This is a genomic window from Muriicola sp. Z0-33 (genome assembly GCF_026126425.1).
In the GTDB taxonomy this organism is placed as follows: domain Bacteria; phylum Bacteroidota; class Bacteroidia; order Flavobacteriales; family Flavobacteriaceae; genus JAFMPW01.
On record NZ_JAFMPW010000005.1, the window covers coordinates 173,014 to 230,684 of the forward strand.

Here is a 57,671-nt window from a genome sequence, read left to right on the forward strand (position 1 = left end):
ACAAATGTCCTCACTACGGAACAGAATAGAGTAAAGCTGATCTTTAACGGAGGGATAGATTTCCTGGCAAATGAAACCTATGTATACGTGCCGGAGACACATCAGGCACAACGTGGTAACCAGAATGGATTTATAGGTGTTGGTAAGAATAACTTCACCAATTACAACTATCAGGGAATTGCAGTTTGGGATCACGATGCCATGAACGGCGATTTGGCATTAACCACACAAGGGGGTATATCCTATTTAGAGCAACAGACCGATATCGTCTTTAACCAGGCAACACAATTGATTCCTAATCAGACCAATCTGGGACAGGGTTCTGCCCAGTCTATTACGCAGACCACTTCAGTAGTGAAAGAATTTGGGTATTTAGGACAATTAGAAGGGAACTATAAAGACCAGCTTATAGGTACTGTAGGTTATCGTCTGGACAAATCTACCTTAAATGGCGATCCAAATAAGTTCTATGGGTTTCCAAAAGCCTCTTTAGCAGTAAACCTTCATAATTTTGATTTCTGGAAAGACGGGGCATTAAATCGTCTTAAGTTAAGGGCCGCATATGGGGAAACAGGTTCCTCAGGGGCATTTGGTTCTGCCTTTACCGGGCTTGACCAGGTTTCTATTGGCGGCCAGGGAGGGTCTACTATTAATACGCTAAAAGGTGATCCAAATATTGAGCCAGAAACTTCATCTGAGTTTGAGGTGGGGATAGATGCCGGACTCTTTAATAAAGTGAGTTTAGAACTTTCGTATTATAACAGAAAAGTTAATGATTTACTATTGAGCAGAGTACTACCAACCTCTACTGGTTTTGGATCAGAAACTACGAACCTGGCCGATTTAAAAAACCAAGGCCTGGAAGTAGGACTTAATGTGGATGCCTTCAGTGATGAGAATTTTACCTGGAATTCCAACATAAGTTTCTGGTTCAACAGATCTGAGATCACCAGATTGGATGTTCCTCCTTTTCCACAGCCAGGAGCTGGATTTGGTTTAGGTCTTGGTACTTTTTATATAGAGCAAGGAAAGCCAGTAACACAACTTGCGGGTAATGTTAATGGCGTACCGACACAGATTGGTGATGTGGAACCAGATTTCCAAATGGGTTTCAGTAACACCTTTACTATTGCCAAGCAATTTGATGTTTCCTTCTTGCTTCACTGGAAAAAAGGTGGTGAGAATATTAACCTTTCCAAATTACTTACAGATTTAGGAGGTACAACACCAGACCTTGATACTCCGGAAGGGATGGAACGTGCTGGCCTTGGATTTGTCGCAGAGCGTTTTATAGAACCTGCAGGCTACCTTAGGCTACGGGAAGCAGCTGTCTATTACAGATTACCAGACAGCGCACTGGCATTCTTTGGCGATTCTGTATCGGGAGTCAAATTAGGTGTCTCTGGTAGAAACATCTTTACGATTACAGACTATTCAAGCTATGATCCGGAAACCTCTACCAACGGTGGTGCAGGATTATCATCGGGAATTGAGGTAACTCCATTTCCGAGTACGAAACAGTTTTACGTGCACCTAAATGTTAACTTCTAAAAAAAGAGCAATGAAAAAAAATCATATATACAGATCGAAAAATGCTTTTGCTTTTATTGTGTTTTTAGCGGTAATTATTTCTTCATGTACTTTCGATGAACAAGTAGACCCTAACAGACCAAGTTTAGCAGGAGTTCAGACAGAAGCCTCACAAAACCAGTTAAATAACCTGATTGTGGGGATAGAAGCAAGAATGAGAAACAACCTGGCCATCCAGACTACAGGGTCTGGTACCATGGCGAGAGAGTTATATCTTTTTGACGCAGACCCCAGGAATACGGGAGATTTATTAGGGGCTAACGGCAGTACCTTGGATAACAACACTTTTTATTCTACTGCTCCATGGGGAGCCAGATACAGGGCGATAAAAAATGCCAATATTCTGCTGCTTGCACTAGATAATACCACCTCAATTTCTGATACTCAGAAAGCAGGTTATAGAGGTTTTGCAAAAACCATCATTGCCTATGAATTAATAGAAGTATTAAAGTCGTACAACAGTGCTAGGGTAGAAGTAGCCGATCCGGATAATCTCGGGCCTATATTGGATTTCAACGCAGCCTTGTCTGCTGCTACTACTATGCTCAATGATGCACTTTCGGACCTTAATAGCGCTGGTTCTTCCTTTTCATTTAGCCTGGCAGGTTTCAATGGTTTTGATACGCCGGCTACGTTTGCCGAATTCAATAGAGCCACAGCCGCAGTTGCTGCCCTTTATGCCGGTGATGGAGGTACGGCATTGAGCGCTTTAGGAGGTTCTTATTTTGACCTGGCAGGAGATTTAACCATAGGGCCCAAACATGAGTTTAGCCTGGATTCTGGTGATATTACCAATGGATTGTTTAAGATTCCTGACAACAATGGGGATCAGATCATTGTTCATGACTCCTGGCTTGCGGATGCTGAGGCTGGTGATACCAGGGTTACAACAAAGACTTCTGTAAGGGCTAATCCTACCACTCAGGACGGTTTATCAGGAACCAATCAGACGGCTTTATACGCCTCTAACATTTCTCCGATAGATATGATCCGGAACGAAGAGCTTATTCTAGTTTATGCTGAAGCCAGTATTCTTGCTGGGAACTTGCAGGATGCAGAGGATGCATTGAATGTAATTAGAAATGCTGCCGGTCTGGCAAATTATGCCGGAGCCCAGACAGTGGATGCGCTTACAACAGAAATGCTAAATCAAAGACGTTATTCTTTGTGGGCAGAAAATCATAGAATGTTTGATCTCAGAAGATATAACCTTTCTTCGAGCTTGCCAATTGATAGGGCAGGAGATCAGGTCTTCAATGTATTGCCAGTGCCTTTATCTGAGAATGAATAAACTGGTGAGCAGAATTATAATAAAAGCCCCGGCGCATGCGTCGGGGCTTTTTTAATGTTTAGCTGATACTGATTAAGCAGCCAGATCCAGATTTTTGCTTTCTTGTTTACTGCTTTTGTTTCGGTTTCTTAGCCAGATTTTTAAACGGTAAACTATATTAAAAAGTACCGGGACTATTATTAATGTCAGGAAGGTGGCAACAATCAGCCCAAAGATTACCGTCCACGCCAAAGGCCCCCAGAATATCACATTATCCCCGCCAACATAAATATTTGGATTGAATTCTGAGAAAAGGGAAAAGAAATCAATATTAAGCCCTATTGCCAGGGGAATTAGCCCTAGTACCGTTGTAATAGCAGTTAGAATTACAGGACGTAACCTGGCTTTTCCTCCTTTTGTAATTATTTCAGTGACTTCGGGCATGCTTAATAAGTCTTTCTCATCTTTATTAAGGGCCACCTTTTTCCGGTCTATAAGGATCTGGGTATAATCTAGCAGAACCACCCCATTATTCACTACAATACCAGCTAAGGAGATAATCCCCATCATGGTCATCATAATTACAAAAGACCAACCGGTGAGCATTAAACCGCCAAACACTCCGATAAAACTTAAGAAAATGGCAATCATAATAATTATTGGCTTGGAAATACCGCCAAATTGGAATATCAGGATGAGCATAATTAAACCAAGACCTGAGAAGAAGGCCCCTACCAGAAATTGCTGTTGCTTATTCTGCTCCTCAATTTCGCCCGTATAGTCTATTTTAATATCAGGAGGAAGGCCTTTAAAATCGGCCATGGCATCCTGGATCTGGTTCACAATTAGCGCTGCATTTCCCCCTGGTCTGAGCCCGGAGTAAACAGTAACTACCCTTTTTCCTCCCTGGTGTTTTATTGCACTAAAACCAGAAGAATTTCGCTGTGTTGCCACAGTCGACACCGGGACTTCTTTTATTTGTCCTGAGGCCTGATCGCGGAAGATGATATTCTGATTAAAAAGGGCACTTTTATCAAAACGAAGGTCTTCCTTAAACCGGATATTTATGTCGTAATCCTCCCCATCAACTTTGTAAACCCCGGCTTTTTCCCCGAATAATGATCGTCTTAATTGCTGACCAACCTGTCCTACGGCAACGCCAAGTTCCCCGGCTTTTTGCCGGTCTACTACCACCTGTAAAGATGGCTTACTTTTATTTACATCTATTTTCAATTCTTCAATACCATCAATGTTCTTGGTATTGATGAAATTGCGAATGTCCTCAGCAGTACTTATCAATTCATCATAATCCTTGCCTTCGAGTTCTACGCTGATTGCATATCCTGCCGAGGGGGCATTGCCATCTTTTTCAACAGAAATGGCAACCCCCGGATAAACGCCGGTGAGTTCTTCCTGTATTTCACTTCTCAGCTCTTCTGTATCTCTTCCATCACGGTATTTATACTCTCTCATAGAAACAGTGACTTTGCCCCTATGTGGCATTTCCGCAGCGGAACCCCCATCGGTTTGGGGATTTCCGGCTCCTTCACCCACCTGAGACACCGCAGATTCTACCAAATAATTGAAATCACCATTTGTATATTTTGGCCTATTAGCAATTTCAAACACTCTCTTTTCTATCTCTTTGGTAAGTTTATTTGTTTTCTCAATAGCAGTACCCTGGGGGTATTCTATATAAGCATAGATCTCATTTGGGGTGTTGTCCGGGAAAAACTCAATTTTGGTTCTTCCTGCACCCACTGAAATGCCAAACAATATAATTGTCCCGATCAGGAGGAATACGGTGGCTCCGAAATACCAATATACATTTCTTCCTTTAAGTGCATGTTTTATTCGGCGCTCATACCAATTTTCAAAACGCACCATAGTGACTTTCTGAAACTTTAATGCCCATTTCTTGAGGGCATATTTATATACCCAAAACATCATTGCCGTAACTATCATAACCGTACCCAGACCTCTCATGTCTCCGCCAAAAATGAGGATAAAGAGCCCAAAGCCACCCAGGATTAAACTTATTCTGATCAATTGCTTTATTTTGAGTTCCTTTTCTCCCAATTCCATGAATTGAGAAACCAACATGGAATTCATAAAAATGGCAACAAATAAAGAAGAACCCAACACCACGGAAAGTGTTATTGGGAAATATATCATGAACTGTCCAAATATTCCTGGCCAAAGTCCCAGGGGCACAAAAGCAGCTACAGTAGTTACGGTAGAAATAATAATTGGAAAGGCTATTTCTCCTATTCCTTTTTTGGCCGCCTCGGTTCTGGACATCCCTTCACTCATTAAACGATACACGTTTTCTACTACAACAATCCCATTATCTACCATCATTCCAAGCCCCATTATCATTCCAAAGAGGATCATGGTATTGAGGGTATATCCCAGATTATTCAAGATCATAAAAGACATGAACATAGACATTGGGATTGCAAAACCAACAAACAGGGCATTTCTAAACCCAAGGAAGAACATAAGAACAGTTACCACCAAAATGATTCCGAAGATGATATTGTTAACTAAATCGTCTACCTGATTCAAAGTTCGTCCGGAGGAATCATTGGCTATAGAAATATTCAGGTCTGGCGGGAAATAATTTTGTTGGTTCTCCTTTACGATCTCCCTGATTTTTGTGGTGGCTTCGATAGTGTTTTTACCAGACCTTTTCTTTATGTCTAGCATTACTACACTCTCTCCAAACTCACGGGCATATGTAGTTTTTTCCTCTTCGTCAAATGAGATTTCCGCAATGTCTTTTAAATAAACGGCGCCATTTTCTGACTTGACTACAAATTCATTCAGATCCTCGGGCTTTTCTATTTCGCCTAAAACCCTGATGGTCCTCCTTTGTTCGCTTGTTTTTATATTTCCGGCAGACATGGTCATATTGCCATTGCTGATAGCGCCGATGACATCCTGGAAGCTAACTTTGGCAGCCATCATTTTGTATACGTCCAGGGCTACCTCTACTTCTTTTTCCTGAGCGCCACGGATATTTACCTCCTTAATTTGAGGTAAATCTTCAATTTCATCCTGAAGATACTCCGCAAACTCTTTAAGTTTTTCAACCGGATAGTCCCCTGTAAAGTTTACGTTCATTATGGGAAAGGATTCGGTCAGATTTAAATCGAAAACGTTAGGTTCTACCTTTGCATTGTTGAAGGTGGGCCAGTCCTCACTTGCTTTTTCTGCATCTACTTCATCCTTTACCTTTTGTTTGGCTTGCTCAACGGTTATATCTTCGTCGAATTCTACCGTAATTATAGAATAATCTTCCTGGGAGGTAGAAATGATATCTACTACATTACTAACATTTTTAATCCGGTCTTCGAGCGGGTCGGTAATGAGGCGTTCTACATCTTCGGCCGTATTTCCCGGATATGGAGAACTAATATATATTTTGGTTTCGACAATTTCCGGAAAGTCTTCCCTGGGCATGGCAAAATAAGACTTCAGGCCAATCCAAAGGAACAAGCCGATCATAACGAAAATCACCGACGGATTATCTATTGCCCAGGACGATAGTCGGAACTCTTTGTTTGCATTTTTTTTGTGCCTACTCATCCGATGTGTTATTTAGAATTTGAACGTTCTGACCATCTTTTACATTTCTCGCACCTTCTTTCACCAAGAGGTCACCTACTTTAATCCCTGAAAGTACTTCAACAATACTTCCTTGTGTTTTACCCGTAGTTATTATACGCCTGCTTACCAAGGCCTTTTTGTCATCTGTTTTTTCAGCCACATATACATATTGCTGACCTTCGGCATTTTCAGAAATTATGCCTTGGGGTACAAGAATAGCCTCCTCACTGGTGTAATCATTAAGGCTTACTTTTGCACTGAGATTGGGCTTGATATTACCATTGTTATTGGGTACTGGAATTTCTACTGTAAAGGCCCTGTTGTTTGGATTTATAAAGTTGCCGGTTTGGCGGATACTTGTTGTAACCGTATCCCCCAAAACAGGGAAATATACCAGAGCTTTGCTACCCTCTTTTAAGGCACCTACAAAGCTTTCCGGAACATCAACCTCAATATACATATTGGATAGGTTTACAATGCGGAATACTTCAGAACCAGGTCCGGGTGAAACTACTGTGCCCTGATCTTTTATTACGTCATCAATGATCCCTGAGAACGGAGCCCTTATAGTAGACTTTCCAAGCTGGCTTTCTGCCTGTTTAACGGCATTATCAGATGCCTCATAATTGGCCTTAGCCTGCAAATACTGTATCTCTGATCCAATTTTTTGATCCCATAATCTCTTTTGTCTTTCAAAAGTAGTTTTGGCCAGTGCTGCCTGAGTTTTTAACTGGGCTAACTGACTGCTCATACCTCCATCATCAATAGTTGCCAATAACTGTCCTTTGGAGACTTTCTGCCCTTCTTTAACATACACCCTTTGTAATGTACCTTGCATCTCCGGGTAGATCAGGACATTTTGTTTGGTACTCACATTTCCCTGCAGGTCCAGAAAATGAACAAATAGTTGTGATTCTGCCGTTATAATAGTAACCAGATCTAACCTTTCGTTACCGGCATAAGTTGAAATTGCAGAGTCTAACTTCTGTAGTTTTGAATTTAGAATCTTTTGTTGTTCAGAAATTTCAGATTTTTTCGCTCTAATTGCATCCAGATTTCCTTCAGCTATAAGGCTTTCTACAGATTGATCGGATCCACCCCCGCATGAGATGAGTAATATGGATGCGCTAAGTAGGATATATATCTTTTTCATCATTTTAAGTTTGTCGTGCAATTGTTTTATAACACTAGTTGTTCAAGATTGTTTCTAATTCCGTTTTTCTATTGATTACATCAACCATAGATTGCAAGTAGTTATTCTGAGCTGTATATAGTTGTCTTTGTGCCTGATTAAGTTCAAAACTGGTGGCTAAACCTTCCTGATACTTTACTTCATTTTTTCTTTCAATACGTTCTGCCAAACCCAGGTTTTGCTTGCTGGTTTCATATTCTTCGATAGCCAGGATATAGTTGCTTTTAGCTTGCTCTAGTTGGAGCCTTATGCGTTCTTCGGTCTCCGTAAGTTCTGTTTTCGCTTTTTCCAATGCAATTTTAGCGCGCTGTGTACTGGCACTTCTTTTAAGGGAACTAAAGATGGGAATGTTCAAATCAAACCCAAGTACTGAAGAATCGTACCATTCTATATCACCACTTAAGAAATCAAAATTGTCACTAAAAGCGGAACTTCCATAATTAACAAAGGCATTGAGCGTTGGCAGTGCTCTGCTTCTCGCAAGTTTATGTTCAAAATAACGTTGCTCATTAAGATTATATACCAATTTATAGTCGACATTATTTTCAATTACAAAATCTGAGTCCATAAGGGTCAGATCAATTTGTTTTTGAGTCAGATCGTCCAGGTCTTCTTTCAGGATAGTATTGTCTTCTAATGGAAGACCCATTGATAAGTTCAAAATTTGTAAGGTTATTTTCTTTAGCCTGATAGAATTCTTAAGCAGGTTTTCAATAGAGGACAAAGTAATTTGTAGTTGCTCGACACTTTCTTCATCTCCCAGCCCGTTTTCATAAAGTTTTTGAGTTTCAAATAAGTTTTTTTCCAGAGAGGCTTTATTTTGTTCCAGGATCTCTGTGCTTTCTATGGAAAGAAGTACGTTGCCATATGCCTCGACAACAGCCCTTATTACCTCCTGTTCAGTTTTTTCCTTGTAGTTCTGACTGTAGTCTAAAAATGCTTTGGTTGCCTGTACCCCTACGATATATGAGCCATCAAAAATCTGCTGCTTTAATGTGGCAGTAGCATTCGCTTGTTGGGGCTGTCCAAATGTAATGGGCTGAAATGTACCCGGTTCGCCACCAAAAAACTCTGCCGGAATAAGTGATACAGGTTGTTTTAATTGATTCTGATAACTCACAGCCCCACTAATCTGAGGTAATCCTTCGGCAATAGTTTCCCATTTTTGTTTCTGAGCAGCTATAATATCCCTTTCTGCATTTATTGCACTGTAGTTGTTCTCCAATGCATAGGCAATTGCTTCATCCAGGGAATAAGAGGAGGAAGCGTCCTGAGCTATTGAAAAGGTCCATAAAAATAGGAATATGGGTATAATTATATATTTTCTCATTTATTCCTGGTTTGAGTTGATGAGTTCATTTAAAATTTTTCTTCCTTTTGGTGTTACTATCCCTCGCAAATGATACTCCAGATAATCGTCCATTAGACTGGTGACCGGAAACTGGTCTGTTGGAAAAATCCTGTGATCCTTTATACTTGTAACTCCGGAGAAGTAAATTCTGGATACAAAATCTATATTCAAATTTTCCCTGTAAATACCTAAATCAATACCTTTTCTAACATTCTCCAATACACAAGTGGTCATTACCTCAAATTGTTTTCCCTTAACAGTTTCATATATTCCGGGGTAATATTTTTGTAACTGGTATTGAGGGGAGGAGCGTTCGTTATTAAGATGTTGTAAGGCAAATTTCTTTATTTCATAAAGCTCCTCAATGGGGTTTTTACGAAGAGAACAAATATAATCTATACCATGTGAGATTAATTGAAATACATGCATGGTACAAGCCTCTACAAGTTCTGTTTTGTTCTGGAAATGGGCATATATTGTTTTCTTGGAAATGCCCATTTCATTGGCGAGATCATCCATAGTAACACTTTTGAAACCAAGGTTCAAAAACATTTTCGTGGCCTTTTCTAAGATTTTAGTTTTCATAAGGAAAGGCAAATATAACCTAGGAAACTTTAAAAACATTTAAAGTTTCCTAGGTTTTACATTTATTTAACAATTATTTGACGAATGTCATTGTTTGATCAAAGAGTAACTGGTGTTCAATGGGAATTATGAAGTAACATTATGGGCAATACAAGGTTGAACAACCTTACTCTCCTTGCGCCTCACCTTCTTCAAGGCGTTCCACATAAGCTTTATATGCACTCTCGCCTTCTTCTTTCCAGAATTTGTCGTAAGATTTCCATTTGGCCATATCGTTCTTAAAGGTGCTCTTTTCCTTGTTCCTGCAACTTTTATAGCGTTTGCCGTTGCTCTTTTTGGAACTATGTCCTCCAAATCCACCGAAGAGTACTTTTGCCAGAACAAGAATACCCACGGCCTGCCAATATCCAATTTCTGTCAGTCCGAATATCTCAGGCATTAACCAGTTCCACAACCACATTATACCATATCCAAAAAGTAAAGCAAAGGCTATTGCGGCAAGAATGCCAAAGAATATCTTAAACGCAATACTGAAAAATCTTTTTATTTTTCGATGTTCTTCAAAATTATGTGTCATTTTTAGTTTTTTTAATTAATAGTTTCTTTTATTTCTTCTAGTTCTTTTAATAATATGGACAAGGCCCTGTGTCTTCTGGACATTAGGGTGCCTTCAGGAACACTTGTTTCCAGACTAACTTCTTTATAAGTATAGCCCTCAAAATCTATTGCGATGATGATATCTCTATAGAGGGGTTTTAGATTAAAAATGGCCTTTTTTAATTCCATTTTCATTGTATCGGAATATGCATTGTCAGATTTTCCGTAAAACAATTCTGTGAATTCCAGCAACCGATTTTCCATTTCATCTTCTACATGAGATATTCCTTTCTTGGTTCGCATAAGGTCTATGATCTTATTCCGAATAGCATTGTAGACGAACCCCGCGATGTTATTGATGGGGGTTAGGTCTTCTGACCTCGCAAATATTTTTAGTGCTACCTCCTGGACAATATCTTCAGCGTTCCGATCTGCGGTATCACTTATCCTGGAGTTTGCATAAGCTTTTAGCGAATGGTATTCATCATTGAAAAATGATTTTAGATTGTTATAATTGTCTGTTTCCGAACCCATGTAAAAACTTTGTTGCTTACGCTACATTTATAAAGACGAAGCTTTTCAAAACTATTGCATTTTTTAGTGTAAATTTTTTATGCCTGATATTTAAATAAACGGATAGGCAGAAATTCTGTTTGTCAAAATGGATGTATTTTTGAAAAAACCACTTGAATGGAGACTATTGAATATTATATAAATGCGTTTAATACTTATCTGGAAAAGAACGTTGAAACCAAGGACCCATATCAACTCTATGATCCTATGGTGTACATTATGGGAATTGGAGGTAAAAGGATAAGACCAGCCTTAACCTTGATGACAACTTCTCTTTTTGATAAGGATTACAAAGCGGCCTTATCAGCGGCGATGGCCATCGAAGTTTTTCATAATTTTTCTCTTGTACATGACGATATAATGGACGAGGCCCCACTAAGAAGAGGAAAGGAAACGGTTCATAAGAAGTGGGATATCAATACAGGAATACTGTCCGGGGATGCTATGCTGATAAGTTCATATCAATTGCTGGAGCACTATGAGGGCAAAAATTTCAAAAACATGGTACAGTTGTTTAGTAAAACGGCAATTGAGGTATGTGAAGGCCAGCAATACGATATGGATTTTGAAATAAGGGACGATGTTACTTTAGCGGAATATTTAAAAATGATCGAATTTAAAACCGCGGTACTACTTGCAGCAGCAATAAAGATGGGCGCCATGGTTGCCGAAGCCTCTGATGAAGACCAGGACTTACTTTATGAATTTGGCAGAAACCTGGGGATTGCCTTTCAATTGCAAGACGATTACCTGGATGCTTTTGGAAACCCGGAAACCTTCGGCAAACAAAATGGGGGAGATATTATTGAGAATAAAAAGACTTTTCTCTATCTGAAAACGAAGGAACTATGCAATAGCGATGAGCTAAAAGAGTTAGACCATTTGTTTTCTATAAAACCTGCCGATCCCACGGCCAAAATTAGAATTGTAAAGGATCTTTTTGAATCTAGTGGAGCGGCAAAAGAAAGTAAGCGCGCCATAGCGGATTATACTCAAATGGCCTTTGAGCAGCTAGATAAATTAGCCATTAGCGAAGAAAAGAAATTAAACCTTCGAAATTTTGGAAAGCACCTTATTCATAGGGAGCATTAGTTTATTGCATGGATTAACTTAAATCTGGAGTGCGCTTGCGTCTTCTTTTCAAGTATATAATAATAAGCCCCAAAAACACGACAATAGATGCAACATATGGTAATTTGGAAGGTTTGTCAGGAATTTCATTGATGGTAATCAACTGATTTGCATTCTGATTCAGTAGTAATTGTTGCTTGCCACCAATCCAGGTAACTATAACAGAATCTACTTGCTTGGCGGTGCCAAGCCCAAAATGTGCAATTGTAGAATTTTGGGATAAATGACTGGAGCCACCCCCATCAATCTCGCGAATCATTTTGGTGTCCCCAACAACGACTTCCACTCTGGAGCCTATGCCGTTTTTTTCCGAGGAGGTTCCTTGCAGGGCAACCTTAAGCCAATTACCGGTGGTTACGTCATTTCTAAAAAGTCTGGTTGTAGATTGGGTCGGGTATTCGCGTACTGGCTTTTGATTCACAACCAAAAGATCCAAATCTCCGTCATTTTCAATATCAAAAACCACAGACCCACGCCCAACCCCATAATCGTTAGTTGCTGTGGCCCGGCTTTCATCTGTAAAGCGGGCATTGCTATTCTCAAAATAGAAATTACCCATGGGGGTACAATTTGGATTTAGGTCCCCATTTGAAACATAAAGATCCAAATCCATATCATGGTCAAAATCAGCGAAATTAGCTCCCCAACTTATGGCAAAATTATATGTTCCCAATTCTTTGGCACGATCTACAAATGGCTTTCCTACGCCATTGTTTTCCATAAGTAAATTGAACTTTATATTAGTCACATAATAATCCAGCAGACCATCGTTATTGTAATCGCCAACCGCAGAACCCATTGCATTTTCTTTCAGATCCATTTCTGTGGCCTTACTAATATCATCAAATGATGATCTGGGATATCTATTTTCATAGAGAAAGTTAGGGACCGCTTTATAACCAAAATCATGGTTTACCAACAGGTCCTGGTCGGCATCATTATCAAAATCGGTAAAAAGCGCACCAAAACCAAACCCCCGGTGTTCCAGATTATAGTCCTCATATTCATTTTCAAAGTATTCCCCATTTTTGTTGATTAGCAGATAGCCTCTTGCAGTTTGATGAGCACTAACAATGGTTGCATCTTTTAATATGCCGAGAGTGCCTTCAAATTCTAAAAAATAATTCCCGATATAAAGGTCTGGATACCCGTCTGCATTTACATCGCCAAAGCTTGCACCGGTGCTAAACGAATTTAAGTGGTCTAGTTTATACTCAGCTGTAACATCTCTAAAGGTGAGGTCTCCATTATTGAGAAAGAAGAGGTTAGTGGCTCTTGGAATGGTGTTCTTGCCATCAGTGGTATTAATTGTAGTGATGAAGAGATCCTTAAACCCGTCCTTGTTTACATCGGCACTCACGGCTCCCTGTGTCACATAACCTTTGGATACATTTAAGCCCGAAGTTTCATAGATGTTTTTAAAGGTCCCATCTCCATTATTGAGGTAAAGGACATCTGATTGGGTTCCACTGGTAATAAATAAGTCTTCATAACCGTCATTATTAATGTCGAAAACGGTGGCGCCTCCACCAAAGGTGCCTTCATAAACATGAAACTGATGTTCAATACCCGCTTCGGAAGTAATATCAGTAAAAGTAGCTTGCCCGAAAGATACAGCAACAATCAGCTGGAAAAGGACGGCTGAAAACAGATTGTGGGTCGTCGGTTTCATATTTAACTTTAATTCTTCCATTCAAGAGCAATAACATTCCTGGCAATTTTACTGCCTTCTTCCAGTCCTACTGCATTATCTTGCGGGGTGTGTATTCCTCCATAAAACCTGGAATCGGCAGTTTCTTGTGCCGCCTCCCAAAAGGTGCTGAAAGAGCGAATTACAAAATCTGTTTCTCTTACTTCATCCCTTGGTCTGTTCTCATGTGCTTTATCTGTAAATTGAAAAGGATTTCCAAAAACGTCTTCTAAAACAACAGCCGCCGCCGCCGCCTGGATGGCATGTCCGGAAGGAAATGATGGAAAAGGAGGATCTGGCCAAAACGATTCCCATTCATTATCTATAAAACGGGGGATAAAAGTATTAGGTCTTTCAGAGAAGTAATAATATTTCCATAACCAGCATTTGATGAAGGCATCAGCTGTGGCGATTCCCATTTTAGCAAAAGCTTCTGCACATTGTATTAATGGGGGATTGGACTTTTCTACCGCCAGGGTTACAAAATAATAAGAGTGTCCCGGAGGGGTAAACGTTACGTCCGGATCATCTCCCCACCAAATTGCCGCTTCTTTTTCTTCCTGAGTAAGTTCCAGATCCTTTTTATATACCTGTAAAAATTCATTGTAGTAAGGAGAATCTGGCAACGTATCATATGGGATCATATATGGTATCCCTATTTCGGCATTTTTATTTAAAAATGTGCGGTTTTCTCCCCAATGAGGATGCAGCGGGAGATGACTAAAAGATTGAGCGAATAGCGGTGGCTTCCAGGAACCCGGTCGTTCAGGATGAACAGCTTCCTTATCAAAATTGTTTAAATAACCTCTGTGTCCTCCATCTGTTTTGGACCAATCATAAATATGGGAAGCAACTGCTTTTCCATAGGCAATTGAACGCTCGATTTCCTCCTCATTAAGACCTTTTGAGAATTGCTTTTTCATTGCCGCTTCAAGAGAATCTATACGCATTTTATTCTCATCAGAAGTTTGTTGGTAAATATTCTTAAGAATATATGCCTGCGAAGCATTCAGGGAAAGCGGCCAGGAATAATCCAGTGAAGCATCGGGTTTAGGCAGTTGTTCTAAGCCGTTTAATTTTCCTTCCATAGAATGATATGAGTCATATCCGTTTACTATAGATTGGTACATAGTTAGCCCAATATAGCCAAAACCTCTGGAAGCAAATGTAGGTGAATTGGCCGGGGTAAACTGGGTGATATACAACGACATATTAGCCCATTCCAGTGCCAGTTGTTGTTCAGTTAAAATTACCTCTTCTCTAGATTGGCAGCTCTGAAGAACAATAATTGCAAGTAGTATAATGCAAGTTCTATCCCAAAGAATCCTCCTTTTCATATGTACTCTATTTAGATGCTGAGACTTTATATGCTTTAATTTTATCTTCGTTAATACCCAGTAATAGCAGATCATCAATAAGCAGGCTACTTCGTACTGCTCCTTTTACTTTTAAACCGGAATTCAACTGGTCTAAATATTCAAAATGTCCTTCGCCATCTCCAATTAAAAGGGTACCGTAGTTGGCGTCGTACTTTCCAAGACGTAATTTAAAATAATCATTATTTCCGAAAAGGATCATGTCTTTTTTACCGTCGGCATTGTAATCTGCAACACTTATATTATAGACAGGTGCATATTGAGCCTGTAATGGGAGGGGATGTATATTAAACTTCCCTTCACCTGAATTTAATAACAATGTAGTTTCCATATGGTCCGCAGTTAATTTGCCGGCAGAGTTTAGCTGCTCCTCGGTAAGAATGTCCTCTATCGTAGCGCCGGAATAGGTCTTGTAACTTGTAAAGTCAGACCGAAGTCCTGCCAGTTGACCCAGAAGTTCATCTCGTGTTAGATAAGGATAGCTCTTACCTTGAATGTAATAACAGAAAATGGGATCAATTGCTCCGTTTTGGTCAAAGTCGGCAAAATACATCTCTGCTGGTTCTGCCTTAGAGACATTAAATTGGGTATTAGTACCCATATTCCCAGCAATAATTTCTGGATGCCCGTCCATATTTAGATCTTCTATTTTTAAAGAATTCCACCACCCATTTATTTTTGTGTCAAAATAAGAATCAGTTGCATTGGTAAGTTTTCCATTGCGGTTTTCGAAAACAGAGATGGCCATCCATTCCCCAACTACAATCAGCTCTTCTATTTTGTCGTTATTTATATCTTCCCAGGCTCCATCGGTGATCATACCCAAATGTTGCAGTTCGGGAGCTAAAGTGGAGATCTGATCAGAAAAATTTCCCTGACCATCGTTGATAAGCAGGTGACTGGGAGGTATTTCGGGATATCTTCCTGGAACTACTCTACTACCAATAAAAATATCCAAAAAGCCATCGTTATTTACATCATTTGCAATGACGCAACTATTGCTTGTGAGCAGTGGGGGCAGAGCGGTCTCATTTTTAATGAAGCTCCCCTGGCTATTACCAAAATAGATACGATTTAATAAGAGCGGGTCGTCCGGAGCCAGGTCGTGATATCCTCCGGAAACAACCAAGATGTCATTAAAGCCGTCTTTATTGGCATCAAAAAAAACTGCATCGGTATCATCAGCTGCTTTATCTGCCTCGAGCGAAGGGGTATTAAGTTTATTAAAACGACCGTTGTTATTTTGAATATAGATGGCTGCAGATTGTCCCTTACTGCCACCGATAAATATATCTTCCAGGCCATCTGCATTGAGGTCGCCTTTAACCATACAGGGACCTGTATGAGAAAACTGGCTGATAAGCAAGGATTGTCTTTTAAAATCGTTACTGGAAATTTTCGGATCCTCAAATGCTATTGGAGAAGGGACTTGAACCAGGAGCGATGCGGGCAAAACAGATGTTGAAGGTGTTTTATTTGCATTTTTTTCTTCTAAAGTTATCCTTTGGTTGGCCTCTAGCTTAGTTAAGGTTTGCCGTTTTCCATTATTCCACCGTATTTGTAGTGAATCTACATGGGTAGCATTTCCTAATCCGAAATGCAGAACAGGGGATACGGTAGATAAGTATCCCCTGGAGGTTACTTGTTCCAGGTGTTGTGAATTGTTGCCCGTATAAAGAGAAATTTCAGCACCTATACCCTGAGTATTTGATCCTTCTCCCTTTAGTTCGACTTGTAGAAATCCATTTTCTATTAGCTGAGATTCGTTTCTAAAGACAAAAGCCGGTTTGTTGATATTATTTACAATGAGGTCCAGGTCCCCGTCATTATCAAGATCGGCATAAGCTGCCCCATTGCTGTTAGAAGGAAGATCTAAACCCAGTTCCGTGGTTTTATTAGAAAAACGTACGCCACCCTCATTCAAATACAGATAATTAGTAAGGTCTGTTGATGGCATCCTTTTGATGATTTCTAAAACGTCTTCCCTGCTAAGGCGGCCTTTGGACTTTACATAGTCGTCCATATAATTAATGAAATCGAGATTGGTATAATCTCTGAAATAACCATTAGTGACATAGAGATCTTTCCAGCCATCGTTGTCATAATCTGCCAGAAGAGCAGACCAACTCCAGTCCGTATTTGATATTCCTGCCAATTGGCCTATTTCACTAAAGGTGCCATTACCGTTATTAAGTTGCAACATATTGCGCATGTACTGGTAATGAAAGCCACTCCTTAGGTTAAGGTCAAATTTTTCGTAATTATCCGGAGACAATAGTAATTTCTGTCTTTCATTGTCTTCGGGGAGCATGTCTAGGGTAAAAATATCCTGTAACCCATCGTTATTGATATCAGCAATATTATTTCCCATCGAAAAATGGCTGGTATGCCCTATACTTTGTTGCAATTGATCAGAGAAGGTGCCATTTTGATTATTTATATAGAGATAATCCGGAATGGTATAGTCATTGGATACATAGAAGTCTGGCCATCCGTCGTTATTCAGATCGCTAATACATAATCCCAGGCCATAGGTTAGGGCAGAACCGCTAATGCCTGCTTTTACAGTAATGTCCTGGAATTTCCCGTTGTTCTGTTGCAGTAATCGTACGCCCTGAAGAGGATCATCTTGTTTTAATAATTCTGCGGTACTGACTTCATTAAGAACGGGAAGTGATTTGGGGTTGTGGTTAAGAAGGAGAGCGTCCAAATCTCCATCCCTGTCATAATCAAAAAAGTGGGCCTGATTACTAAAGGCAGGATTTGCCAGGCCATATTCCTCAGCTCTTTCTTCGAATATCGGAATATTGTTCTCGTCATTACCAGTATTAATAAACAATTGGTTGCGCCGTTTTTCTGGCGGCAGTGCCCCGGAATAACAGAGATACAGGTCCAATTTGTTGTCGCCATTTATGTCGACCGCCGTTATTCCTGTTTTCCAGGGGCCTTCCCTTCCACTTACTTTGGAAGTTGAACTGACCTCCTGAAATTTGAAATCGCCCTGATTGATATAGAATTTATTATCACCCATATTAGAAGTAAAATAAAGGTCGATAAGGTTATCCCCATTGAAGTCGGCAGCCGCAACCCCTCCCCCGTTATACAGATATTCATACATCAATACATTTGCATTTAGGCCTTCAGTAAGTTTGTTTTCAAACTTAATATTGGTTTCCTCAGGGCTGAGTAACGTAAATAACGGAGGTGTAAGCTGCTCCTCTGAAATGCCAGAGGGTTGTTCTTTTTTACAACCAGCAGCTGCCAATATCAAAAGACTAAAATACAGTAGAAATTTACTATGGAATAGCTTGTTCATAGGGCTATAAAAGTAAAGATTCTATCCCTAGGAAGGGATAGAATCTTTCTAAAATAAAACGATATTTCTTAGTACCCTGGATTCTGTACTAGCATTTCATTTCTATTCAATTCATCTCTGCTAATAGGGAAGAAGTACATTTTGTCTGACCAGGAACGAACTTCATTCTCCGTATTATCTACAGAGGCATAAGTGTAATCATAAACCGCCTTATCATGTCTGTAAGGTACATGTGGCGTAGCTCCTGCTTTTAAGGTGGCCTGAACACTCATTACTTTTATACCTCTACCTAATGTCGTAGGCGCAATCATCCAGCGTCTTGCATCGTGGTAACGATGTTCTTCATATGCCAGTTCTATACGTCTCTCGTTTCTATAACGGTCCATAAGAGCTGCACCTGTATCTGTTACCGCCGGAAGTCCAGCACGGAATCTTATTTTATTCATCCAGTTCAATGCTTCACCTTCATCACCTGTTTCTAAAGAGGCTTCGGCATAATTTAGAGCCATTTCCGTAAACCGAATAAAAGGCCATGGAATTACCTGTGCACTAGATTGGTTGTCTACTACAGCTGGATCCGGATCAATAAACTTTCTAACATAGTAAGAAGTTCTACTTCCATTCCAGTTTTCAATAGCCGATTCTCTGGTATCTACTCCTGGGATTATTCCACCTGCTCCATCATCATAAGAACCGGATTGTATCTGATCTACAGGATCTATTCCTGCAACATCAGAAGGTCTTGGTTTCCAACCTGCACCATCATAAAGTATGGTGGCATATAATCTTGGATCTCTGTTTGCATATGGGTCGGCAGCATGTGTAGGATTGTTCCAGTCAAATTTAGAACCGTCCATCATCTCATAATCGTCCACTAACAACTGAATTGGTGTATTACCTGCCCAGTTATGGTATCCGTTGGGACCATTATTAATCCCCTGGTGGATACCACCTAATGGCCATCCGCTTTCCCTTGTAAACAGCGGGGTATGAGTACGCTCAAAAAGCAGTTCTGAACGTGCAGCGGCATCTCCAACAGAGCTACCTCCACCCAGTGAGATATTCACATAATTTGTTTTCCCTTCTTCAGGAGATACGGGAGCGGATAAATCCAATTTGTACCCTGAAGTGGCATCCAATACAGCTTTGGCTGCTGCTTTGGCAGCATTCCAGCGTGCAGTTCTATCTCCACCTGTATAGGCTACTAAAGAGACGTCAGAATACCCGCTATGTGCTGTTGAGTTAGCACTCGCTGTTGGGCCATCTCTAAGGTCACTGGCAGCATAAAGTAACACACGGGATTTTAGCCCCATTGCGCTTAACATAGAAGCTCTACCTGGAGTGGCAGGTTTGCCATTTAACAGGGTAGTTGCCGTATCCAAGTCACCAACAACAAAATTAACCAGTTCTTCATAGGTATTTCTGGCGATAGCAAAATCATCATCAAGCCCGTAAGGACGATCAATAATTGGTGCCCCTCCGTAGAAATTCATCACCTGGTGATAGTAAAAAGCTCTTAAGAAATGGGCTTCACCCAATAATCTGTCTCTTAGATCGGTATCATCGAATGTGGATTCAGGCAATTCCTGAATGGCCACATTGGCCTGGCGTATTGCTAAAAACAGCTCATTCCATTGTGGAACAATTCTGTTGTTACCAGTCCCGGATTCACTCAAAGTACCCTCAGTAATTACATTGATCCCTCTACCCGAGTGGGTAAACATGGCTTCGTCTGTAATAGAGGCTAGTCCTTCTTCTTCGAATCCTCCATAATTTAAAAATGAATACACATTAAAAATAAATGCTTCGGATAAGGAGCCATCTCCCCACGTTGCATCAGCCGATATTTTATCTAAAGGCTTTGTGTCTAAAAAATCTTTGTTACACGACAGCGGGATCATAGCAACCGCCAGTGCACACAAAATTAGTAATCCTCTTTTTTTCATAACTTTTTTGTTAAAACGTTAAACTAAAACCTGTATTTATCACCCTTGCTTGTGGATAATATGTTCCGGCGCTGTTGGTTGCTTCCGGATCAAAAATATCATTAGCTGCAATGGTTAATAAATTGAGCCCGCTAACATAGACTCTAAAACTAGACAATCCAAAAGACTCTGTTATTTTCGAAGGAAAATTGTAAGCCAATTGTATGTTTTTCAAGCGAATATAATCTTTACTGAATAATAAATAGGTATTATTTCCAAAACTACCTCCAGTATAGTACGTATCTCCTCTACTTGCCAATCTGGGATGAACGCTGCTAGGATTATCTATGCTCCATCTGTTATCATGGCTGTATTTAAGGAAATTTCCGATATCACCAGACTCAGTAAAGATGCGAATTGACGATCCGGTTGCGCCCTGAAGTAATAAAGATAGATCAAAATTCTTATAAGACGCATTAAACGTAGCTCCAAAGTTAAAGGTAGGAGTAGCATTTTCATCTAAACGCACCTGATCATCTGCATCTATTACACCGTCACCATTTACATCTTTGAATTTCATATCTCCAGGTTTTAAATCCGGAGTTACATTGCTGTAATCCAAGGTATTTGCGTTTATAGCTGCCTCATCCAGAAATGCTCCATCAGACTGATATACCAAATAACCTCCGATTGGTTTACCTTCAGCCAACTGATAATTAGGGGCACCTGGAATTTCATCAAAGAAGACTACTTCGTTCTTAGCGTAGCCACCGTTGATTCCTGCATCCCATTTAAAGCCATCTGCATTACCACCGTAATAGTTTAGTGCAAATTCGTATCCTTTGTTATCCACTTTACCTGCATTAACAGGAGGTAGTAGTGCGCTGATTCCGGATGAACCCGGAGTAGAACCGGTTTCCCTAATAAGAATCTGATCCCGTTTGTTAAGGAAATATTCCAAAGTAAAGCTCAGGTTGCCATCCAGGATAATACCGTCAAGACCTACATTAAAATTGTTTGCTCTTTCCCAGGTAAAACTAGGGTTGGCAAGTAAAGCTTCCTCCAAGGTGGTTACCACCTGGCCATCTATTGGAAATTCATTGAAGTTATATGTAGAAAGGAAGGCATATTCCTGAAGTTCACCCGGATCTATTTGTCCGTTGCCATTGCTGTCAAAAGCTACCTGGTCGTTACCCATTTGCCCGTAAGAACCTCTTAACTTTAAGTAATCTATACCTTTAACATTAAACCAGTCTTCGCTGGTAATATTCCATCCAACAAGGAATCCAGGGAAGAAACCAAAACGATCCGCTTCAGGGAATACATAAGATCCATCATATCTCCAGATAAACTCCGCAAGGTATTTTTCCTTATAGTTATACTGAAAACGACCATAGTAACCTAAGCGTGTTCTGTTAAATCCACTACCATTTACAGTTTGGGTTGCACCACCTGCAAACAATTGGTCTACCGCGGTAGAGATAAATTCTCTTCTAAACGCAGAGAAGAAATCGCCCTGGAACACTTCGCGGGTTACACCAGCAAGTACATTAATAGTATGATCTCCAAAATCCCTGTCGTAATTCAACAGTGCTGTTAAATTGGTGTTCAGGATATTTGCTGAAGATTGTGTTAGCCTTGCATCTGTAAAATTAGAGCGGATAGCACCATTAAATTCAGCATTCCCGGTTGCAATGTATTGATCTCTGTCTAGGAAAAATAACTCCCAGGGGGTTTCCCATTTTTTCTGTCTGGACTGGCTCTGATCTACCCCGGCAAGTAACGTCAACTTTAAACCGTCTACCCAAGGGGCTTTAATATCTACAGATCCTGTCAACTGAAGATAATCTGTAGGTTGCCTGTCGTAACCTGTGGCATTTGTAGTAATCACCACCGGCTGCTGACCATTTTCAATATCCGGACCTGGCAGACCATTAGGCCAGATGGCCGGTTCGGTAGGCCTACCTCTCATAAGCATTCTAAAAATAGCTCCTGCAGATTCGGTAGGGAATCTACGATCTTCTTTTCTGTATGCAAACCCCAATTTGGCATCAATGTAGTCATTGATCTTGGCGTCTGTGTTGATCCTAAAATTATATTGTTGAAATCTGTTTGCCGAATTCTTGTAATAGGCGTCCTGATCTGTATATCCCATAGATGAGAAATACTTAATTCTTTCGCTTCCTCCACTAATAGATATATTGTGTCTTTGCTGTAAAGCCCAATCTTTAAAAGTGTCCCCGAACCAATCTGTGTCAGGATAGAGAATGCGGTCCGAACCATCTCCATGTGCGGCAACCGCTGTAGGGCTAAACTGCGCATTAAGCGTTCCTATACCTGCAGTTGGAGAATCATAGGTGCCTGTTGATTTTATAGCAGCTGAGGCTGCTCCCCATTCACTAACTGGTATGTTGTTATAAATAGGTAATTCATTCATGATATTTGCGTATTCCACCGCACTGGACATATCAGGAATTATAGTTGGCTGGTTGAGGCCGAAATCCGCATTGTACGTAATAGTCGGTTTTCCTGCCTTACCTTGTTTGGTAGTGACAATGATAGCACCATTTGCAGCTCTTGCTCCATATATAGCTGCAGAAGCATCTTTTAGTACTGAGATATTCTCAATGTCATTTCCGTTTAAACGTCCTATTCCTCCATCCCTGTCCGGAATACCATCTATAACAATAAGAGGTTGACTATTCCCCAGGGTATTCGTACCCCTAATAGTTATGGAAGATTCATCATTTCCAGGTTCCCCGCTTGTTTGTATAATTACCACACCCGGGAGTCTACCAGCAAGTGAGTTGGAAATACTTACGGCCGGTGATGCTTCGAGCACCGTCCCTTGTACAGCTGTCACAGCTCCCGTTACAGTAGCTTTCTTTTGAGTACCATAACCTACGACTACTACTTCGTCCAAACTCGCAACGTCTTCTTCGAGGAAAACATCAAGTGTGGTTTGGTTGTTTACAGCCAGCTCGACGGTTTTGTAGCCTATTGAACTAAATCGAAGGCTGGTATTACCATCACTAACTGTAATAGTGTAATTGCCATCAAAGTCGGCTACCACCCCATTGGTGGCATCATTCACATCTACAACGGAGACTCCAGGCAATGGAACGCCATCGGCTGCAGAAGTTACGGTACCACTCACTGTTGTCTGAGCTATAGCAGATGGTAATCCAATTAATGTTAGCAAAATGAATAGCAGGAAGTACATCTGCTTTCCATTTCGTTGTGTAACGCTTTGTTTCATAATTGAGAGTTGTTTAAGTTGAGTTAACCAAAAAAATTGAACACCTTGTTGTGACTGAGGTATTCAACAGTTTATTAATTGTTCTATGATATTCTATGCTACTATGTCAAAAATATGATTAATTTTATTAAATATCTAAGTTAATTTCTAAAATTTGCTAATTTCACAAATTTGAGTCTTTTTGTTTAGCGACTTGATATTTTGTCTCTGATGACTAATATAGCTAATTGACAATTAAATGTATACAGAAAAATGTTTTTTTTGGGAATTAAACAGAACTAATTGCACAATAGCATCGATAATATTTAAACATAACCGAATTAATAATTACATATCTCACTAGTTTAATAGTCTGTTGTTATATGTTCCGATATGATTGCCTTTTTTTTATCATCTAATAATTCAACCATTAAAAAGCTTCTGATCACTATATGTCATTAATTGCTCAAATAAATCAATTAAAGGAGAACAGCATTCTCTCAAAACACGAGCAATTAGTTCAAGGAGTAATCCGCTCCATTGATATGGGTATCCTGGCACGAGGAGATAAATTACCTTCCATTAATGCTATGGTAAGTGAGCTTGGGTATGCCAGAAAGACCATCGTAAAAGCCTACGAAGAGTTAAAAGACAGAGGTCTGGTAGAGTCCAAAAAATTAAAAGGGTATTATATAATTAGCGATGAGACGAATGTTACCTTAAGGGTAGCACTTTTACTTTTTGCATTTCATCATTTTCAGGAAGACTTTTATAATACTTTTAGAAAAGATCTCGGAGAACGATTTCATATAGATGTTTTTTTCCATCATAACAATCCCGAAATGTTTAAGACCATCCTTTCCAATATCCACGGAAAATACGGAAAGTATGTGATAGCCCCGATTCCCGATAAGAACCTGATTCCGGTTTTAGAAAACATACCCCCGGATAAATTATTAATCATTGATAGGTACCTTCCCGTTTCCCAAGAGTATTCTTATGTAGCCCAGGAGTTTGAGCAAAGCACTTATGAGAGATTAGAAGAGTTGCTTCCTCAAATAAAAAAATACAAGAATATCATTCTTTTGTTTGATCCTGATTCGGAGGTTCCAAAAGAAATTTTAGATGCTTTTAACCGCTTTGTTGAGACCTACGGATTACAAGGTATAGTTAAGGATAAATTTATAACAGGGACGCTGGAAAAGGGGGATCTTTATTTTTGTGCCTCCGATGCTTTCCTGTGGAAGGTGCTCAGTGAATGTCATAAAACTTCGCTCCGTGTCGGAAAAGAAATTGGAGTACTGTCCAGAGATGATCATGTAGTAAAAGAGATAGTCCTTGGAGGCATTACCACTATTTCAACAGATTTTAACGCTATGGCGAAAATGGCGGCCGATTGCGTTAAACAGGGGTCATTTGTCAGGTCGATTATAAAAACGAAATTAATCAAACGCGGTTCCTTGTAGTTGATTTATTTCCGTGGTAATGGCTTGCCGCTTAGAATAATCTGCGGAACAAGGCGCTTATAAAATCTTTCTTTGGACATGCAGATATCACTTGCAGATCTTCCCAAAAACTGGTTCTTTCTTCCAAAAATTTTAAGATAAGTTGTGGGGATCTCTTCTTAAATAGGGATTCGAAGATAATTTGACCCCTATCGTTTTTTCGATGAAGAATGTCTAACAATAGCAAGTCATAATACCAAAATCGCCTTTTGGTGCTAAAAGTATTTAAGGGTTTATTTTTTTTGAGAAAGGACACTAGTGATGCAGTATTCCTGACCGTATTCATAAAAGTGAAGCCAGTACTTGGCTTAGACCAGCCACCCGCTGTTCCTATATTAATCACATTGCTGGTATTATGAGCTTCAAAATTATAACAGCTCATAGGGATGCTGCCTTTTTCTTTATCTGTTATTACATAAGCACTTCCTGCTAAATGCGTGTTTATGTAAGATGCAATGGCTGCTTCGTATTCCTCTTCTGCCAGGAGATCTTCAGAGAAGAGCGTGTATTCTACCAGACCCTCATTTTCAGAAAAAGGAAGGACATACATAAAACGGGTATTTCCTTTTTGAGGAATGGTAAAGTCCATAAACCCGGCATTATTAGGATCAAATACCGGCTGTTCAGTTCTAATGAACCATCCTGTGAAATGCTGTTGCAAAACAGGAAATTTCTGTTGTTTTGCTATATCGTGATAATGAAATATACTATTGAAAACCTTTGATGCCGAGTAGGTATTTTTAGTGGTATTTACAATAACCGAACTAGTTTCATTATTGATATCGACTACCGTTTCGGAGCTGAATGTAATATTAGAATAGGAGTCGATTCTTCCCAGGTACTCCTTGTAAAAGTCGATCCCACGAATCATCTTATAAGAGTAGGGTGCAATATCCAGATTTTTCCGGAACTGCTTACCTCCAAAATAAACGCTATTCCAGGAAGTATAGAGAAGAGGATCAAATTGCCCGCTGCCTCTTTCCCAAAAGCACCAGGTCCGGTCATTCGATTCTTTTGCGTCTTTCTCTATGAGCAGTATTGATTTACTATTAAAAAAAGCATCTTTGCCAATGGCATCGGCAAGAAGCAAACCTGCCGCTCCCGCTCCAATTATTATAAAATCAAAAGAATTGGATTCAATCACTCTTTTTTATGCTATAAGTTGTGCACAAAAATACACATTCAAACTGAGGCGGCTTCACCTTAATTGAGGACATATCTAAGACCAAAAAATCCTCTAATACCCTGGTTGGGTCCATATACATAAGATGGATCAAAAGTCAGCGCATAGGGATTGTCTGCTGTAGCAACAACGTCACCACTGGAGTTAAATTGAACATTTTGATCAAAGGGATCATCCGATCTGGCAATGATAAAGGGGTTGCCGTTATTAGGTGTCCAGTTTAGCAGGTTTTTAACGCCTCCGTAAACCTCAAAATTCTCAAGGCCTTTGTAAGTAAATTGAATGTTCTGAATACTCCATGTAGGAGAGTACTCCTGTCTGGGGTCTAGTTCACCCAATAGAGGTAACCTCATAGGACCATATAAATTTCCAGTATAGTCCACGCTTAAATCTATAGACCGGAAATCATAAGACAGGTTCCAGGTAGCGGAAAAACTTTCTGTGAGTATTTGTTTACTGCGTATGCCTTCTTCCGTGTTGCTTACATCCTGAAAAGTAGCACCCACCAGAAGTTTAAGACCATTGGGGAATACAAAATCCAGATTGGCACTCAGGCCCTGGGAGACAGCGACACCATTTAGATTATCATAAAGGATTTGGTTGGGGTCACTATCATAGTCCGGAATTATAATATTATTGAAATGGGTATAGAATGCCGAAGCATCTAAATTTATAAAGGTGCCATTGTCTGCATATATTTTCTTCATATAATTGACATTCACATTCACAGACCTTTCGGGTTTCAGGGCTTCGGCAATGACAACATCTCTGGCCCCCGTCAGGGCAGCATGCTCTTCAGTAAAAAGATTTACTACTCGGAAACCGGTCCCGGCATTTAATCTTAAAATATCATGATCCGTAAATTTCCACTTATAAGCCATTCTTGGGGTATAAATATTGCCGTGCCTGGAATCGTAATCGTATCGCATACCTAAAAGCAGTGAGTGTTTTTTTGCCAATCGAATCTCATCCTGAACAAACAAACTTGGGATCACCACCTCGTCTGCCTTATTATTTCCAAGGAAGGAAGTGGCAGTTGTATTATCATCATAGTAATTGTATCTAAGTGCTGTTCCAAATAACAGGTCATGAGATGCTAATGGTTTGTCCCAGACGAGTTGTGCAAACCCAATACGTTGATCCGCCAGGTAGCTTATATCACCATAAACCGAATTCTGGTTGTGATCATTATAAGAAAAAGTGAATAACATCTTTTCTTTCAAGGGTAACTGATATTTCCCGAGAACTTCCCATCTCCGGGTATAAATACTTTCCCCATATATCTCATTTCCTCCCCGGTATTGGGGAGTCCATTGTAATTCTCCTCCCCAGCGGTCTTCGTAGAAAAATCTTCCGGCAAGGGAGAATATTCGGGAATTTGAACGTTTAAAGTTCCATTTTTGAAATAATGATATACGATCCTGAAGGGTTACATCGGTAAAGTTATCCTCATTGTTATCAATTGGGGTATCATAGTTAAAGTAGTTTATTCCCAGGAGCACATCTGTTGATTTACCTATTTGGAATTTTGTGCCGATGTCCAGATTATATTCTCCCCAGCCTGTTGCAAATGCATCGACAACAAAATCTGGTGCTTCAATAGGGAATTTTGTAATTATATTGATCAGGCCTCCTACTGCTTCACTACCGTATAAACTTGAGGCTGGTCCTTTTACGATCTCAATATGTTTTATCAGAGAATTAGGGATTCCCGAGAGTCCGTATACGGTGCCAAGCCCACTGACTATAGGCATGCCATCTATAAGAACAAGGGTGTACGGGCCTTCCAGCCCGTTGATATGAATATCTCCGGTATTGCAAACGTTGCAATTTATTTGGGGCCGCACACCATTCACATTTTGAAGGGCTTCAAAAATATTGGAAGTTGGATTCTTTTTTAAAAAAGTCGGGCTATACACTTCTACCGGTACCGGGCTTTCCAATCTGTTCACTGGCTTCAGGGTTCCGGTCACAACGGTTTCATCAAGTTGTTCGGGCAGTATTTTGAGTTCAATATCCAATCTTAGCTGTTGGTTGGCAGTCAGGGATATAGATTTTGTATAGGGGTAATAACCTAAGACAGTTGCCGTAATTTTATAGTTGCCCGGGGGGATATTGCTAAGTTTATAAATACCTGCTTCATCTGAAGCCGTACCCAACTGAGTTCCTTTTAAGAGGATATTGACATAGGGTACAACACTATCTTCGGCGTTGACACTTCCAAGAACTTCTGCATTTTGGCTATTTACTCCAAAAAGGCTGAATAAGCATATGAAAAACAACAATCTGACCTTAGTATAAGGATGCGCCATAATTAATATTTAATCTTGTAGAAATAAATATTTAGACAAAACTAAAAAATAGTTTTCATAAATATAATATATATTTGTTAAAAATCTTAATTCGTGACGCGTTCGGAAGAGAATTATTTGAAGGCAATTTATCATTTGGGGAGCAGCCAGAACAAGGCTGTAGCCACTAATGCAATAGCCCGGCAGATGGACACCAAACCTTCCTCTGTTACGGATATGATTAAGAGGTTATCAGAAAAAGGACTGGTGAATTATAGAAAATACCAGGGCGTAACATTAACTCAGAATGGGCGAAATGCTGCCCTCGGTATCATAAGAAAGCATAGGTTATGGGAAGTTTTTCTTGTGGAAAAATTAAATTTTTCCTGGGATGAGGTGCATGAAATGGCAGAGCAATTAGAACACATAAAAAGTGAGCAGTTAATAGATAGGCTGGATGAACATCTTGGGTTTCCGAAATTCGACCCGCATGGAGACCCTATTCCTTCTAAGAGCGGAGTCTTTAAGAAATCAAATAAAAGATTGCTGACCGAAGTACCACTGGATACTGAAGGAATATGTGTTGGTGTAAAGGATTCCTCAGCCGCCTTTTTAAAATTTTTGGATAAAAATAATATTGCACTAGGAGACAAAATAGTAGTTAGAGAAAGGGAGGAGTTTGATGGTTCTCTCTTTATAGAAATTGATGAAAATAAAATGCATATCTCTAATCAGATTGCCTCTAACTTGTATATACAGTTAGAAGTTTTATAAAATTATTCGGCATTTAAAATGGAACAGTTTATTAATTATTTTGAATCTATTAACCCAATTTTGGCCGCTTTTTATGCCACGCTGTTTACCTGGGGGTTAACTGCGGCTGGTGCTGCACTGGTATTTCTATTTAAAACAATGAACAGGGCAGTTTTAGATGGAATGCTGGGGTTCACGGGTGGAGTAATGGTTGCTGCCAGTTTCTGGAGCCTTCTGGCGCCCGGAATTGAAATGAGCGAAGGGGAAGGTTTTGTAAAAGTAATTCCTGCCGCAGTTGGATTCCTCCTGGGAGCGGCCTTTATTTTTGCCCTGGATAAAATTCTTCCTCACCTGCACATTAACTTTAAAGAGAGTGAAAAAGAAGGAATTAAAACGCCATGGCACCGAACTACTTTGCTTACCCTCGCCATAACATTGCACAACATTCCCGAAGGGTTAGCTGTTGGGGTGTTATTTGGTGGGGTAGCCGCAGGCTTTGAAGGAGCTAGCATTGGTGGGGCAGTAGCCCTGGCATTGGGGATTGGTTTGCAGAACTTTCCTGAAGGATTTGCTGTGGCCATGCCTCTACGCCGTCAGGGACTAAGCCGTTATAAAAGTTTTCTATACGGACAGGCATCAGCTGCTGTGGAACCCATTGCTGCCGTTCTTGGTGCGTGGGCAGTTCTGACATTTCAACCTATTTTACCATACGCATTGTCATTTGCTGCAGGGGCAATGATATTTGTAGTAGTTGAAGAGGTAATCCCCGAGACCCAGCAAGATAAGTATACAGATATAGCCACTATGGGCTTCATTGGCGGATTTATTATTATGATGGCTTTGGACGTCGGTTTGGGATAATTGCGCAGGTCATCATTCTGTGATAAGATAGAATGCGCCCTTGACTAAAAATTTATCCGAAGGTTCAAATACATCAGCACTAAGAATCCCGGTATAGCCTGAGTAATTACCCTGGGGTAGTACTTCCACCTGTTCCAAAATATAACTGTCTTCAGTTTCCTCCATTAGTCGCAAAGCATAAAATGCCTCATCTACAGATACCACTGCTTCAGAAGGCAAGGCACTAAAATCTTTTTTATCCGTAATAATGTTTGCTTCTACGAACATACCCGTCAGGAAATTTTTTTCACTACCGTTGTTCAGATGTCCATGAACCTTAATACTTCGGTTATCACCAATAGAGGTTCCTATTAAATGCACTTCTGCATCAAATATTTCTTCAGAGGCTTCAGGAATTCTAAATTGGATGGGCTGCTCCTTTTTAATTTTCATAATGTCTTTTTCAAAAACAGAAAGTTCTAAATGAATATGACTGTTGTCTATAATCTCCATAATTGGAGATGCTGGCGAGACGTAGGATCCTTTTGATATACGCAAGTCGGTTATACTTCCATTAATCGGAGAATAAATATTAGCCGTTGCGGTTAATTTTCCCTGCTCTACCAGTTCGGGTGAAATATTGAGCATTTCCAATTGCTTTTTCAAACCATTGAATTTGGCTGTGGTCATTTTGAATTCACTTTCCGTTTTTAGAAAACTCTTCTGTGAAGAGATTTTTTCCTCGAACAACGTTCGTTGACGCTCATACTCTGACTTCAGGTAATTTAGTTGCTCTTTTGCCTCCAAATATTCTTGTTGCATTTTTACAAATTCAGGATTCTCAATCACCACTAAAACCTGGCCTTTTTTAACCAGATCTCCCACCAACCATGAGGTTTCTTTAATGTATCCACCCAATGTTGCGTTGATAATAGCTCTGTTTTCCGGGGGGACATCTATTAGACCGTTAACTTTAACCACTTCCGGAAAGGATTGTGTTTTAAGTGTACCCAGGAGCATACCACTATTCTCAAATTGCTGCTTGGAGAGTACCACCTGGCCTTTTTTAGATTGCATTTCGTCTGTAGTATTCTTTTCGCCATTGCCACAACCCGAGGATAAGAGTAAAATGGTTGAGAGAAGAAAATAAAATAACTTTTTCATAGCTAATATGTTAGGTAGTTTAAGGAGATGACCGTTTGGTTAAACCTGTTAAGGTTTTCCAGGTATTCTATTTTAATGTCATATGCATTTTCAATGCTCTGGATGTACTGAAAGAAATCTATTTCTCCGTTTCTGAAGCTAATGTTTGCCGTCTTTACTATTTCATTGGAGAGCTTAGTACCTTCCTGTTCATAGTAGTCCAGAGCTTTTTTATTTGCCGTATGTTGTGCAAGGAGTTCCTGAAGGCGGTTTCTGAGTAATTTTTCATATTCTGCCGATTGCTCAACAGCCATTTCTTTTGCTATTGTTGATGCTTTCATTCTGGAAGACTGCCCACTGAATATCAGAGGAATTTTAAGTCCAACCTGATAACCGCTTAAATTTCCACTTAGATTGGGGGCAGAACCCTGGAAATATTCAAAACCAATATCGGGCAGCAGCCGTTGCCTTTCAAGATCTCTTTTGGCTTGCTGTAGTTTAATACGATTTTCGTAGTACCCAACTTCTACCGACGTACTTACTTCCACCTGTTTTAATGGAATCTTGTTAATTGGCACCAGATGTATTGTATTGCTGCTGTCTGTTTGAACAATATTCAGGAGATTACTGTATGCAACAGTAGCATCTTGTAGTGATTTTTCCAGTTTAATCTCTACTTGCTTTTTCCTGGATTGTGCTGTAATTTTCTCCAGATAATTGGTCTCTCCCAATTCAAATCTCCTTTGTGCCATTGCCGTAAATCTTCCGTAAAGGCTATCCAATTCCCTGAATAAATTCTCTTTCTCCCGGGAGTACAGGTATTGATAATAGGCAGCAATTACTTTACGGCGCAGCGTTTTACGCTGTATTTCATAGGCCATATTCTCTATCATTAAGTTGGCCTTATTTAGTTTTTTTTCAGCAAAATATACGGTAGGGAACAAAAAGTCTTGCTGAATTCCAAATACTCGCAGGGGCTCTGCATTTAGAGCTAAGTTATTTTCATCGTAGTTATAGTAAATCTCTGTTTTGTCAAAATCAAAGGCACTGGGAACCAGGGCATCCGCATAATTTTTCTGCAATTCAGCCGCTTTTAATCCGGAATTGTTTTCTAAGGCGATAGTCAATAAATCGTCTAATGTTAAGTTCTTATCCTGAGCACTTCCAAGCTGAAAGGACAGCAAAAGCAGTACAACTGAAATAAGTTTCTTGTTAATTGGCTTTTTCAAACTAAAATATTTTGAGGTATAAAAAATAGCATATAACACCGGCAAGACTACAAGGGTTAGCAGAGTTGCGGTAATCAGGCCTCCAATTACAACGGTGGCCAGAGGTCTTTGAACCTCCGCCCCGACGCTACTGGAAATCGCCATGGGAAGGAAACCCAATGCGGCGGCTGTCGCAGTAAGTAAAACTGCGCGAAGCCGGTCTTTTGTTCCTTGCTTAATAAGGGTTTCCACATTGTCAAAATCGGCCCTTTGCAATTCTTTAAAATGCTCTATTAAAACAATTCCGTTAAGGACTGCAATCCCGAATAAGGCAATGAATCCTACCCCGGCCGAAATACTAAAGGGCATGTCTCTTATCCAAAGTAAAAGGACTCCGCCAACCGCTGAGAGGGGAATTGCAGTGTAAATGATCAGGGCTTCTTTGACAGAATTGAAGGCAAAATAAAGCAAGATGAAGATCAATAATAAGGCGATGGGTACGGCAACCATTAATCTGGATTTTGCACTTTGCAAATTTTCGAACTGTCCTCCATAGGTAATGAAATAAGCCGTAGGTAAATTAATATTGTTATTTACGAGTTCCTGAATGTCTGTGACTACAGATTGCAGGTCCCTTTCACGAACGTTGACACCAACAACAATTCGCCTCCTGGTATCATCTCTGGAAATTTTGGCTGCCCCTTTACGATAGCTAATCTCGGCAAGTTCGCTCATGGGGATTTTCCCGCCCGACGGGAGATCTACGTATAAATCTTTTAGGTTCTCTATGTCTCTGCGGTTCTTCTGATCCAGACGGACAACCAGGTCGAATCGTTTCTCTCCTTCATACACATTCCCAACGGTGCGGCCCGCAAAGCCCATAGCAACCATATTATTAAGGTCTTGAATATTGAGGCCATAACGCGCAATTTTTTCACGATTGTAAACCACACTCATTTGCGGAAGGCCAATAATCTTTTCTACGGTTATATCTGCTGCACCTTCAACCTGAGAGATCAGCGTCCTAATTTCATTTGCCTTTTTGCTAAGGATATCCAGATCTGCACCAAATATTTTAATTGCAATATCTGCCCTGACTCCGGTAATTAACTCGTTAAACCTCATTTCAATTGGTTGGGTGAACTCTACCTCCATTCCAGGGATGATAGCGAGTGCTTCTTTAAATTTTTCTGCCAGTTCGTCCTTTGTTTTAGCTGACACCCATTGCTTCTTTGGATTTAAAATAATGATGACATCACTCTCCTCCATAGACATAGGATCTGTGGGAACTTCGGCGGCTCCAATTCTGGTAACCACTTGTTTTACCTCCGGGAATTTTTCGAGAAGAATCTTTTCTATGCGGGTGGTAATCTCTACAGTTTTACTTAAGGAAGTACCGGTCTTGAGAACAGGCTGGATAACAAAATCTCCTTCATCCAGGGTAGGCACAAATTCGCTCCCCATGGATGCAAATATTAAACCGGCCATTACTAGTAATAGAACGGCCAAACCGATTACCAATTTCTTGCTTTTCAATGCCCAATGAATTATGGGATCATAAATTTTGCTAAAAAGGCGCATCAACCTCAAAGAGATATTTTTTTCGGAAACTTTCTTGGGTTTTAGAAATATCGAAGCTGCGACAGGAACGTAAGTAAAACATAAAAACATGGCCCCCAGTAGCGCGAAACTGAAAGTCAGCGCCATAGGTCTGAACATTTTTCCCTCTACCCCGCTAAGAGAGAGAATTGGGATAAACACGATAAGAATAATAAGTTGCCCAAATATGGCAGAATTCATCATTTTTGAAGCACTGTTAATTGTAATCTTATCCTTTTCAATTTGTTTGTCTTCTTTTGACAGGTCTCCAAATTTCACGCTGGTTGAAGTTATCCGAAATGCGATAAATTCTACAATAATGACGGCGCCATCTATAATGATTCCAAAATCTATAGCCCCCAAACTCATTAAGTTGGCATCAACACCAAAAAGGTACATCAAGCAAAGGGCAAATAACAGGCTAAGTGGAATAACCGATGCCACTACCAGTCCTGATCTAAAGTTTCCTAACAATAATACCACGACAAATACAACAATCAGACACCCCAGGATCAGATTTTCGGTAACGGTAAATGAAGTTTTGGCTATTAATTCGCTCCTGTCTAAAAAGGCATTTATATACACCCCTTCCGGCAGCGAAGTTGAAATTGCAGCTACACGTTCTTTTACCGCATCTATTACTTTTTTTGAATTGGCATTTTTAAGCATCATTACCTGGCCCAATACTTTCTCTCCTTCTCCGTTGCCGGTTATCGCCCCAAAACGTGTTGCGCTTCCGAAGCCTACTGTAGCAACGTCCTTGATAAGTATTGGTAAGCCATCTTTGATCCGGACTACAATGTTTTCAATATCATCGATGGTACTGACCAGGCCTTCCCCCCGGATAAAATATGCCTGATTTACCTTTTCAATATACCCCCCACCTGCGGCACTATTGTTTTTTTCCAATGCCTCAAAAACATCCCTTGCAGTAATGTCCATGGCATTTAATTTTTCTGTGGTAATAGCAACTTCATATTGTTTCAAAAAACCACCCCAGGTATTTACCTCAACCACACCGGTGATACCAGAGAGCTGTCTCTTTACTACCCAGTCCTGAATGGTCCGTAAATCCGTAGCAGAGTACTTATCCTTATAACCTGGCTTAACATCCAATACATATTGATAGATTTCTCCCAAACCAGTTGTAATGGGTCCCATGGTAGGTGTCCCAAAACCCTCAGGAATTTTTTCGGAGGCCGATTTTATTTTCTCTGCTATGAGCTGTCTGGGAAGGTAGGTGCCAAGGTTATCTTCAAAAACTATAGTAACTACAGACAGGCCGAACTTTGTTATGGAACGAATTTCTAGTACCCCCGGTAAATTGGCCATCTCCAACTCTACAGGATAGGTAATGAATTGCTCCATATCCTGTGTAGATAAATTTCTTGAAGTGGTGATTACCTGTACCTGATTATTGGTAATATCCGGAACTGCTCCGATAGTAATCCTGGATAAAGAATAAAAACCGAAGCCTACAATAAAAGCAGTAAACAGGAAAACAATGATTTTGTTCCTAATACTAAAAGTGATAATACGTGAGAGCATAATTCATAAAATAATCATGGATATGGAGTATAATCAAACATCTGATTACACCATTAAAAATTAATCTGATTATTCTATGCTTGCCTGGGGGGTTGAAAAAGTCCTTTGTCCAATAAGAAAGAATGGGAATCCTGATAATAATAATTCCCCGAGTTGCGAACAGCAAAAGTAAGATTGATGGTTGTTATATCAAGGTCGTCAATAACAAAGGCAGAAAGCACGGGTGAGTGCATCTGATGTTGAAATGGTAATTCCTCGTGATCTTTCTGTTCTTCCTGATGTTTTTGGCTATGTTCAGATTTGAGTTCCCCGTAATGCTTGGAGAGAAAAACAATAAAGTTATCCCCGTATTCTTCCGAATGGAACCGGGCATGCTCTATTAGTTCATCCATCTCAACAAATTCACCTAAACTAATGTTGAAACTTTGGACTAATATTAGCACCGACAACGATATGGATATCAGTCTGACCATATTAGCAATAGAAGTAAAGATACTATATTTTGAGTATTTTAAATAATATACAGTATCTCCTGCAAATAGTTTGTTGGGCACCATTTTCTTTGCCATTCAGGAATTGCAGCTAAATATTGAACTTACACTATTTATTCTATGCCCGGGATCTATAATTAAAACCGGAGGGTCCAGGGCGTATATCAGAATAGGTGATTTCCTTAGAAATTTGGATAGGATAGAGTCATCGAAAAACCCAGTTGCAGTTCTGACTCCTTTTAACTATGTTTCATCTATCAAAAAAACTGTATTACCATGCAACTGAAAAGATTAATTTTTACTGTTATAGTCCTGGTTCTGGTTTTTGAGTTGGATGCTCAAAAAACTTCTTTTTCCTATCTGGATGTTTATGATCTGGAGTATGTTTCGGATCCTCAGATCTCTCCGGATGGCAACTGGGTAGTTTATAGAAGAATGGGATTTGATATTATGGAAGACAAGGCCAAAGGCAATCTTTGGATCATGAAAACCGACGGCTCCATTCACCAGAAACTCACATCCCGAGAAGTGAATGAGTCTTCTCCGCGCTGGTCTCCCAATGGAGATCGGCTAAGCTTTGTGAGCGCAACAGATGAAGGATCCGAGCTTTATATTTATTGGATAAATTCCGGAAAATTTGCCAGAATTTCACAACTTCCTTTTGGTCCGGGGGCCCTAAGCTGGTCTCCCAATGGAGAGCAATTGGCCTTCGTTATGAATGTGAAAAAGAAGCCACCAGTGCTGGCGAGAATGCCAGAGAAACCTAAGGGGGCAAAATGGGCTGAACCTGCTAGAATTACAGACAGATTGTATCATGAAGCAGACGGCAGAGGGTATATTTCACCGGGATTTGATCATATATTTCTCATTGCAGCACAGGGGGGTTATGCCAGGCAGATTACTTCAGGTGACTTTCATCACAGAGGGCCATTAACCTGGTCCAGAGATGGGGAGAAAATTTATTTTTCTGCGAACAGGGCAGAGGACTGGGAATACGATTTCCGCAATAGTGAGATTTACTCCGTAGGGGTATATGATGGTAAAATAGAAGTTCTAACAACCAGATCTGGTCCGGATTCCAATCCTGCGGTATCACCTAATGGAAAGTATATCGCCTATACGGGATATGAAGATAAGGTGCAAACTTATCAATTGCGCAAACTTCATCTGATGGATATAGACGGGAACAACAAGAAGGTATTGTCTAACGCACTCGATAGAAGTATTTCGAATATTAAATGGGATACCCGAAGCGCAGGGCTGTATTTTACCTATGATGATAAGGGAAATACTAAAATAGGGTACATCACCCTAGGTGGAGCAGTGAAGAAAATGGCGGATGATTTGGGAGGCACCTCAATAGGCAGGCCTTATGCAGGTGGCTCTTACAGTGTGTCCAGAAACGGGACGCTCGCCTATACCCATGGCAGACCTGAATATCCTGCAGAACTTGCATTATTAGCCCCTGCAGCTAAAAAGGTGACACTGGCAACCCATCTCAATGCTTCCTTGCTGCAACATAGGAAACTTGGGAAGGTCGAAGAAATCTGGTACAAGTCCTCTTATGATCAGCGCGATCTTCAGGCTTGGGTAGTTTATCCTCCGGATTACGATGATTCTAAGAGCTATCCATTTCTTGTAGAGAACCATGGCGGCCCAATATCTAATTACGGGGATAGATTCTCGGCAGAAATACAATTGTATGCGGCAGCAGGCTATATTGTGTACTATCCAAATCCCAGGGGCAGCACCAGTTATGGGGAGGAGTTTGGCAATCTGCTCTATAACAATTATCCCGGAGAGGATTATATAGATGTCATGGACGGAGTAGATTTTTGTATCAGTAAAGGTATTGCAAAAGAAGATCAGCTATACGTTACCGGTGGCAGTGCCGGCGGTATAATGAGTGCATGGATGATAGGGAAAAACAATAGATTTGAGGCAGCCGTTGTGGCCAAGCCTGTGATGAATTGGATAAGTAAAACCCTTGTAGCCGACAACTATTTTGGCTATGCAAATTCTCGTTATCCCGGACAGCCCTGGGAAAATTTTGAGGGGTATTGGAAATTTTCTCCCTTATCGCTCGTTGGTAATATAGAGACGCCTACAATGGTTATGGTAGGGATGGACGATTTGAGGACCCCTCCAAGTGAGGCCAAGCAGCTCTATCACGCATTAAAACTGCGAAAAATAGAGACTGTTTTGGTAGAAATACCAGGGGCGAGTCATGGTATAGCCAACAGGCCAAGTAATTTAATTACAAAGGTAGTGCATACCGTGGCCTGGTTAAATAAATACAGTAAACGGGAATAATAAAATGGGGAAGAAAAAAAGGCATTGGTTGTGGAATTTGCTGATTGTACTGACTATTTTTGTCTGTATTCTGGCTTTTATCGCACATTATAAGAACTGGACTAAAATTGAGGGTGATCATCTGAGAATTTTATCCGGGGTATACTATAAGGAAATAAAGTTTAATCAGATTGATAGCGTGGTCATGGTCGAAAAAATCCCGCAGATGGAGCGTATTAACGGTTTTTCGGCCTGGGCAAAGGAGAAAGGAATTTTTAAAGATTCACTGAGACCCGATATCAGCGTGAGGGTTTATGTTGATAATCTCAGGCAACCGAAAATTAAGTTAGTTCAGAACGATTCCTTATTGCTCTATCTTAATTTTTCTGATTCCTTGGAGACGCAACGTATGTATGAAATGTTATCTGAAAAAATAGAAGTATTGAACGCTCTTAATACTGAACCAAATTAACATTTAAAGTGTATGAAAGGAGTTTTTGCTATTAAAAGAAGTATTTTCTTATTTCTACTATTTCCTTTAGGGCTTCTTGCCCAAAATTCGCTTTCGGTAGAAGTTCTTGGGGTTAAAAATTCCGAAGGCAAAATTAGTGTGGCAATTTACGATTCATCAGATTCCTTCCTAAAGTTCGACAAGGTATTTAAGACAGACAGTACAAAGGCAAAAAGTGGCAGCACAAAAATATTTATTGGTGATCTGCCGGAAGGCAACTATGCCCTGGCCATATTTCACGATGAAAATGGGAATGATGTATTAGACACCAATTGGCTGGGAATTCCAAAAGAAGCCGTTGGTTTTTCCAATGCCAAAATGAAAACCTTTGGCCCTCCCAGTTTTAAAGAGTGCCTGATAGAACATCACGGTAATGATGAATTAACCGTGCAACTGCAATAAACGTCTATTCAAATATCCTTGAATTTTATTTTCTGGTTATTCCTCTACAAATCCGTCAGGGCGTTTCCATTTCACCGGGGGAGCAGGTTCTTCTTTTAGCTGAAATTCATTTTGACGTAGCATGCGCATAGCTTCTTCAACTCCCTTTTCTAATTGCGGGTCTTTTCCCTGGAGTACTAATTTAGGTTCTTGTATTACTTCAATATCCGGACTGATACCTTGTCCTTCTACAGCCCATTTTGCATTGAGATCAAAGAACCCTCCACGGGGGGCTACCATTCTTCCTCCATCAATAAAGGGAGGGGTATCCCAGGTACCAACCAAGCCACCCCAGGTTCTGGTACCGATCAGAGGGCCAATTTTTTTGGCTTTAAACATATAAGGAAGAAGATCTCCACCAGAACCTGCTCTTTCGTTTATCAACATAACTTTGGGACCCCAAATACCTGCCATTGGTGTGGTCCATGGCCGATTGCCCTCGGTTTTACTATTAAAATAACCGAACAGTTCCCTGTCCATTATATCTATCATGTAATCTGCGGCGTAGCCTCCGCCATTATTTCGCTCATCAATTATAACTCCCTTTTTGTCTTGTTGAGAAAAATAATACCGGTTAAAATATTCAAATCCTCTTCCAGAAGTATTTGGCACATATACATAGGCTAGTTTTCCATTGGAAAGTGCTGCTACTTTTTTACGGTTTGCTTCAATCCAATCAAATGTCCGTAAGCTGTTTTCGCTGCGCACAGGTTGTACCAGGATTTCACGGGCATCACTTTTGTCTGCCTTGCTACCAATGGTCAGGGAGGTTACTTTATTTGCTGTTTGCTCTAACAGGCTATAAGGATTGATTGCCGAATTAAGCTCTTGTCCGTTAATCTCAAAAAGATAATCACCTTCATTAACCCTAATCCCAGGATATGAGAGCGGCGCTCTTAATTCAGGATTCCAATCCCCGCCCTGGTATATTTTTGAAATCCTGTAAAGTCCGTCGTCCGTGCTAAAATCACATCCTAAAAGTCCTATGGGAACCCGGTCCAGATCAGGAAAATCTCCCCCTGAGACATAAGAATGCCCAATAGAAACTTCACCGCTCATTATGTCTACCACATAGTTAAGATCTGTTCTGTGACGTACGTGGTCTATCCAGGGCGAATACCATTTATAAATGTTATCCCAGGGAGCGCCATGAACATTGTCTACGTATAGAAAATCTCGCATATATCGCCAGCCCTCCTTAAAAATCTGATGGTATTCCGCCTGCGGATCCACTTTTATTTTAAAGTCCAGTTTTAGTTTTCCATTACCATTTTCTGGCTTGGCTGAAGTACCAACAATACGCCAGCTTCCATTTTGTTGTACCAGCATACTTTTTCTGTCAGCGGAGACAGAAATTTGGGAAACATTAGTCAAAAATTCTTCTGTCTCCATCTTTTCAGTATCCAGTTTGTGAACGGTAAAGGCGCTTTGGTCGGGAAAGCCTTCCAGGAGGAAAAGACTGTTTTCCGGTCCTTTTTGAACTGCCACATAGTTGGCAAGGATATTACTTGCCGCCCCTTTTCTACTGGTTAAATCTGCCGGATCTATCTTAATGTTCAAAATTTCTTTATGAGCATCTTTGGTTTTACCTCCTTTTTTCTTGTCCGATGTATCCTTGGTTTCCTCCTTGTCACCATTAGCTTCTTCCTCATCGCTCTTTGGAGCATCCGGGGCTTTGCCAGATTCGGAAAGTGCGAAATAGTAAAGGCCTCTGCTGATAGGAATTTCGAGAGAACTCATATCTAACCAACCAGATTGCAGGCCGTAGTCCGTGCTGGCTAAAAAGTAAAGGTAATCGCCTTTTTCTTCCCAAACCGGACTAATGGCATCTGCCATCCCATCCGTTAATTGAGTGGTAGTCCCTGAACTGATATTATAGGCAAACAATGCCTTAAAATGACTGTTAAGCTGCTTTGGATAAACAACCCATTTACTATCCGGGGCCCATACAGGATTCATCGTTCTGTTCGGGTGGGCGTAACCGTCAGTAGCAATTTTTTTCGTTTTTCCACTGCTCAGATTTATGATCCAAATATTGTAATGTGTGTCCGAATAAGCAATATGGGAGCCATCGGGAGACCAATCCGGTTGAAAGTAGAAAGTGGGGTTGGGAAGGGAAAAGGTTTTTTTGTTCTTTCCATATTGGTCCGATACTACCAGGCTATACTCTCCACCGGCATCGGAAAACCATGCGATTTTGTCTCCTTTAGGGGACCATACCGGGCTCCTGTCAGCTATACCGGGCGAGTTGCTTAAATTCCTGTAACTCCCATTTTCTTTTGGGACACTGATTATCTCCCCTCTGAATTCAAAAAGTGCCCGCTTCCCGGAAGGGGAGAGGCTTGGATTTCTGAGGCTGTTACCCGATACGCTTTCCCAGCGTGGTCTGGAGAAATTCATGTCGCCTTTTACATTGATGTCAAGTTGATTGACCGTATTGTCACCGGGCGTTAATACATGCAGATATCCTCCCTGCTCATATACAATGGCCCCTGGGCCAGCATCGAGACTTTTGATATCAAATTTTTTGTGAAATGTATGCTGTTTTTCTTCTTTTGTAGCCGGGTTAAATGACCAAATGTTACTGGCGTAATCTCTTTCTGATATATAATAAACCTCCCCCTTGAACCATACAGGATCTAAGTGCCTTTCATTAGTTGGCTGCGGGGTTCTGATAAGTTCTTTAGTAGCCATGTCAACGATCCATATGGGCATTGCCTGACCGCCCCGGTAATTTCTCCATTCAGGATCCCAGAAAGTGATAGGCACATAGGCAAGTTGACTACCATCCGGGGATAGCTCTCCAAAAGCCGCTCTTGGAATATCTACTGGAGTGGGAAGGCCTCCCTGTGCCGGAACCGTATAGAATTTGTTAGTCTGAGTTGGTTTTCCTTGTCTGCCCGAACGGAATAGAATCTGGCCGTCTGGGGTCCAGCCCTGTACAAAATCTCCTCCCGGATGCCATGTGAGTCTGACAGGCTCTCCACCCTGAGAGGGAATGACATAAACATCGGTATTTCCATCGTACTGGGCACTAAAGGCAAGGTATTGACCATCAGGAGAAAAATGTGGAAGAGACTCATAACCTTCATTGCTGGTAAGCCTTATTGCGTCTCCTCCATTAATTGAAGTTTTCCAGAGATCATTGGCATAGACAAATACGATCTCGTTATCAGACACTGTTGGTTGCCTCAGCAACTGGGTGCCCTGAGCATTTAAATTTAAACCCAGGAGGCAAAGTACTATAATGGAAATATTTTTCATAATCTGTGTTTTATCGGATGAAAGTATCAATAAATAGCCATGTAAACAACAGCAATTAAACTTTCCGGGTATGCTCTAAATCTTTAGAAAATGGGGTCTGCAAAGAAGCTGATGTTAAAATTGACGGAAGCAATTTTTTTATGGTTTAACGGGCTAATTCAAAACTTGGTCCAAATTACCTTATTGTAGAAATCTTAATGACACCACTAGCGCCTCTGGTCCCATAAAAGGAGGCGTCAGGGCCTGTAATTGCTTCAATTTTAGCAACTTCAGTATTTTGCACCAATTGATTTACACTACGGAAAGAATTGCCGACGATATAGCCGTCCAGTACGTATAGTGGTTCTGAATTTCCTCCCGCAACCAGGGTATTGTTGTTTTTATTGAATACAGGTACACCACCTCTAAGGGTTACCCCAGGTAATCTTCTGACTTGATCCAGAAGACTTATAGACATTCTGTTTTTCTGTTCTAACGTTTCGTTTAGTGAAGTTGTATCGGAACTGGAGTTTTTGGAAGTGCCACAAGCCGAAATAGCAATAAGAAACAAAGCAAGAAAACTATTTTTCAAATTCATTTTAAGATAATTTATTTCGTCAATTTACTGATTAAAATAGACTCTACTCCAAGTTTATAAAAAGAAATCTGTAGGGTAATGAGGGTAGGGCATCAAAATAATAAATCCAAAGGTGTACAAATTGTCTCTACTTACAGGCCGTTGGTTGTAGATTTTAGGAACGAATTATACTATGGTTTTGGTATCTTCGCAAGACTATGGAAACCATTTTTATTACGCAGTTGATTGCATCCTTATATGGGTTATTTGCTGTAATATTTGGGGCTTTAGGAGCCCATAAACTGAAAAAAATTTGGAGCGCTGAGCAAATCCAGAGTTTTGAAACCGGGGTAAAATATCAAATGTACCACGCTATTGTGCTATTGGTCCTCAGTTATAACTTTGGATTCACCAATTCCCTGGAATGCTATATTGTGTATTGTTTTGCTTTGGGCACCTTCTTGTTTTCCTTTAGTATCTATGGGCTGTGTTATAGTGGAGCTAAAGGGAAAAAATGGAAGTTTTTAGGGCCGGTTACACCAATAGGGGGCTTAATTTTAGTACTGGGGTGGGCATTGCTGCTATATTCTTTTATAAAGGGGCTGATATGATAGTGCATAACAACCCCTTATCTGTTACTACAATCGTAAATACATATTACCATTGATGGTATTGAGCTTAAGATTATTTGTAGCACTGTCGAAGCTACCTTGCAACTTTTGACCTACGTGTCTGTCTGTCGATTTAAATCTCAGTTTTTCATCGGCATAAATGTTTCCGTGGATAGTTTCGGCAACCAAGGAGGTATTGATCATTCTAAGATCAATTTCCCCATTTATAGTACTCAGATCAAGATCTCCCGAGTACTTTTTTATATTAATGTCTCCGTTAATAAGGTCGGCCTTGAAATCACCTTCAATTACCTCAGATTTTAAATGCCCGTTAATACTACTCACTTTGAATTTGGCATCTTTGGGAACATAGAGGATATAGTTAAATTCATACCAATCCCCGGAATTATAATACCTTCTTTTTTTATCCGGGTTTTCTCTGTTCCATTCATCCTGAAACTTTTTAAATACGGGTTCGGCTTTGGATGTTATAGCAATCTTACCGCCGCTCTCATCAATATCCAATGCATAGGCATCTAAGAACTTCCCATCTTTTGTAGTTACTTCGGCCTTAAAATATACGGTCTGCTTGTCCCAGGTTTTAACTTCTATGTCAGAGGCGAATTTAAGATCTGCATCTATATACTGATTTTTATAAGCAAGGTTTTTCTCAATAACTTTCTGTGCATTCATGCTCAGACTGATCAGGCCCATAAGAGCAAGTGTTACTAGTTTTTTCATGACTGTTCTGTTTTTTGATTATTTTTTTCTTAAGTAAATAGTACCGTTTGTAGATTTTAATTTTATATCAACACCTCCATTGTTTATAGCGCCTTTGACTTTTTTAGTGGCGATTGCTTTCATCCCGTCTTTTTCCGGAACACTAATGTCAAAATTGGTATAGACATTACCATTTATGGTACTTAATAATAGATTCGCCGGGGTGCTGGCTGGTAAGGTTACATCCAATTCCCCGTTGGTGGTGTAAAGGGAAATTGGAGAACTTTGATTTACTTTATCAAATACCACTTGCAATTCCCCGTTGAGGACGTCTGCGGTTATCGGTCCGCTTACATCTTTAATGGCAACGCTTCCGTTAATTTCAGCACTGGCCTCTATCTCACTTTTAAAGCCAGTAATTTTTATATCGCCATTGTATGTTGTTTTGACTGAAATATTTTGATTGGCAGGAAGATAGATTTCAGCGCCTTCGGACTTGCGAAGATTCTTTACAATTAAGTTATTACCGTCTGTAACGACACGAAAACCAACATCTGTATTGTCAGATCCATCAGCGCCAACCAGCTTTAATCCTTTGGCTCTTTCAGGAATTTTAGTTGTCCTTCCAGCGTTAATTAAAAGTTCGTTCTTATTGTGGGTTTTAATAGTAAGATTGGCTTTTGATTCTATTTTAACCCAATCTATCCCTTCCAATGATTTTGAATAATCTTGTTGTGCACTGATTACTGTGCATACAACAGACATTAATAGAATAAGTGCTTTGCGTTTCATTTTTTTGTTTTTTGATGATTAAATAATATTAGGCAATAGTGTTTTAATTTCTTTCTTAACAAAAGGTTGCGTTTCCTGTTGTTGTAATAATTTTTGCATGGGGGCAATGGCTTTTTTTTCCTGCATATCTACCAGGGTATGTATAATAGTTATCTGGATACTGGGATCATTTTCGGTTTCCAGTGCGGCAATAAATGCTTCCTTAACTATGGTAGAAGCTGTGAAATTCCCCAGGGCTTCAACTGCACTTAGGCGTACATTCTTATTATCGTCAAACAGCATTCTATCTGCCAAGGCCTTAATAATGGCATCATCTGGCTGGGCAAACTCTTCAATATAGTTTACTCCCTGGATACGTCTGCTGGCCGATTGATTTTCCATCAAAGACAACATAGCTGTTTCTTTAATTTCCTGGCTTTTATTTTCAAGAGCCGCTATCTCAAGATTTGATTGTTGTTGCTGCTGAAACTTTCCAAGGGCAAAGGTGCCTGCAAGCAGGGCAATACCAGCTGCAATCTTAAGCATGCCTGAAACCCAGTTGCCCCTATGCTCCAATTGAATAACTTTGGAGCTGTTTTGTTTTTCCTCCTCCAGCATTTGGTAGAACCTGGCTTTTACTTGCTTTGAGGGGCGGGCCGTTTGCTCTTCTTTAAATGCCTTTAGGAGTACTCTGGTTGCTTCCAATTCTGCGTTACAGCTTTCACAATTTTTCAAATGTGATTCTACTTCCTTGAGCTGATCGGTATCTAAAAACCCATCTAAGTAGTCTGCTATGAGTTCTTTTATGTGGTTACTTTTCATATCTATACTTTTTCAAAGTAAATCCCCTTTAATTTTTTTAATGCCCGGCTAACTTTTGTTTTGACGGCTCCTGTTGTGGAGTCCATAATTTCAGCCAGTTCGTTATACTTAATTTCCTGCAACCTGTTCAAAATAAGCAACTCGCGGTCTGAATTATTTAACTTGTCGAGCGCTTGTTGCAAATGGGTATAATCCTCAATTTTTTCATTTTGGTCCTCGGTTAACCTGTATTCCATTTGATCTAGGTTGGTATATATACCTTTTGAACTTTTGTAATGAGATGCCAGGCAATTCCTTGCTATGGTAAACATCCATGAAACAAATTTTCCATTGTTGTATGAACTTCTGTATTTAATCAACTTATAAAATACCTCTTGAGTAATGTCTTCACTGAGCATCTTGTCTTTCGACATTTTATAAAGGAAATTATATATATGAACATGATGTCTTTCGAACAGGATCTTCGCTAGATCCAGGTTCCCACCGGCAACTGCTGCCATTAACTCCTCATCCGGGCGTTCTTTCAAAAAAGACATATTTAGTTAGTGTTCATTTCTATATAGTCAGGAATTTACAAAAGGTTACACAAAGGCATAAAAAAAATTGTAAGTACAATTGAAGCCTGGAGCATGACCTCTTTCTTTAAAATAAGATGTTATATAATGGTTGAAGGGAATAGGAGGTAATTATAATCAACGCCTAACTAAAATTCAGAAATTTGAAATGGTAAGTTTAATGGCAGCCGCAATCGTCTTGCCCGCAGCTTTTGGAAGTATTGTTTTTAGATGAAAACAGTCTTTTGGGGAGGATGAATTTCTTGCTGAGATACCCTATAGCTCCTATCAGTGTTAAGTAAACCAATATGTTTTGAATAATTTCCATCTTACTTTAAGATTTGATATGCAATCAACGCTACAATATAAGCAAATGCACTCATAAAAACTAACTGAACAAGAGGCCATTTCCAGCTATTGGTTTCTCTTTTAACTATGGCCAGGGTACTCATACATTGCATGGCAAAAGCATAGAACAACAATAAAGATATTCCTGAAGCCAAATTGAACAAGGGCTCTTTTGTTTTAGAATTTACCTCGGCAGCCATTCTGTGTTTTATGGTATCTTCTTCATCATTCCCAACGCTGTAGATGGTAGCCAGGGTACCAACAAAAACCTCCCTTGCTGCGAATGAGGTTAGAACAGCAATCCCTATTTTCCAATCGTATCCCAGGGGTTGTACAATTGGTTCTATCCCTTTCCCCATTAAACCTATATAGGACTGCTCCAGCTTATAACCGGCAATTTCCTGCTTCTCAGCCCTCTCATTTAAAGCAGTTTCCCTGAATTTAAGGGAATCTCTGAGGTCTTCTGCGCTCAGAGCATAACTTTCATTGCCTATACTGTCTTTAAGCGACTTTTCATATGCTTGTAATTCGTCCAGGATAGTTGCCTGATTGTACTCTGAGTATCCCTGGTTGCTAATTCTATTTTTGACAATGGTCTCTGCATTATTAAATTCTTCTGAATAACCGTTAGAACCCAGAAACCATAAAATGATTGAAATGGCCAATATTATTTTCCCCGCCCCATATACAAAACTTTTGGTTTTTTCGATTACAGTATAGGCAACATTTTTGAGCAAGGGAAGTTTATAACTAGGCATTTCCATTACAAAGAACGACCTTCCTCTGATTTTTAAGATCTTATGCAGGATCATAGCAGATAAAATGGCCGCCCCAAACCCTATAAGATATAACAACATTAGGGTAAGCGCCTGGTAACTCAGACCCAAAAATCTACCCTCAGGGATCACCAGGGAAATTATTATGAGATAAACCGGGAGTCTGGCAGAACAAGTAGTAAAGGGGGTCACCAGTATTGTTATTAAGCGTTCTTTCCAGTTTTCAATATTTCTTGTAGCCATTACCGCAGGAATGGCACAGGCGGTACCTGAAATAAGCGGGACAACACTTTTACCACTAAGCCCGAAAGGGCGCATTAACTTATCCATCAGGAATACTACCCTACTCATATAGCCAGATTCTTCAAGAAGGGCTATAAAGAGAAAAAGAAAGGCAATCTGAGGTATAAAAATTACTATTCCCCCAATCCCTGCCAGGATGCCCTCAGCAATCAAGTTTGTAAAAACACCTGATGGCAAAGTGGTTTTTACCCATTCACTGGCCGCTGCAAATTGCTCATCAATAAAATCCATAGGGTAACTGCTCCAATCGTATATGGCCTGGAAAATAGTGAGTAGAATGATGAAGAATATAAGGTAACCAAAAACCTTGTGGGTAAGTACCTTATCTAAAGTTGCCCTCAACCCACGAGCTGCATTCAGATCTACTTTATACGTTTCTTTTAGGATACCATTGATGAATTGATAGCGTAGAATGGTCTCTTTTTGCTGTAACCTTTTTAATTCTGATTTGGATTTCGTGGTAAACGATGAGGTGTCCTGAACCTCTATTTTCTCGATGGGGGTAAAGTTCACATCCTGGGTAATTACCAGCCATAACTTGTATACATCTTCTTTTGGAAAGGCACGACGTAATCTTTCAAAATATTCAGGGGCTATCAAAGTAGTATCTACATTTTGAACGACCGAAAGATTCTTAAAATCTGCAATTAGCTCCTTTATTTTATCTATTCCAGTACCCTTGCGCGTGCTTACCAGGGCAATTTTGGTGTCTAATTTTTCCTCGAGTAATGGAATGTTTAATGAAATTCCTTTTCTCGACATCCTGTCAGACATATTGATAACCAGTATAGTCGGGATCTTAAGATCTTTAATCTGAGTAAACAACAGCAGATTTCTTTTCAGATTCTCAACATCACTGACTACTACAGCAACATCGGGAAAATCTTTATCTGTTTTATTCAACAGTAATTCTACCACCACACTTTCATCTAAAGAGGTGGTATTTAGACTATATGTCCCGGGCAGATCAAGAATATGTGCCTTTACCCCCCTTGGGAGCTTACAAATACCTTCTTTTTTTTCTACGGTGATTCCGGGGTAGTTACCCACCTTTTGCTTCAGGCCGGTAAGCTGGTTAAAAACAGATGTTTTTCCCGTATTGGGGTTTCCTATCAGGGCAACATTAATACTCTTGCTCATATTCCCCTGGTATCTTCAATCAGGTCTAGCTCTATCAAGGCTGCGATAGATCTTCTGATGGCTATATGTGAACCATTTACATTTATATAAACTGGATCTTTTAAGGGCGCAATCTGTATCATCTCTATTTCATTACCCGGTAGACAGCCTAACTCTAACAGCTTTATCGGCAGTATATCCTCGGCAAATTCTTTGATTATGCCTTTCTCCCCAAGTTTAAGATGCGCTACTGTAAGACTCAATTTTTATTTAGATTGATTATAAGTAAGGACAAATGTAAAGTAAAATTCCAATTAAATAAAATTCCAAATTCCAAATCGGTAAAATTAGATTTTGATGTTTGACATCCAGAATTTACTCTTTGTAAGAAGCTTTTAAAATTTTAAGATCTTCTAATAGCTCTTCAATCTCCTGAGGGTTGGTTCCGTCATAGGTTCCTCTGATCCTTCGCTCTTTATCTACAAGGACAAAGTTTTCGGTATGTATCATGTCAAAATCCCCCCCGTCTCCTTCATCCTTTACAGCAAGGTAAGATTTCCTGGCCAACTCATAAATGTGTTTTTTATCTCCGGTAACCAGATTCCATTTAGCATCTAATACCCCTTTTTCAAGGGCATACTTCTTAAGTTGGGGTACAGAATCTATTTTCGGGGTAACAGAATGAGAAAGGAGTAGTACTTCATCGTCGTCTAAGATGCTCGACTGAATATCCGCCATATTTTTTGTCATTATAGGGCAAATAGTAGGGCAGGTGGTAAAGAAGAAATCTGCTATATAGATTTTATCTCTGTAATCTTCCTGAGTAATCTGCTTTCCATTCTGATTAATTAATGAAAAATCTGCAATAGTATGATAGTTTTTGACATGCACCAGGCTACTGTCTACCAATTCGGGGTTAAAATCTGCCGGCTGGTAAATAGGGAGGGTTTTCTTTGGTTGCAGGGCATTATAAAACAAGTAGATTATAATGGAAGAGAGCACTAAAAGCACTATCCCGAAGAGTTTGTATTTGGCGAAGAAAGACCTCATAGAAATTTTTGCAAAGGTACAGCAGCCCGGGCAACCATTCAAGCTGTAATTCAATAATGCTGCTAAATGTTTCTTAAATCTATTGTTGCTTAACGCTTTTCTTTTTATAAGACCCTCTAAAAGTGTACTTTTGTGCGTTTAATTTTAGAAAAGATACATGAGTCCCATACTGATAAAGACCATACAGTTTTTTTTGAGTCTTTCCTTTTTAATTGTCCTTCACGAATTAGGACATTTTATTCCAGCTAAATTATTTAAGACCAGGGTAGAGAAATTCTATTTGTTTTTTGACATTAAGTTTTCCCTTTTCAAGAAGAAGATAGGTGAAACTGTTTATGGTATCGGATGGTTACCCTTAGGCGGCTATGTTAAGATAGCGGGGATGATAGATGAGAGTATGGACACCGAACAAATGGCCGAAGAACCCAAACCCTGGGAGTTCAGGAGTAAGCCGGCCTGGCAAAGGCTAATTATTATGCTTGGCGGGGTAACGGTAAATTTCATATTGGCGGTGATCATATATATCGGCATGGCCTATTCCTATGGGGATCAATACATACCCTTAAAAAGCCTGAAGGATGGTCTATGGGTAATGGAGAAGGATATAGGGGATGAGTTAGGACTTCAAACGGGAGACAATATCGTTGCCATTGACGGAGAAGAGGTAGTAACATTCAATAGCCTGCTGGGTGAAATTATCAATGGAAATGAGATTACCATAGAACGGGAAGGAAGTATTATTGAGAAAGAAATCCCTGTAGATTTCATTGCCACTTTACTAAAGGATGAAGACAGGATTAGGTTTTTAAACCCCAGGATGCCTTTTATTATTGGGGAGGTTTCCAAGGAATCTCAAAATAAGGATTCGGGCTTGCAAAAGAAAGATCTTATCCTGGCCATAGGGGATCAGGAACTGGAGTATTTTGATCAGGCCAAGGCTATTTTAGAAAACTACAAGGGACAGGATATTTCATTAACCGTAGAAAGAGAAGGGTCTGGCACTTTGGAAATTCCTGTAACTATTAGTGATACGGCAACCATAGGGGTACGCCCGGGGCTTCCTACCTTTGAAGATATGCAGGCCATGGGTTTACTGAAGTTAGAAACCCAGACCTATACTTTCATGGAGTCTATTCCGGCGGGTATAGATAAAGGAGTTACCACACTAACGAGTTATGTAAAGCAACTAAAGAAGATTTTTAACCCCGAGACGGGTGCCTATAAAGGGGTAGGAGGTTTTGCAGCTATTGGTAATATGTTCCCCGACACCTGGAACTGGGCCGCTTTTTGGTCTACCACTGCGCTTATATCCATCATTTTAGCCTTTATGAATATTTTGCCTATCCCTGCTTTGGACGGTGGTCATGTTACATTTTTGCTTTATGAAATGGTGACGGGCAGAAAACCCAGTGACAAATTTTTGGAGTACGCGCAGATGATTGGTTTCTTCTTGCTGATAGCATTATTACTGTTTGCTAACGGCAATGATATTTACAAATGGCTGGTGAAATAAAATCGTATTTTTTTTATTGGGGTATTTGAAAGAAACTGCTATATTTGCAGTCCGAAAATTGGAATAAAATTCCTCCTTACCTGCCTGCCGGCAGGCAGGGCTCAGAACTGAGCTTAGAGCCAAGCGGGCAAATAGGTAATGTTGGAAGGATTAAAGTAAGATTTTACATATTGAAATTCCTCCTTAGCTCAGTTGGTTAGAGCATCTGACTGTTAATCAGAGGGTCCTTGGTTCGAGCCCAAGAGGAGGAGCCAAGTAGTAGAGCAGAGCTCACTACTTGGCTCTGTAGTGAGCTTTGCTCTGCTACAGCGCCAGTTAGAATAAAAGCTCATGGATTTTCCATGAGCTTTTTATTTGAGTTCAATTCACGATAAGAAAGAATATTAAATCTTTGCGCAATACTCACCTTTTTTAGTTCAACGCATGCTTTTTGCAGGATAAACCTATAATTTGCTGAATGCTTCTTCCTTATTGCGTGTATGTCTTGCAAAGCGAAAAAGATCTCTTTTTGTATCATGGGTATACCACAAACCTTTCGCAGCGACTAAAAAGCCACAATTTGGGTAAAACTATTAGTACCTCCAAAAGAAGGCCATTAAGGCTTATCTTTTGTGAATTTTTCTTATGTAAAAAAGATGCGATCCGTCGTGAAACCTATTTTAAGACTACCCAGGGAAAGCGGATGCTTAAACTAGTACTAAAGAGTACCTTTAATGAGATAAAATATCCCAGGCGATGATTTAACGCACCTGCTAATTTTGAGTGAAGCGCCCACCGGTATAGCAGCTATCTTTTAGATCACTTGTCCAGTGGACATTTTTAACGAGGAGCCAGCCGGCGCGGTGGCTTTTGAATTTGGATCGCTATTCGTTAGAAAACTTGGGCGATTTAGTGCCGTGGAATAATGGCGCGTGGGCATTTTTTCAGATCATTAATTTACCTGACTATACAACTCCATCTCATAAGATTATTCGTAGGCTTCAATCCGATTAATCAACTCTTTAGAAAGCTTTTCCAATTCCTTGAAATAATTATCTCGAAACACTTTATGTTTGGTACCATAAAGCCCTGCTGCATAGGTTATGGCTTTAAAAGCATCAGAAGTAGGATCATTTAAGTACCCAAACTCTTCTTCAATCCCATAATTGGTTTTTTCTAAATAAGTGTTCATGATGTAAATATTGGGTGCTTTATCTACCATGATATTTAACACATCTACCGTATATTCATTGAATTCGGCAACATGCTTGGCGGCCTCCTCACTCTTTCTGTAATAATCCAGGAGTAAGGATTTTAATTCGGGATTGGTTATTAATTCCAACTTTCCGGCGTAAAGCATTTCGGAGAAGGTAGAATTTTGAATGGTCATCATTTCTGAGCTATCAAAATATTGAAATAATTTCCAAATAGATTCAGCCTCCGCCAGCGATTGTTGTTTTTCAAAAAGGCAATATAGAAACTCATCACTCCATTCTATGAAGAGGGAAGCATCATAGATACGCCTGTTGTAATAGGCATTATCAACCATTATGTCTTCACGTAGTCTGGACAAAAATTTTAATTCGTCAATATGCTCTTGCTTTTCCTGATTCCAGTTATTCACTTGTAACGCAATGAGAATCCCAATGACCACGAGCAGAATCTCTCCCACCGCATACAGCAGGTATTTACTGAACTTATTGTCAGTTAAAAGTCTTTGACGGATTTGTCGAAAGAAGCGTAGCATGAGTTAGTGGTTGCTCCTACTAATATACTTAATTAATTGATTTAGAGGGAAATGTTATGGTATTCCAGTATGAAGATTACTCAGGAGTATTATGCGACGATTGTGCAGATGAGAGTGTGTGAGGAGAAGGAAAAGAATTAAAAATTGAGTTACAAAAACACTTAAGAACTTCAAGAGTATTAACTAACACTGTTTATTACATTATATACTAAATGTCTAGCGGCCATTTTTACCTAGGAGCCAACAAAAGCCTGGGCCCTTAGTATTTCTTGCGATCATTTAAGAGCTATTATTCTTTTCCTGCTAATCAGCGGTTTTATACGCTGGCTGCCATTTCCCCTTCTCCTACCGGTTCCTTGCCAGTTCTGAGGAATCCCTGGTTTAACTCCCTGGTCCAATGGTAATAAATAGGCTTTTCATTTCTTAGCATATCTATGACGTTCGGATACATAGACATGGGGTAATGCAAATACACCAGTTTATTCCTATTGTCGTAATGAATATCGGGCAACTTTTTATTGTCCGGATGAAAGTTCAGTTGCAGAACAAATTCTTCTTCATTATAACATTTCACAACAACAGGAGGATAAACACGATTTGGCTCATTACCTCCGGCTTGAAAGTGAATCCAGTATTGGGTGATTTCATTGTCGATAATCTTCATAGTTCTAAGGTTTAATTAATAGATCCTTTAAAAGTCTAAAGATCAAGATGTTTTGGCCCTTAACCAATGACGAATATCAGTTGGCGCATTTTTTTATTTTTATGCACAGTTGAGATAAATGATGCCAAGTGAGGATCGGGTGTTCACAAAAAGTTCGTCAGATATTTTTAGGCAGGGGCTATAAAACCAGGCAAGAATATACACAGCAATTATTTTTAACCCTCTGTCCGTTTCGATAGTTCAAGAAGCCGATTATTTTTCAATTTACTAAGTTCACTTTCAATCAGTGAAATTACTTTTTTAGGGTTTTTTATCAATTTCATTTTCGATTTGCAGGATTGTTCGATCCAAAAACCCCCGAATATCAATGGCACGATTTGCCTTGTAGGTTGAATCATCGATTATGTTTTTGATTAACGCCCTGTTATTTGGATTCGATAAAAGTTGCTCCACAGGATTATCTATCACGGCGATATCTAAATAGGAAAAGCCCATGGATGCGATAGAATTTTTTAGCATATCGCTTAGGTTGGATTCCCCGTTATCTTCAAAGGGAAAAGCAAATGCATAACTCACATAATAAGAACGAAGATTGTTCTTAAGCTCCTGATTTTCAAATAACGCAAATAATCCAGTACTTCTAAACTCATCAATAGCGTCCGTAGAGGGTTTAATATGGTTGTTTCTGAGTAGCCAGGAAAATCCTCTTACGATAAAGGCTTTGTCAGTGGTATCCGGAATAGTTCCCCCATAGAGTCCGGACTCATCTATTTCAGGGATTGGACCTGCCTCAGCATAAGGCAAGACCTTTTCAGCAATATTATATTCTTCTAGCAGATAATAGGCAGCTTGTACTCTAAAGGCATGGTAGCTGCGCAGTTGCTCTAATCCACCCCTGTCAGATTTCAGATCCCTTACTAAATTAACAAGTTGTGCTCTAATTCTATCGGCCTCTTGTTGTTCCTCACTCCAATTATTGATCTGTAAAGCAATTAGAATGCCAATGACTACCAAAACTATCTCCCCTATAGCATAAATCAGGTATTTGGAAAATCTGTTTTCCGTAAGCAGTCGTTGTCTAATTTGGCGGAAGAAGCGGAGCATTATTTGTTCAATTTATTAATTTCTCTTTGAATTAACTCTATGGTTTCACTGGCCATTCTTTTCTCCTGGTCTAAATAATCTCGGGTAATCATTCTCTCCACTATAATATCATTCAGCAATCCAGGGAGCATAGGAATCTCCGATAGCTCATTTGTGATTTTATCACCATTTGTATTTAATTTAAAGGATTCCCAGTTGGAGTCATTCGGATACGAGGTTGTCCACGAAAAGTCTATTTTTATTTTGTCTTCTTTGGTCAATATGTTTCGTACGAGATCCCGGTATTTATAAATCCATTGACGCCACTCTGAATTTTCACTTTCTCTATAATTTCGATGTCCCTGCCAATTGTTTAAAAAATTTTTCAAGGTGTCGTTTTTTATTATGGTCAAACGACCCGTTGAAGACAGTTCGGAAGCTGTAGGCAGGTTTATATTATACCGGTTTACTGATGAAGTAAATTCAATGGAGATCGCTAATTTGAGGGTGTCCAAACTTGTTAGTTTACCATTTAAAAAATCTGCCTGATATTCTGCCAAATCCACTAATTCATCTGTCCACTTACCAACAAATTCAACATTCTGGTGTAAATTTTCAAAGTCAGATTTTAAACGGACCAGGTAGTTTAGATAAAGGTTTTCGTCCTTGCTATTCTCATTCCAATTATTAATCTGCAAGGCAATTAAAATACCTATGACTACCAATACAATCTCACCAAAAGCATAAAGCATGTATTTGCCAAATCTGTTTTCTCTGAGTAATTGCTCTCGGAATCGACGGAAGAATTTAATCATTGGTGAAAGGTTGGTGATTCTAAATATATCAATTTATTTGAAGTGTCTGTGGTATTTTAAGTAACTCAATGCCAAGTTAAAATACTTACCCCTTCCTGTTTATACTTTTCTGATCCGGACACCTTCTGATAATTTACAACAACATGTAATTTCCTAAATGTTTTGCGGAATTATTTCTCCAAAAAGGCCAAAGGCGTATTGCATAAGTTCTTTTATACTCTTGATAAGGTACTTATGCTAATGAAATAATTATGAGACCGCAGCTTTTCTCCGGATACCGGTTTGGCCATTTCGTCCTATATCTGGGTGCTTTCGTCCGGTTTCTGATTAAGGGTTGCTTATTCTTATTATATTGGAAGGTTGGCAGTATTAAAAAGGAATTTTTTAAATTTATGTGCTAGCCAGCACATTTAAAACCAAAAACTATTCAAAAACCAGCATTTTTACTTGCCAAGGATTGCTCTGATTTTGACATTCCCGCTATAGTATTTCTATAAGTTTAATATTCCCTAATGGGGATCAAAACTTATAGAATCGGCCTGTTTTATGGATAAAATTGGTTCTTTAACAGTCAAAAATTATTTAAAAGGGTAATTATATTATTATGAAAGAGTCAGATATTAATCTCCTTAGCAAAAGAATAAATACCCAAAAATGTGTAGTGGTTTTAGGTCCGCACCTTTCAACTCCGGATGATTCCAGTGTAATCACTCACTTGAATAAATCTCTGGATCAAAATGAGGATAAGGTAAAGTATTATGAAGAGGAAGACATATTGGGGATAGACAGTAAAACTAGGAACAACTATATTGAATCTTTGGTGAATTCATTTTTTGAAGGATATAAACCAAATAAGGTATATGAACAACTTGCTGAAATTCCGTTTTCCCTGGTGATCAACACTTCACCGGATAAATTCCTAGTTAAGGCCATGGAGGATAAGGGTATAAAACCCAGTTTCTCTTATTACCACAAAGGCAAACCCCTGGAGGACTATGAGCATAACTTTCAATTGGTTCCAGAATCCGAAGATGAAGTAACTACCCATATATTCAATATTTTCGGGGATTACAATCATCATAATTCCATGGTGCTTACTTTCAGCGATTTATATGAATACCTGGATAGCTTAATAAACCAACATCCGCTGGAGGAAGATTTAAAATTGAAAATCCGGGAAGCCAAGGCGGTGCTTTTCTTCGGTTGCAGTTTTGACAAATGGTATTTTCAACTCTTTTTTCAACACTTTCTTCAGATTATGAAAGTTAAGGAAGATGATGTATTGAATTCAAATAAAATTGACCAACCAAATACTAAGAATTTCATTATGAATGAATTTCATATGGAGTTTTTCGAGAATGATGCCGCAGGAGCGATCAAGGCATTATACGATGAAGTTAAAAGTGGCAAAATTACGCGAGAAATAGATGATTCCTTTGATGGTCCTCCTCCAAAAGTATTTATTTCCTATAAATGGGGGGGCGATAGTGAAAAATTGGCTAATGAGCTTAAAGACACATTGACTGATAAGGGGTTGGATGTAAAAATTGATAAAGAAGTATTGCCATATAAAGCAGATATTCAGCAATTCGAGAAGCATATTGGTCAGGCAGATATCATTTTAGTAGTGCTCAGTGATGATTATTTAAAAGCTGAACATTGTATGTTTGAATTATCAGAGATTTACCGCAATGATGATTTCACCGAGCGCATATTTCCATTAGC

The 57,671-nt window shown here is 39.7% G+C and carries 42 protein-coding genes and 1 tRNA gene (2 of these 43 only partly in view); 14 read left to right on the forward strand and 29 right to left on the reverse strand.

Annotated features, from left to right (window positions below):
- Both J1G40_RS09330 and J1G40_RS09335 read left to right on the forward strand, forming a co-directional pair.
- Positions 1 to 1,551: the 3' portion of a SusC/RagA family TonB-linked outer membrane protein gene (locus J1G40_RS09330; protein WP_265242360.1), read on the forward strand. It extends 1,371 nt beyond the left edge of the window; only the last 1,551 of its 2,922 coding nucleotides appear in the window; its start codon lies beyond the left edge, outside the window; it ends in the stop codon at positions 1,549 to 1,551.
- Between the two features lie 10 nt (positions 1,552 to 1,561).
- Entirely contained in the window at positions 1,562 to 2,881 is a 1,320-nt protein-coding gene (locus J1G40_RS09335; protein WP_265242361.1) for a RagB/SusD family nutrient uptake outer membrane protein, read from the forward strand.
- A 72-nt stretch (positions 2,882 to 2,953) separates the two neighbouring features.
- Here J1G40_RS09335 and J1G40_RS09340 read toward each other — a convergent pair whose 3' ends face one another.
- The 6 genes from J1G40_RS09340 to J1G40_RS09365 all read right to left on the reverse strand — a co-directional run bounded on the left by J1G40_RS09340 (position 2,954) and on the right by J1G40_RS09365 (position 10,731).
- Complete coding sequence (locus J1G40_RS09340) at positions 2,954 to 6,451, reverse strand: efflux RND transporter permease subunit (RefSeq protein WP_265242362.1); 3,498 nt, start codon at positions 6,449 to 6,451, stop codon at positions 2,954 to 2,956.
- Positions 6,444 to 7,625: an efflux RND transporter periplasmic adaptor subunit gene (locus tag J1G40_RS09345; RefSeq protein WP_265242415.1), complete on the reverse strand. Its 1,182-nt coding sequence runs from the start codon at positions 7,623 to 7,625 to the stop codon at positions 6,444 to 6,446. Before J1G40_RS09345 ends, J1G40_RS09340 begins: the two co-directional genes overlap by 8 nt.
- A gap of 34 nt (positions 7,626 to 7,659) precedes the next feature.
- Positions 7,660 to 8,994, reverse strand: coding sequence for a TolC family protein (locus tag J1G40_RS09350; protein ID WP_265242363.1), 1,335 nt, complete (start codon positions 8,992 to 8,994; stop codon positions 7,660 to 7,662).
- The gene (locus tag J1G40_RS09355; RefSeq protein ID WP_265242364.1) at positions 8,995 to 9,600 is read right to left on the reverse strand and encodes a TetR/AcrR family transcriptional regulator; all 606 of its coding nucleotides are present in this window, start codon (positions 9,598 to 9,600) and stop codon (positions 8,995 to 8,997) included. It abuts the gene before it with no gap.
- 166 nt (positions 9,601 to 9,766) lie between these two features.
- On the reverse strand, positions 9,767 to 10,177 hold the full coding sequence (locus J1G40_RS09360) for a hypothetical protein (protein WP_265242365.1): 411 nt from the start codon (positions 10,175 to 10,177) through the stop codon (positions 9,767 to 9,769).
- Positions 10,178 to 10,188: 11 nt separating this feature from the next.
- The gene (locus J1G40_RS09365) at positions 10,189 to 10,731 is read right to left on the reverse strand and encodes an RNA polymerase sigma factor (RefSeq protein WP_265242366.1); all 543 of its coding nucleotides are present in this window, start codon (positions 10,729 to 10,731) and stop codon (positions 10,189 to 10,191) included.
- Between the two features lie 156 nt (positions 10,732 to 10,887).
- Between J1G40_RS09365 and J1G40_RS09370 the strand changes: the two genes are divergently transcribed.
- A complete protein-coding gene (locus J1G40_RS09370; RefSeq protein ID WP_265242367.1) occupies positions 10,888 to 11,862 on the forward strand; it encodes a polyprenyl synthetase family protein in 975 nt (324 codons plus the stop codon).
- 13 nt (positions 11,863 to 11,875) lie between these two features.
- Here J1G40_RS09370 and J1G40_RS09375 read toward each other — a convergent pair whose 3' ends face one another.
- The 5 genes from J1G40_RS09375 to J1G40_RS09395 form a co-directional block, all read right to left on the reverse strand.
- Positions 11,876 to 13,573: a CRTAC1 family protein gene (locus tag J1G40_RS09375; RefSeq protein ID WP_265242368.1), complete on the reverse strand. Its 1,698-nt coding sequence runs from the start codon at positions 13,571 to 13,573 to the stop codon at positions 11,876 to 11,878.
- Positions 13,574 to 13,581: 8 nt separating this feature from the next.
- Positions 13,582 to 14,928, reverse strand: coding sequence for a vanadium-dependent haloperoxidase (locus J1G40_RS09380; RefSeq protein ID WP_265242369.1), 1,347 nt, complete (start codon positions 14,926 to 14,928; stop codon positions 13,582 to 13,584).
- Positions 14,929 to 14,935: 7 nt separating this feature from the next.
- Positions 14,936 to 18,283 carry a VCBS repeat-containing protein gene (locus tag J1G40_RS09385; RefSeq protein ID WP_265242370.1) on the reverse strand — a complete coding sequence of 1,116 codons (3,348 nt, stop codon included), beginning with the start codon at positions 18,281 to 18,283 and terminating at the stop codon, positions 14,936 to 14,938.
- 68 nt (positions 18,284 to 18,351) lie between these two features.
- A complete protein-coding gene (locus tag J1G40_RS09390; protein WP_265242371.1) occupies positions 18,352 to 20,229 on the reverse strand; it encodes a RagB/SusD family nutrient uptake outer membrane protein in 1,878 nt (625 codons plus the stop codon).
- A 10-nt stretch (positions 20,230 to 20,239) separates the two neighbouring features.
- Positions 20,240 to 23,467 (reverse strand): SusC/RagA family TonB-linked outer membrane protein, encoded by a 3,228-nt coding sequence (locus J1G40_RS09395; protein WP_265242372.1) that lies wholly within the window; start codon positions 23,465 to 23,467, stop codon positions 20,240 to 20,242.
- Between the two features lie 431 nt (positions 23,468 to 23,898).
- Here J1G40_RS09395 and J1G40_RS09400 point away from each other — a divergent pair, with 431 nt between their 5' ends.
- Complete coding sequence (locus tag J1G40_RS09400; protein ID WP_265242373.1) at positions 23,899 to 24,912, forward strand: GntR family transcriptional regulator; 1,014 nt, start codon at positions 23,899 to 23,901, stop codon at positions 24,910 to 24,912.
- 31 nt (positions 24,913 to 24,943) lie between these two features.
- Here the strand turns inward: J1G40_RS09400 and J1G40_RS09405 are convergent, their stop codons facing one another.
- Together J1G40_RS09405 and J1G40_RS09410 are read right to left on the reverse strand one after the other, a co-directional pair.
- The gene (locus J1G40_RS09405; RefSeq protein WP_265242374.1) at positions 24,944 to 26,095 is read right to left on the reverse strand and encodes a lycopene cyclase family protein; all 1,152 of its coding nucleotides are present in this window, start codon (positions 26,093 to 26,095) and stop codon (positions 24,944 to 24,946) included.
- Positions 26,096 to 26,154: 59 nt separating this feature from the next.
- On the reverse strand, positions 26,155 to 28,446 hold the full coding sequence (locus J1G40_RS09410; RefSeq protein WP_265242375.1) for a TonB-dependent receptor: 2,292 nt from the start codon (positions 28,444 to 28,446) through the stop codon (positions 26,155 to 26,157).
- Positions 28,447 to 28,539: 93 nt separating this feature from the next.
- On the opposite strand from J1G40_RS09410, the gene J1G40_RS09415 reads away from it, so the two are divergent.
- Together J1G40_RS09415 and J1G40_RS09420 are read left to right on the forward strand one after the other, a co-directional pair.
- Positions 28,540 to 29,199, forward strand: coding sequence for a metal-dependent transcriptional regulator (locus J1G40_RS09415; protein ID WP_265242376.1), 660 nt, complete (start codon positions 28,540 to 28,542; stop codon positions 29,197 to 29,199).
- Between the two features lie 18 nt (positions 29,200 to 29,217).
- A complete protein-coding gene (locus J1G40_RS09420) occupies positions 29,218 to 30,039 on the forward strand; it encodes a ZIP family metal transporter (protein ID WP_265242377.1) in 822 nt (273 codons plus the stop codon).
- 12 nt (positions 30,040 to 30,051) lie between these two features.
- Here the strand turns inward: J1G40_RS09420 and J1G40_RS09425 are convergent, their stop codons facing one another.
- The 3 genes from J1G40_RS09425 to J1G40_RS09435 form a co-directional block, all read right to left on the reverse strand.
- The gene (locus tag J1G40_RS09425) at positions 30,052 to 31,182 is read right to left on the reverse strand and encodes an efflux RND transporter periplasmic adaptor subunit (protein ID WP_265242378.1); all 1,131 of its coding nucleotides are present in this window, start codon (positions 31,180 to 31,182) and stop codon (positions 30,052 to 30,054) included.
- Between the two features lie 2 nt (positions 31,183 to 31,184).
- Positions 31,185 to 35,516 carry a CusA/CzcA family heavy metal efflux RND transporter gene (locus tag J1G40_RS09430; RefSeq protein ID WP_265242379.1) on the reverse strand — a complete coding sequence of 1,444 codons (4,332 nt, stop codon included), beginning with the start codon at positions 35,514 to 35,516 and terminating at the stop codon, positions 31,185 to 31,187.
- A gap of 74 nt (positions 35,517 to 35,590) precedes the next feature.
- Positions 35,591 to 36,085 carry a hypothetical protein gene (locus tag J1G40_RS09435; protein ID WP_265242380.1) on the reverse strand — a complete coding sequence of 165 codons (495 nt, stop codon included), beginning with the start codon at positions 36,083 to 36,085 and terminating at the stop codon, positions 35,591 to 35,593.
- Positions 36,086 to 36,283: 198 nt separating this feature from the next.
- Between J1G40_RS09435 and J1G40_RS09440 the strand changes: the two genes are divergently transcribed.
- Genes J1G40_RS09440 through J1G40_RS09450 form a run of 3 tightly spaced genes read left to right on the forward strand, consistent with a single transcriptional unit; the run spans position 36,284 to position 39,212 of the window.
- Positions 36,284 to 38,320, forward strand: coding sequence for a S9 family peptidase (locus J1G40_RS09440; RefSeq protein ID WP_265242381.1), 2,037 nt, complete (start codon positions 36,284 to 36,286; stop codon positions 38,318 to 38,320).
- A 4-nt stretch (positions 38,321 to 38,324) separates the two neighbouring features.
- Positions 38,325 to 38,771: a hypothetical protein gene (locus J1G40_RS09445; RefSeq protein WP_265242382.1), complete on the forward strand. Its 447-nt coding sequence runs from the start codon at positions 38,325 to 38,327 to the stop codon at positions 38,769 to 38,771.
- A 12-nt stretch (positions 38,772 to 38,783) separates the two neighbouring features.
- Positions 38,784 to 39,212, forward strand: coding sequence for a DUF2141 domain-containing protein (locus J1G40_RS09450; protein WP_265242383.1), 429 nt, complete (start codon positions 38,784 to 38,786; stop codon positions 39,210 to 39,212).
- A 36-nt stretch (positions 39,213 to 39,248) separates the two neighbouring features.
- Here J1G40_RS09450 and J1G40_RS09455 read toward each other — a convergent pair whose 3' ends face one another.
- Positions 39,249 to 42,515 (reverse strand): S41 family peptidase, encoded by a 3,267-nt coding sequence (locus J1G40_RS09455; RefSeq protein WP_265242384.1) that lies wholly within the window; start codon positions 42,513 to 42,515, stop codon positions 39,249 to 39,251.
- 175 nt (positions 42,516 to 42,690) lie between these two features.
- Positions 42,691 to 43,092, reverse strand: coding sequence for a TonB-dependent receptor plug domain-containing protein (locus J1G40_RS09460; protein ID WP_265242385.1), 402 nt, complete (start codon positions 43,090 to 43,092; stop codon positions 42,691 to 42,693).
- A gap of 197 nt (positions 43,093 to 43,289) precedes the next feature.
- On the opposite strand from J1G40_RS09460, the gene J1G40_RS09465 reads away from it, so the two are divergent.
- Positions 43,290 to 43,682 carry a DUF423 domain-containing protein gene (locus tag J1G40_RS09465; RefSeq protein WP_265242386.1) on the forward strand — a complete coding sequence of 131 codons (393 nt, stop codon included), beginning with the start codon at positions 43,290 to 43,292 and terminating at the stop codon, positions 43,680 to 43,682.
- A 27-nt stretch (positions 43,683 to 43,709) separates the two neighbouring features.
- On the opposite strand, the gene J1G40_RS09470 is transcribed toward J1G40_RS09465, so the two are convergent.
- From J1G40_RS09470 to J1G40_RS09500, 7 genes are all read right to left on the reverse strand, one after another.
- Positions 43,710 to 44,423, reverse strand: coding sequence for a hypothetical protein (locus J1G40_RS09470; RefSeq protein WP_265242387.1), 714 nt, complete (start codon positions 44,421 to 44,423; stop codon positions 43,710 to 43,712).
- Positions 44,424 to 44,441: 18 nt separating this feature from the next.
- On the reverse strand, positions 44,442 to 45,194 hold the full coding sequence (locus J1G40_RS09475) for a DUF4097 domain-containing protein (protein ID WP_265242388.1): 753 nt from the start codon (positions 45,192 to 45,194) through the stop codon (positions 44,442 to 44,444).
- Between the two features lie 18 nt (positions 45,195 to 45,212).
- Positions 45,213 to 45,995: a HEAT repeat domain-containing protein gene (locus J1G40_RS09480; RefSeq protein WP_265242389.1), complete on the reverse strand. Its 783-nt coding sequence runs from the start codon at positions 45,993 to 45,995 to the stop codon at positions 45,213 to 45,215.
- Between the two features lie 2 nt (positions 45,996 to 45,997).
- Positions 45,998 to 46,531, reverse strand: a complete 534-nt coding sequence (locus J1G40_RS09485; protein WP_265242390.1) for an RNA polymerase sigma factor — start codon at positions 46,529 to 46,531, stop codon at positions 45,998 to 46,000.
- A gap of 347 nt (positions 46,532 to 46,878) precedes the next feature.
- The gene (gene feoB, locus J1G40_RS09490) at positions 46,879 to 49,116 is read right to left on the reverse strand and encodes a ferrous iron transport protein B (RefSeq protein WP_265242391.1); all 2,238 of its coding nucleotides are present in this window, start codon (positions 49,114 to 49,116) and stop codon (positions 46,879 to 46,881) included.
- Entirely contained in the window at positions 49,113 to 49,358 is a 246-nt protein-coding gene (locus J1G40_RS09495) for a FeoA family protein (RefSeq protein ID WP_265242392.1), read from the reverse strand. The genes feoB and J1G40_RS09495 overlap by 4 nt, the downstream gene beginning before the upstream one ends.
- 112 nt (positions 49,359 to 49,470) lie before the next feature.
- The gene (locus J1G40_RS09500; RefSeq protein ID WP_265242393.1) at positions 49,471 to 50,145 is read right to left on the reverse strand and encodes an SCO family protein; all 675 of its coding nucleotides are present in this window, start codon (positions 50,143 to 50,145) and stop codon (positions 49,471 to 49,473) included.
- A 157-nt stretch (positions 50,146 to 50,302) separates the two neighbouring features.
- Between J1G40_RS09500 and rseP the strand changes: the two genes are divergently transcribed.
- The 3 genes from rseP to J1G40_RS09515 all read left to right on the forward strand — a co-directional run bounded on the left by rseP (position 50,303) and on the right by J1G40_RS09515 (position 52,397).
- On the forward strand, positions 50,303 to 51,658 hold the full coding sequence (rseP, locus tag J1G40_RS09505; RefSeq protein ID WP_265242394.1) for an RIP metalloprotease RseP: 1,356 nt from the start codon (positions 50,303 to 50,305) through the stop codon (positions 51,656 to 51,658).
- 177 nt (positions 51,659 to 51,835) lie between these two features.
- Positions 51,836 to 51,912: transfer RNA gene (locus tag J1G40_RS09510), tRNA-Asn, on the forward strand.
- A gap of 203 nt (positions 51,913 to 52,115) precedes the next feature.
- Positions 52,116 to 52,397 (forward strand): GIY-YIG nuclease family protein, encoded by a 282-nt coding sequence (locus J1G40_RS09515; protein ID WP_265242395.1) that lies wholly within the window; start codon positions 52,116 to 52,118, stop codon positions 52,395 to 52,397.
- A gap of 228 nt (positions 52,398 to 52,625) precedes the next feature.
- Here J1G40_RS09515 and J1G40_RS09520 read toward each other — a convergent pair whose 3' ends face one another.
- The 4 genes from J1G40_RS09520 to J1G40_RS09535 all read right to left on the reverse strand — a co-directional run bounded on the left by J1G40_RS09520 (position 52,626) and on the right by J1G40_RS09535 (position 55,946).
- Positions 52,626 to 53,384: a DUF6090 family protein gene (locus J1G40_RS09520; protein ID WP_265242396.1), complete on the reverse strand. Its 759-nt coding sequence runs from the start codon at positions 53,382 to 53,384 to the stop codon at positions 52,626 to 52,628.
- 316 nt (positions 53,385 to 53,700) lie between these two features.
- Entirely contained in the window at positions 53,701 to 54,048 is a 348-nt protein-coding gene (locus tag J1G40_RS09525; RefSeq protein WP_265242397.1) for a hypothetical protein, read from the reverse strand.
- Between the two features lie 300 nt (positions 54,049 to 54,348).
- Positions 54,349 to 55,152, reverse strand: a complete 804-nt coding sequence (locus tag J1G40_RS09530) for a DUF6090 family protein (RefSeq protein WP_265242398.1) — start codon at positions 55,150 to 55,152, stop codon at positions 54,349 to 54,351.
- The gene (locus J1G40_RS09535; protein WP_265242399.1) at positions 55,152 to 55,946 is read right to left on the reverse strand and encodes a DUF6090 family protein; all 795 of its coding nucleotides are present in this window, start codon (positions 55,944 to 55,946) and stop codon (positions 55,152 to 55,154) included. The genes J1G40_RS09530 and J1G40_RS09535 overlap by 1 nt, the downstream gene beginning before the upstream one ends.
- 604 nt (positions 55,947 to 56,550) lie before the next feature.
- Here J1G40_RS09535 and J1G40_RS09540 point away from each other — a divergent pair.
- A protein-coding gene (locus J1G40_RS09540) for a toll/interleukin-1 receptor domain-containing protein (RefSeq protein WP_265242400.1) crosses the window boundary here: on the forward strand, positions 56,551 to 57,671 show its 5' portion. The gene runs 289 nt beyond the window's last position; the window shows 1,121 of its 1,410 coding nt (coding positions 1–1,121); the start codon lies at positions 56,551 to 56,553; the stop codon falls past the right edge of the window.

What these genes read in the sequence shown, in the direction of transcription:
- J1G40_RS09335 (WP_265242361.1), top strand. Translation starts at nt 1,562, where the DNA reads ATGAAAAAAAATCATATATACAGATCGAAAAATGCTTTTGCTTTTATT.
- J1G40_RS09340 (WP_265242362.1), bottom strand. Translation starts at nt 6,451, where the DNA reads ATGAGTAGGCACAAAAAAAATGCAAACAAAGAGTTCCGACTATCGTCC.
- J1G40_RS09345 (WP_265242415.1), bottom strand. Translation starts at nt 7,625, where the DNA reads ATGAAAAAGATATATATCCTACTTAGCGCATCCATATTACTCATCTCA.
- J1G40_RS09350 (WP_265242363.1), bottom strand. Translation starts at nt 8,994, where the DNA reads ATGAGAAAATATATAATTATACCCATATTCCTATTTTTATGGACCTTT.
- J1G40_RS09355 (WP_265242364.1), bottom strand. Translation starts at nt 9,600, where the DNA reads ATGAAAACTAAAATCTTAGAAAAGGCCACGAAAATGTTTTTGAACCTT.
- J1G40_RS09360 (WP_265242365.1), bottom strand. Translation starts at nt 10,177, where the DNA reads ATGACACATAATTTTGAAGAACATCGAAAAATAAAAAGATTTTTCAGT.
- J1G40_RS09365 (WP_265242366.1), bottom strand. Translation starts at nt 10,731, where the DNA reads ATGGGTTCGGAAACAGACAATTATAACAATCTAAAATCATTTTTCAAT.
- J1G40_RS09370 (WP_265242367.1), top strand. Translation starts at nt 10,888, where the DNA reads ATGGAGACTATTGAATATTATATAAATGCGTTTAATACTTATCTGGAA.
- J1G40_RS09375 (WP_265242368.1), bottom strand. Translation starts at nt 13,573, where the DNA reads ATGAAACCGACGACCCACAATCTGTTTTCAGCCGTCCTTTTCCAGCTG.
- J1G40_RS09380 (WP_265242369.1), bottom strand. Translation starts at nt 14,928, where the DNA reads ATGAAAAGGAGGATTCTTTGGGATAGAACTTGCATTATACTACTTGCA.
- J1G40_RS09385 (WP_265242370.1), bottom strand. Translation starts at nt 18,283, where the DNA reads ATGAACAAGCTATTCCATAGTAAATTTCTACTGTATTTTAGTCTTTTG.
- J1G40_RS09390 (WP_265242371.1), bottom strand. Translation starts at nt 20,229, where the DNA reads ATGAAAAAAAGAGGATTACTAATTTTGTGTGCACTGGCGGTTGCTATG.
- J1G40_RS09395 (WP_265242372.1), bottom strand. Translation starts at nt 23,467, where the DNA reads ATGAAACAAAGCGTTACACAACGAAATGGAAAGCAGATGTACTTCCTG.
- J1G40_RS09400 (WP_265242373.1), top strand. Translation starts at nt 23,899, where the DNA reads ATGTCATTAATTGCTCAAATAAATCAATTAAAGGAGAACAGCATTCTC.
- J1G40_RS09410 (WP_265242375.1), bottom strand. Translation starts at nt 28,446, where the DNA reads ATGGCGCATCCTTATACTAAGGTCAGATTGTTGTTTTTCATATGCTTA.
- J1G40_RS09420 (WP_265242377.1), top strand. Translation starts at nt 29,218, where the DNA reads ATGGAACAGTTTATTAATTATTTTGAATCTATTAACCCAATTTTGGCC.
- J1G40_RS09425 (WP_265242378.1), bottom strand. Translation starts at nt 31,182, where the DNA reads ATGAAAAAGTTATTTTATTTTCTTCTCTCAACCATTTTACTCTTATCC.
- J1G40_RS09430 (WP_265242379.1), bottom strand. Translation starts at nt 35,516, where the DNA reads ATGCTCTCACGTATTATCACTTTTAGTATTAGGAACAAAATCATTGTT.
- J1G40_RS09435 (WP_265242380.1), bottom strand. Translation starts at nt 36,085, where the DNA reads ATGGCAAAGAAAATGGTGCCCAACAAACTATTTGCAGGAGATACTGTA.
- J1G40_RS09440 (WP_265242381.1), top strand. Translation starts at nt 36,284, where the DNA reads ATGCAACTGAAAAGATTAATTTTTACTGTTATAGTCCTGGTTCTGGTT.
- J1G40_RS09445 (WP_265242382.1), top strand. Translation starts at nt 38,325, where the DNA reads ATGGGGAAGAAAAAAAGGCATTGGTTGTGGAATTTGCTGATTGTACTG.
- J1G40_RS09450 (WP_265242383.1), top strand. Translation starts at nt 38,784, where the DNA reads ATGAAAGGAGTTTTTGCTATTAAAAGAAGTATTTTCTTATTTCTACTA.
- J1G40_RS09455 (WP_265242384.1), bottom strand. Translation starts at nt 42,515, where the DNA reads ATGAAAAATATTTCCATTATAGTACTTTGCCTCCTGGGTTTAAATTTA.
- J1G40_RS09460 (WP_265242385.1), bottom strand. Translation starts at nt 43,092, where the DNA reads ATGAATTTGAAAAATAGTTTTCTTGCTTTGTTTCTTATTGCTATTTCG.
- J1G40_RS09465 (WP_265242386.1), top strand. Translation starts at nt 43,290, where the DNA reads ATGGAAACCATTTTTATTACGCAGTTGATTGCATCCTTATATGGGTTA.
- J1G40_RS09470 (WP_265242387.1), bottom strand. Translation starts at nt 44,423, where the DNA reads ATGAAAAAACTAGTAACACTTGCTCTTATGGGCCTGATCAGTCTGAGC.
- J1G40_RS09475 (WP_265242388.1), bottom strand. Translation starts at nt 45,194, where the DNA reads ATGAAACGCAAAGCACTTATTCTATTAATGTCTGTTGTATGCACAGTA.
- J1G40_RS09480 (WP_265242389.1), bottom strand. Translation starts at nt 45,995, where the DNA reads ATGAAAAGTAACCACATAAAAGAACTCATAGCAGACTACTTAGATGGG.
- J1G40_RS09485 (WP_265242390.1), bottom strand. Translation starts at nt 46,531, where the DNA reads ATGTCTTTTTTGAAAGAACGCCCGGATGAGGAGTTAATGGCAGCAGTT.
- feoB (WP_265242391.1), bottom strand. Translation starts at nt 49,116, where the DNA reads ATGAGCAAGAGTATTAATGTTGCCCTGATAGGAAACCCCAATACGGGA.
- J1G40_RS09500 (WP_265242393.1), bottom strand. Translation starts at nt 50,145, where the DNA reads ATGAGGTCTTTCTTCGCCAAATACAAACTCTTCGGGATAGTGCTTTTA.
- rseP (WP_265242394.1), top strand. Translation starts at nt 50,303, where the DNA reads ATGAGTCCCATACTGATAAAGACCATACAGTTTTTTTTGAGTCTTTCC.
- J1G40_RS09515 (WP_265242395.1), top strand. Translation starts at nt 52,116, where the DNA reads ATGCTTCTTCCTTATTGCGTGTATGTCTTGCAAAGCGAAAAAGATCTC.
- J1G40_RS09520 (WP_265242396.1), bottom strand. Translation starts at nt 53,384, where the DNA reads ATGCTACGCTTCTTTCGACAAATCCGTCAAAGACTTTTAACTGACAAT.
- J1G40_RS09525 (WP_265242397.1), bottom strand. Translation starts at nt 54,048, where the DNA reads ATGAAGATTATCGACAATGAAATCACCCAATACTGGATTCACTTTCAA.
- J1G40_RS09530 (WP_265242398.1), bottom strand. Translation starts at nt 55,152, where the DNA reads ATGCTCCGCTTCTTCCGCCAAATTAGACAACGACTGCTTACGGAAAAC.
- J1G40_RS09535 (WP_265242399.1), bottom strand. Translation starts at nt 55,946, where the DNA reads ATGATTAAATTCTTCCGTCGATTCCGAGAGCAATTACTCAGAGAAAAC.